At 65.8% G+C, this 44782-nt stretch carries 44 protein-coding genes and 1 tRNA gene (1 of these 45 only partly in view); 10 read left to right on the top strand and 35 right to left on the bottom strand.

The genetic code is table 11. The annotated features are described in order from the left end of the window. The 5 genes from AOP73_RS12070 to imuA' form a co-directional block, all read right to left on the bottom strand. Positions 1 to 96 carry the 5' portion of a GPGG-motif small membrane protein gene (locus AOP73_RS12070; protein ID WP_169746291.1) on the bottom strand. It extends 48 nt beyond the left edge of the window, so the window shows 96 of its 144 coding nt (coding positions 1–96); the start codon lies at positions 94 to 96; its stop codon lies off the left edge, out of view. A 149-nt stretch (positions 97 to 245) separates the two neighbouring features. Further along, positions 246 to 332 (bottom strand) — tRNA-Leu (locus AOP73_RS11415). A 92-nt stretch (positions 333 to 424) separates the two neighbouring features. Then, on the bottom strand, positions 425 to 3910 hold the full coding sequence (locus tag AOP73_RS11420) for an error-prone DNA polymerase (RefSeq protein WP_061966083.1): 3486 nt from the start codon (positions 3908 to 3910) through the stop codon (positions 425 to 427). Positions 3911 to 3924: 14 nt separating this feature from the next. After that, entirely contained in the window at positions 3925 to 5631 is a 1707-nt protein-coding gene (locus AOP73_RS11425; protein WP_061966085.1) for a DNA polymerase Y family protein, read from the bottom strand. Further along, positions 5628 to 6317: a DnaE2-dependent mutagenesis accessory factor ImuA' gene (imuA', locus tag AOP73_RS11430; protein WP_061966087.1), complete on the bottom strand. Its 690-nt coding sequence runs from the start codon at positions 6315 to 6317 to the stop codon at positions 5628 to 5630. The genes AOP73_RS11425 and imuA' overlap by 4 nt, the downstream gene beginning before the upstream one ends. A gap of 409 nt (positions 6318 to 6726) precedes the next feature. Here imuA' and AOP73_RS11435 point away from each other — a divergent pair, with 409 nt between their 5' ends. Beyond that, complete coding sequence (locus tag AOP73_RS11435) at positions 6727 to 9483, top strand: alpha-amylase family glycosyl hydrolase (RefSeq protein ID WP_369345532.1); 2757 nt, start codon at positions 6727 to 6729, stop codon at positions 9481 to 9483. Here the strand turns inward: AOP73_RS11435 and AOP73_RS11440 are convergent, their stop codons facing one another. From AOP73_RS11440 to glgA, 6 genes are all read right to left on the bottom strand, one after another. Further along, on the bottom strand, positions 9484 to 9870 hold the full coding sequence (locus AOP73_RS11440; protein ID WP_061966089.1) for a DUF3054 domain-containing protein: 387 nt from the start codon (positions 9868 to 9870) through the stop codon (positions 9484 to 9486). Between the two features lie 54 nt (positions 9871 to 9924). Further along, positions 9925 to 10734 carry a TrmH family RNA methyltransferase gene (locus tag AOP73_RS11445; protein ID WP_061966091.1) on the bottom strand — a complete coding sequence of 270 codons (810 nt, stop codon included), beginning with the start codon at positions 10732 to 10734 and terminating at the stop codon, positions 9925 to 9927. 234 nt (positions 10735 to 10968) lie between these two features. Beyond that, complete coding sequence (locus AOP73_RS11450; protein WP_061966093.1) at positions 10969 to 12039, bottom strand: SPFH domain-containing protein; 1071 nt, start codon at positions 12037 to 12039, stop codon at positions 10969 to 10971. Between the two features lie 3 nt (positions 12040 to 12042). Further along, the gene (locus tag AOP73_RS11455; protein WP_061966095.1) at positions 12043 to 12477 is read right to left on the bottom strand and encodes an NfeD family protein; all 435 of its coding nucleotides are present in this window, start codon (positions 12475 to 12477) and stop codon (positions 12043 to 12045) included. A 136-nt stretch (positions 12478 to 12613) separates the two neighbouring features. After that, a complete protein-coding gene (locus AOP73_RS11460) occupies positions 12614 to 13399 on the bottom strand; it encodes an ABC transporter ATP-binding protein (RefSeq protein ID WP_061966097.1) in 786 nt (261 codons plus the stop codon). A gap of 9 nt (positions 13400 to 13408) precedes the next feature. Further along, the gene (glgA, locus tag AOP73_RS11465) at positions 13409 to 14611 is read right to left on the bottom strand and encodes a glycogen synthase (protein WP_061966099.1); all 1203 of its coding nucleotides are present in this window, start codon (positions 14609 to 14611) and stop codon (positions 13409 to 13411) included. Positions 14612 to 14683: 72 nt separating this feature from the next. Between glgA and glgC the strand changes: the two genes are divergently transcribed. Both glgC and serB read left to right on the top strand, forming a co-directional pair. Next, positions 14684 to 15925, top strand: a complete 1242-nt coding sequence (gene glgC, locus AOP73_RS11470) for a glucose-1-phosphate adenylyltransferase (protein WP_061966101.1) — start codon at positions 14684 to 14686, stop codon at positions 15923 to 15925. Then, positions 15922 to 16554, top strand: coding sequence for a phosphoserine phosphatase SerB (serB, locus tag AOP73_RS11475; RefSeq protein ID WP_061966103.1), 633 nt, complete (start codon positions 15922 to 15924; stop codon positions 16552 to 16554). Before glgC ends, serB begins: the two co-directional genes overlap by 4 nt. On the opposite strand, the gene AOP73_RS11480 is transcribed toward serB, so the two are convergent. The 4 genes from AOP73_RS11480 to fabG all read right to left on the bottom strand — a co-directional run bounded on the left by AOP73_RS11480 (position 16551) and on the right by fabG (position 19203). Further along, positions 16551 to 17102 (bottom strand): pyridoxamine 5'-phosphate oxidase family protein, encoded by a 552-nt coding sequence (locus AOP73_RS11480; RefSeq protein WP_061966105.1) that lies wholly within the window; start codon positions 17100 to 17102, stop codon positions 16551 to 16553. The genes serB and AOP73_RS11480 overlap by 4 nt on opposite strands. A 34-nt stretch (positions 17103 to 17136) precedes the next feature. After that, on the bottom strand, positions 17137 to 17649 hold the full coding sequence (locus tag AOP73_RS11485) for a SixA phosphatase family protein (protein WP_061966107.1): 513 nt from the start codon (positions 17647 to 17649) through the stop codon (positions 17137 to 17139). A gap of 5 nt (positions 17650 to 17654) precedes the next feature. Beyond that, positions 17655 to 18422 carry an enoyl-ACP reductase FabI gene (gene fabI, locus AOP73_RS11490; protein WP_061966109.1) on the bottom strand — a complete coding sequence of 256 codons (768 nt, stop codon included), beginning with the start codon at positions 18420 to 18422 and terminating at the stop codon, positions 17655 to 17657. Positions 18423 to 18498: 76 nt separating this feature from the next. Next, complete coding sequence (gene fabG / locus AOP73_RS11495; RefSeq protein WP_061966111.1) at positions 18499 to 19203, bottom strand: 3-oxoacyl-ACP reductase FabG; 705 nt, start codon at positions 19201 to 19203, stop codon at positions 18499 to 18501. 133 nt (positions 19204 to 19336) lie between these two features. On the opposite strand from fabG, the gene AOP73_RS11500 reads away from it, so the two are divergent. Continuing rightward, positions 19337 to 20236: an SURF1 family protein gene (locus AOP73_RS11500; RefSeq protein WP_061966113.1), complete on the top strand. Its 900-nt coding sequence runs from the start codon at positions 19337 to 19339 to the stop codon at positions 20234 to 20236. Here AOP73_RS11500 and abc-f read toward each other — a convergent pair. Beyond that, positions 20233 to 21831, bottom strand: coding sequence for a ribosomal protection-like ABC-F family protein (gene abc-f / locus AOP73_RS11505; protein ID WP_061966115.1), 1599 nt, complete (start codon positions 21829 to 21831; stop codon positions 20233 to 20235). The two genes, AOP73_RS11500 and abc-f, sit on opposite strands and share 4 nt — an antisense overlap. 131 nt (positions 21832 to 21962) lie before the next feature. Here abc-f and AOP73_RS11510 point away from each other — a divergent pair, with 131 nt between their 5' ends. From AOP73_RS11510 to AOP73_RS11520, 3 genes are read left to right on the top strand one after another with little or no spacing between them, the layout of a single operon-like run. Continuing rightward, positions 21963 to 22673, top strand: a complete 711-nt coding sequence (locus tag AOP73_RS11510) for a biotin transporter BioY (RefSeq protein ID WP_061966117.1) — start codon at positions 21963 to 21965, stop codon at positions 22671 to 22673. A 9-nt stretch (positions 22674 to 22682) separates the two neighbouring features. Continuing rightward, entirely contained in the window at positions 22683 to 23390 is a 708-nt protein-coding gene (locus AOP73_RS11515; protein WP_061966119.1) for an energy-coupling factor ABC transporter ATP-binding protein, read from the top strand. Continuing rightward, entirely contained in the window at positions 23387 to 24232 is an 846-nt protein-coding gene (locus tag AOP73_RS11520; protein ID WP_061966121.1) for an energy-coupling factor transporter transmembrane component T family protein, read from the top strand. Before AOP73_RS11515 ends, AOP73_RS11520 begins: the two co-directional genes overlap by 4 nt. A gap of 79 nt (positions 24233 to 24311) precedes the next feature. Here AOP73_RS11520 and AOP73_RS11525 read toward each other — a convergent pair whose 3' ends face one another. Genes AOP73_RS11525 through AOP73_RS11560 form a run of 8 tightly spaced genes read right to left on the bottom strand, consistent with a single transcriptional unit; the run spans position 24312 to position 30787 of the window. Beyond that, complete coding sequence (locus AOP73_RS11525; RefSeq protein WP_061966123.1) at positions 24312 to 24641, bottom strand: metal-sulfur cluster assembly factor; 330 nt, start codon at positions 24639 to 24641, stop codon at positions 24312 to 24314. Continuing rightward, positions 24638 to 25102 carry a Fe-S cluster assembly sulfur transfer protein SufU gene (gene sufU / locus AOP73_RS11530; protein WP_061966125.1) on the bottom strand — a complete coding sequence of 155 codons (465 nt, stop codon included), beginning with the start codon at positions 25100 to 25102 and terminating at the stop codon, positions 24638 to 24640. The genes AOP73_RS11525 and sufU overlap by 4 nt, the downstream gene beginning before the upstream one ends. Beyond that, entirely contained in the window at positions 25099 to 26379 is a 1281-nt protein-coding gene (locus AOP73_RS11535; protein ID WP_061966128.1) for an aminotransferase class V-fold PLP-dependent enzyme, read from the bottom strand. Before AOP73_RS11535 ends, sufU begins: the two co-directional genes overlap by 4 nt. Before the next feature lie 8 nt (positions 26380 to 26387). Then, complete coding sequence (sufC, locus tag AOP73_RS11540) at positions 26388 to 27143, bottom strand: Fe-S cluster assembly ATPase SufC (protein WP_061966130.1); 756 nt, start codon at positions 27141 to 27143, stop codon at positions 26388 to 26390. Then, positions 27144 to 27497, bottom strand: a complete 354-nt coding sequence (locus AOP73_RS11545; protein WP_061966132.1) for a non-heme iron oxygenase ferredoxin subunit — start codon at positions 27495 to 27497, stop codon at positions 27144 to 27146. Continuing rightward, positions 27490 to 28692: a Fe-S cluster assembly protein SufD gene (gene sufD / locus AOP73_RS11550; protein WP_061966134.1), complete on the bottom strand. Its 1203-nt coding sequence runs from the start codon at positions 28690 to 28692 to the stop codon at positions 27490 to 27492. Before sufD ends, AOP73_RS11545 begins: the two co-directional genes overlap by 8 nt. Beyond that, on the bottom strand, positions 28689 to 30134 hold the full coding sequence (sufB, locus tag AOP73_RS11555; protein ID WP_084626846.1) for a Fe-S cluster assembly protein SufB: 1446 nt from the start codon (positions 30132 to 30134) through the stop codon (positions 28689 to 28691). Before sufB ends, sufD begins: the two co-directional genes overlap by 4 nt. Then, on the bottom strand, positions 30131 to 30787 hold the full coding sequence (locus AOP73_RS11560) for a helix-turn-helix transcriptional regulator (protein ID WP_061966136.1): 657 nt from the start codon (positions 30785 to 30787) through the stop codon (positions 30131 to 30133). The genes sufB and AOP73_RS11560 overlap by 4 nt, the downstream gene beginning before the upstream one ends. A 292-nt stretch (positions 30788 to 31079) precedes the next feature. Here AOP73_RS11560 and AOP73_RS11565 point away from each other — a divergent pair, with 292 nt between their 5' ends. Both AOP73_RS11565 and AOP73_RS11570 read left to right on the top strand, forming a co-directional pair. Beyond that, positions 31080 to 32021, top strand: a complete 942-nt coding sequence (locus AOP73_RS11565; RefSeq protein ID WP_152650667.1) for a COX15/CtaA family protein — start codon at positions 31080 to 31082, stop codon at positions 32019 to 32021. A 10-nt stretch (positions 32022 to 32031) separates the two neighbouring features. Beyond that, on the top strand, positions 32032 to 32739 hold the full coding sequence (locus AOP73_RS11570) for a YbhB/YbcL family Raf kinase inhibitor-like protein (RefSeq protein WP_084626847.1): 708 nt from the start codon (positions 32032 to 32034) through the stop codon (positions 32737 to 32739). Between the two features lie 17 nt (positions 32740 to 32756). Here AOP73_RS11570 and AOP73_RS11575 read toward each other — a convergent pair whose 3' ends face one another. Beyond that, a complete protein-coding gene (locus AOP73_RS11575) occupies positions 32757 to 33362 on the bottom strand; it encodes a TetR/AcrR family transcriptional regulator (RefSeq protein WP_061966140.1) in 606 nt (201 codons plus the stop codon). Between the two features lie 91 nt (positions 33363 to 33453). On the opposite strand from AOP73_RS11575, the gene AOP73_RS11580 reads away from it, so the two are divergent. Continuing rightward, the gene (locus AOP73_RS11580) at positions 33454 to 34053 is read left to right on the top strand and encodes a YbhB/YbcL family Raf kinase inhibitor-like protein (RefSeq protein ID WP_084626848.1); all 600 of its coding nucleotides are present in this window, start codon (positions 33454 to 33456) and stop codon (positions 34051 to 34053) included. A 20-nt stretch (positions 34054 to 34073) separates the two neighbouring features. Here the strand turns inward: AOP73_RS11580 and AOP73_RS11585 are convergent, their stop codons facing one another. The 10 genes from AOP73_RS11585 to AOP73_RS12115 all read right to left on the bottom strand — a co-directional run bounded on the left by AOP73_RS11585 (position 34074) and on the right by AOP73_RS12115 (position 44710). Beyond that, the gene (locus tag AOP73_RS11585; protein WP_061966144.1) at positions 34074 to 34703 is read right to left on the bottom strand and encodes an NUDIX domain-containing protein; all 630 of its coding nucleotides are present in this window, start codon (positions 34701 to 34703) and stop codon (positions 34074 to 34076) included. Positions 34704 to 34714: 11 nt separating this feature from the next. Then, positions 34715 to 36415 (bottom strand): CTP synthase, encoded by a 1701-nt coding sequence (pyrG, locus tag AOP73_RS11590; RefSeq protein ID WP_061966146.1) that lies wholly within the window; start codon positions 36413 to 36415, stop codon positions 34715 to 34717. A 178-nt stretch (positions 36416 to 36593) separates the two neighbouring features. Beyond that, positions 36594 to 37556, bottom strand: a complete 963-nt coding sequence (locus AOP73_RS11595; protein WP_061966148.1) for a copper transporter — start codon at positions 37554 to 37556, stop codon at positions 36594 to 36596. Continuing rightward, positions 37553 to 38713, bottom strand: a complete 1161-nt coding sequence (steA, locus tag AOP73_RS12055) for a putative cytokinetic ring protein SteA (protein ID WP_061966150.1) — start codon at positions 38711 to 38713, stop codon at positions 37553 to 37555. Before steA ends, AOP73_RS11595 begins: the two co-directional genes overlap by 4 nt. Before the next feature lie 4 nt (positions 38714 to 38717). Next, entirely contained in the window at positions 38718 to 40409 is a 1692-nt protein-coding gene (gene recN, locus AOP73_RS11605; RefSeq protein ID WP_061966152.1) for a DNA repair protein RecN, read from the bottom strand. A gap of 2 nt (positions 40410 to 40411) precedes the next feature. Further along, positions 40412 to 41287, bottom strand: coding sequence for an NAD kinase (locus AOP73_RS11610; protein ID WP_061966154.1), 876 nt, complete (start codon positions 41285 to 41287; stop codon positions 40412 to 40414). Between the two features lie 2 nt (positions 41288 to 41289). Further along, positions 41290 to 42150: a TlyA family RNA methyltransferase gene (locus AOP73_RS11615; RefSeq protein ID WP_084626850.1), complete on the bottom strand. Its 861-nt coding sequence runs from the start codon at positions 42148 to 42150 to the stop codon at positions 41290 to 41292. Positions 42151 to 42157: 7 nt separating this feature from the next. Continuing rightward, positions 42158 to 42328, bottom strand: a complete 171-nt coding sequence (locus AOP73_RS12060) for a hypothetical protein (RefSeq protein WP_160295475.1) — start codon at positions 42326 to 42328, stop codon at positions 42158 to 42160. 2 nt (positions 42329 to 42330) lie between these two features. Next, the gene (locus tag AOP73_RS11620; RefSeq protein WP_061966156.1) at positions 42331 to 43344 is read right to left on the bottom strand and encodes an HAD-IIA family hydrolase; all 1014 of its coding nucleotides are present in this window, start codon (positions 43342 to 43344) and stop codon (positions 42331 to 42333) included. Beyond that, complete coding sequence (locus AOP73_RS12115) at positions 43337 to 44710, bottom strand: hypothetical protein (protein WP_061966158.1); 1374 nt, start codon at positions 44708 to 44710, stop codon at positions 43337 to 43339. Before AOP73_RS12115 ends, AOP73_RS11620 begins: the two co-directional genes overlap by 8 nt. Positions 44711 to 44782: the final 72 nt, after the last annotated feature.

The following is a 44782-nucleotide window of genomic DNA, read 5'->3' on the forward strand; positions in this document are numbered from 1 at the left end:
GAGGACGATGCCCCACAGGATGTCCTTCTTGATGAGTCGCATGATTCCCAGTACCACCAGAATCACGGCCAAGATCCAAAGAAGTGCGTAAAGCATTTTAAAGCCCCCTTATTCGTTCGGATACTGCTCTGTCGTACTCGTCAACCTTGTATCCCCCCTGGCTATTCCCACACCGTTACCGGACCGTGACATTCAACCGGGTTTGAGGCAAACAAAAAGGGCCGGAGCTTTCGCTCCGGCCCTGCTGGTGTCCGAGGGGGGACTTGAACCCCCACGCCCTTGCGGGCACTAGCACCTCAAGCTAGCGCGTCTGCCAATTCCGCCACCCGGACAGGTGGATCGAGACTCTGTTTCCAGTGCCTCAATGCGACGGTAATCGTAGCACGGCACAAGGGCGTGCAAGAAACCACTTGGGGGCAGTGATTCACCGAAAGTCGCGACTCTTGGCTGGCACCTTGAGGCTCAGCGGCGCCAGGTGCTCCGCGACCAGGTTGGTGGCGCCGTCAGCACGCTCTATGCGGCCGCGGATCACCAACGCCGGCGAACGCCTCGCGACGGCCTGAAATCTCTTCCATACCCCTACGGAGCAGATCACATTGAGGAAGCCGGTCTCGTCTTCGAGAGAGATGAACGTCACTCCCTTGGCGGTTCCCGGTCGCTGCCGATGCGTCACCACCCCGGCCACTGAGATGCGCCGTTCCGCGTCGTGGTGCAGGACCTCATCAACAGTCAGCACGCCGTTGCGCTCCAGCCCCTCCCTCACAAACACGGTCGGATAATTCTCCGTCGACACTCCCGATGCCCATACGTCAGCCACTGCCTTCTCCACCTCACTCATCCCGGGCAGCATCGGCGCCGCCACTCCTGTTGTCACGTCCGGCAGGGTGTCCGGCCCCTCGCGGGCCAGCGCTCCGGCAGCCCACAGCCCCTCCCGGCGGCTCACGCCGAGCCACTCGAGCGCGCCCCCGGTCGCCAGCGCCTCCCACTGCGCGGTGGACAGACCCTTAGCGGGGACGATGCCGGCGTCGCCCTTCACTCCCTTGGGACGCACGCGGACCCGTCGCGCCATGTCAGTAAGCGACTCGAACGGCCCCTGGGCCCGCGCGTCGACGATCGCCTGCGCCGCCTCGGCGCCAAGACCCCGCACAGACATCAGCCCCATGCGCACGGCCAGGGTGGGGTCCACGTGGCTCAGCGCCGCGAGGTCCTCGCGGCGTTCGCTCGGCACCGATGATGGCTCGGCCAGTCGCTCCACCCTTGCCAGCACGTGGGAACGGCTTACGCAGGGTCGCAACACCGTCTGTCCGTGGCGGCGGGCGTCCGCGGCGAGCGACTGGGGCGAGTAGAAACCCATGGGCTGCGCAGCGAGCAAACCGGCGTAGAACGCGGCCGGCTGGTGCACCTTGAGCCAACTCGACGCGTAGACCAGGTACGCGAACGAGTACGAGTGGGACTCCGGGAAACCGAAGTCGCTGAACGCCTTGAGCTTGTCGAAAATCTGTACCGCAACATCGGCGGGAATCCCCCGCCCGTTGGCACCCACCATGAACTTGGCACGTAGCGCCTCCATGCGTTCGGGGCTGCGCTTGGAGCCCATCGCGCGGCGCAACTGGTCCGCGAGTGAGCCGTCGAACCCGGCCGCGTCCATGGCCATCTGCATCAGCTGTTCCTGGAACAGTGGGATGCCCAGGGTCTTCTCCAGCGCCGGCTTGAGCAGCGGGTGCAGGTACGTCACCTCCTCGCGGCCGCGCGCACGGTTGATGTAGGGGTGCACCGAGCCGCCCTGGATGGGGCCGGGGCGAATCAACGCAACCTCGATCACGATGTCGTAGAAGCGGCGCGGGCGCAGGCGCGGCAGGGTCGCCATCTGCGCGCGCGACTCCACCTGAAACACCCCAACCGTGTCCGCGGCGCACAGCAGGTCGTAGACCTCCGGGTCCTCCTGCGGGAGCGAATGCAGTCCCAGCTCCTGTCCCGTGTGCTCGTGGATGAATGCGAACGCGTACCGCAGCGCGGACAGCATGCCCAGGCCCAGCAGGTCGAACTTCACCAGGCCCGCGTCGGCGCAGTCGTCCTTGTCCCACTGCAGCACGGTACGCCCTGGCATGCGCGCCCACTCCACGGGGCAGACGTCGATCACCGGACGGTCGCACAGCACCATGCCGCCCGGGTGGATGCCCAGGTGCCGGGGTAGCCGCATGAATTGCTGCGCGAGGTCCAGCACGGGGTCGGGGATGTGCTCGAGGTCCTGCGGAGGGTTCTTGTTCGGTGACTGGTCGTCCATGTTCAGGTCCGGCCAGGCCGACTGCCGGGCGGGAGCCGCCTCGGGACGCGCACGCACGCGAGGCTGCGTGGCCGACTCCGGCCAGACCGAGTCCCGGGTCACCGCCGCCTGCTGCTCCTGCTTCTCGGGTGTGACGCGCAGGTCACCCCACCGGTCGATGCTCTTGGACCACGCATCCTGCTGACCTACGTCGTACCCCAGCGCCTTGGCGGCGTCGCGCACCGCGGAGCGCGGCCGGTACTGGATGACGTTGGCGACCATCGCGGCGTTGATGCGCCCAAAGCGCTGGAACACGTACTGGATGACCTCCTCACGGCGATCCGACTCGATATCTACGTCAATGTCCGGCGGCCCGTCACGCTCGGGCGCCAGGAAGCGCTCGAACAGCAGCCCGTGGGTCACAGCGTCCACCGCGGTGACCCCTAGCGCGAAGCAGACCGCGCTGTTGGCGGCCGACCCCCGCCCCTGGCACAGGATGTCCGACTCGCGGCAGAAGCTGACGATGTCGTGGACGATCAGGAAGTAGCCGGGAAAGTCCAGCGCCTCGATCACGTTGAGCTCGTGCTCGAGTTGCTTCCAGGCGCCCGGCACCCGCTCGTCACCGCGTGGCCCGTAGCGCGCGTGGGCGCCACGGTTGACGAGTTCGCGTAGCCACGAGGCCTCGGTGTGCCCGTCCGGCACCGGGTACGGCGGCAGTTTAGGCGCCACCAGCTTGAGGTCGAAGGTGCACTCGGCGGCCAGGCGCGCGGCGGTGGTCACGGCCTGGGGCGAGCGCCGATGCCGGTACATCATCTCCGCGCCGCTGCGCAGGTGCAGTCCGGAGGAGGAGGGCAGCCAGCCGTCCATGTCGTCGAGCGAGGACCGCGACCGCACGGCCGACAGCGCCGTCGCCAACTCGGCTCCGCGGGGGTTCGCATAGTGCGCGTTGGTGGTCGCGACCAGCGGCAGGTTGGCGTCAAAGGCCAGGTCGCTCAGGGCGTCGTTGCGCTCCGAGTCCAGCGGGTCGCCGTTGTCCGTGATCTCCACGGCCACGTTGTCGCGCCCAAACAGCGCCGCGAGAGTGTCGATCTCACGGCGTGCGGCGGCGAACCCCTGCGCGGAGACTCCCCCGCCCAGTGCGCCCTGCGCGCCGGGCACCCCCATCCCCGACAGCGCGCGTCGCACGTTGCCCTTGCGGCAGCCGGTCAGCACCAGGAACTCTCCGTCGCCGGCGTCCGCGAGCGACTCAAGGGTGTACCTCGCCAGCCCTTTTTCTGCCGTCGCCAGGTGTGCCATGCCGATGGCGTGGCTGAGGCGCGCGTAGCCCGCCGGGCCGCGGGCCAGCACCACCAGGTGGCTCGAGCGGGGATCCGGCTTGCCGGTGGGCGCCTCGAGCACCGGCGCTCCCCCGCGATCGTCGGCCACGGGCAGGTGTAGTTCCGCCCCGAACACGGTGGGTATGCCGATGGCTCGGGCGGCATTCGCGAAGCGCACGGCGCCGTAGAGGCCGTCGTGGTCCGTGATGGCCAGTGCGCTGAGTCCCAGTCGGCCGGCCTCCGCGACCATCTCCTCGGGTTGGCTCGCGCCGTCCAGGAAGCTGAACGCGCTGTGCGCGTGCAGCTCCGCGTAGTCGATGCAGTCAGTCATGATGCCCCATCGAGTTAGTCATAGACCGCCTCCAGCGCCCAGGCGCCGCCGGAGAAGGACGCGAGTACCGCTGGCCCCTCTCGCACCGCGATCTGTACGTACGCACCCCGCGTCGAATCCGGCGCCCACCAGCGCTCCACGACGGGCCACGGCCCGGCCCACGACTCGATGGGTTGCGGCAGCCCCCACGACGGCTCGCCCACGTCACCCACGTGTCCCGACGACGGGTGCCTGCGGGCGGTGGCCATGCGCTCGTCGCGGGGGTCGACGGGCAGGCGCACCCAGGTGGGTGGCGCGCTCATGCCCAGTCTGCGATCCACCGTGACCGGCTGACCGCCCGCGTCCAGCAGGGCGAGCGGCTGTGGGGTCACCAGCACCGTGGCGGGCGCGGGGTCGGGAATGCGCCCCGGCCACGGATGTTCGATGCGCCGGCTGGGCGCGGATTCCTGCCCCCAGGGCAGGGTGAGGACTCGGTCGCGCGGGTCGCGCCCACCCTGCTCGCGCACGGACAGCACGCCGTCTGCCCCGATCAGACCCTGAATCCTCTCGAGCGTGCGGTGAGCACGAGCATCGGCGCCGGAAACCCCGCCCCATAAGTAAGCCTGCTCACTACCTAGGGCAATGACGTCCTGAGCCGTCACCGTCAGCGAGACCAGCGGTGCGGGCTCGGGCCCCTGCGAGGTACCAGACAGCCACCCCTCGAGTTGCCAGCGCACGCGGTCGGCCATGTGCTTGGCGAACGCGCCGGACCGGCTGCCCACATCGGTGCGCCACACCCGCTCCAGCGAGTCGCCACGCTCGGTCCGGGCCGCGATGCACACCCGGCCGCACCGCACCCCGGCCTCGAGCAGTGTCACGTCCAGTTGACCTGCCACGTGCGCGGCGACCAGCGCAAGCTGCTCGACCCGCTGGGCCGGCTCCTCGAACACGTACTCCACCGCGATGTCGTCCTCGCTGCGCCGCAGCACCGGTGGCCGCACGTCCTCGCCGCGGCCGATGCGGTACGCCCACATTCCCGCCGGGCCAAACCGCGCCAGGACGTCCGCACTGGGCAGCGCCGTGAAGTCGTGCAGCGAATACAGGCCTAGTCGGCTCAGCACGCCGGCCAGGTCTTCTACCGCTTCCCGGTGCTGCCGCTCCATGGCCGCCAACACCAAGGTGTCGATCGGCAGCGACGCCAGGTAGTCGGCGGACCCGCCCACGGGCACCAGCGCCGAGTTCCGGGCGGCGACGATCGCGGCAAGCAGCCCGTCGGCGGCCCCCACCGAGCACTCGTATCCGGCGTAGTCGGCAATGGATTCGACAAGAGCCTCGGCCAGCGCCTCCTCCGAGCCGTGAAAGCGGGCGGCACCATCGGCCGGAATCATCAGTAGTCCCGGGCGCGAGACCTCCACCCCCGCCACCACGCGTTCGGCAGCCGCGGCGACCGCCTCAAATTCGCGCGAGTCGCGGCCCTCGTCATACGGCAGAATCTCCAGCTCGGGGCAGGCTCGTTGTGCGAGACGCTTGCGCATCCCCCGCTTCACTCCTGCCGCACGCGCGGCGGCGGAGACCGCGACCATGCCGCGCCCGTGCAGCACGGCGGCCGGCACCTCGGAGCCCAGCCCGGCGGCGGTCATCGCCGCGGCCACGGGCCAGTCCGGCACCCACAGGACCGCGCGACGCACCGTGGAGACGGTGACCTGACCTACTCCGCGGGGAACGTCCGCCCGGGTACTCACGCAACCTCCTCGTCAATGACGGTCCGCGCGCCGGGGCGAGACCATGCCACACCGGGGTCGAGGTCGAGCGTGACGTTCACGCGCCGCCGAGACCCCTGCGAGCGTCCGCCTACAACCACCGTCATCTCGCGCTCGCGCAGGCGCCCATCCCCGGAGCCGAGCCCGCGCCAATGACTGCTCTCTACTTTCAGGGAAACGTTCGCTCCATCCCACGGCTCCGCGACCAGCAGCACACTGCCCCGCTCCCGTGCCCGCGAGGCAAGCCGGCGCCGGTCCGCGTGAGACAGCGCGAGGCGGGGTCCGAGCATGACCACGTCCATGCCGTCCACGCACGCCCCCACCACCTGCGCGGCCTGCACCCCCGGGTGAGGCATCAGTGCGAGTCGAGACAGCTCGATCCCCCGCCGGGCCGCCGCCACAACGCCCACCCTCGGCAGGCCGACGATCGCGGTCCAGGATCCATTCGCCGATGCCTCCGCGCCCAGCGCGAGCATCAGCGAGGTTGCACCCTCGACGCTCACCACCTGACCGCGGCGCAGCCCCTGCGGCAGGAGCGACCCAAGCGCATCGGCGAGAGGCAGCGCGGGAGCCTCGTCCGGGACTCGTTCCACGCCCACTTTCTGATGCACCGAGGCCAGTGCCGCCCGGGCTCGGGCGAGGCGCGTCGCAGAGTCGTCTGTACTCATCGCACCTCACCTCCCTTTCACTGCAGCTTCACCGCGACGCCTCGCGGCGACACTTCACGACGAGACTTCAAGCACGCCACTCAACATCCATTCGAACACTTGTTCGATTATCGCATTCAACGCTGACATTCGCGCACTGTCAACCGGGGTGCCCGTATCGCCAGGTCGTCGCCAAATCTCCACGCAATCACAGCCCAGCACACGCATCGGCCCCACCCCCTCACCGCCATCACAGCCCCTGCCCCGGCATCGCCTCTGGCATGTAAGCGCTTACTTATTGATCACTGCACCACCTGCGCCCAACATCGTCCGCCCTAAAACTCAGCCTGAAGAGCGAGTCGGTCGTGTTGCAAGCGCGAATGCAAACGCATACGCTCTGGGGCAAGACCTGCAATGAAGGAGGATCGCCTTGACCACCACCCGCCGCCTGCTTTCGCCGCTGGGACTCACCGCCACCATCACCGCGGTGGCCATGGCAGCACTCATCACGGGTGGCATCGTCGCGGACACGAGTTCCCCGGCGGAAAGCGCCGAACCGCACGCCGTCGCTCCCCTTCGCGGAGCCACCACCGACCAGAACTTCTACTTTGTGATGGCGGACCGCTTCGCCAACGGCGACACCTCGAACGACGATGGCGGACTGGGCGACGACCCCATGGTCTCGGGCTTCGATCCCACGCAGGCGGGCTTCTACCAGGGTGGGGACCTCAAGGGGCTGACGGACAGGCTCGACTACATCGAGGGCCTAGGCACCACCGCGCTCTGGCTCACCCCCAGCTTCACCAACAAGGCCGTGCAGGTCGAGGACAACTCCGCTGGCTATCACGGCTACTGGATTACCGACTTCACGAACATCGACCCGCACCTGGGCACCAACGACGAGCTCACGACCCTGGTGGACGCCGCCCACGAGCGCGGCATGAAGGTGTTCTTCGACATCATCACCAACCACACCGCGGATGTGATCGGCTACGAGTCCAACCCGCGTGAGGCGTACGTGTCCAAGGACGAGCGGCCGTACACCGATGCGTCGGGACAGGAATTCGACGACCGCGACTATTCGTATGGAGGGGACGATGCCGCCACCGGCTTCCCCCCGCTCGACGCCCAAACATCATTCCCGTACGTCCCGGTGCTCGATCCCGGTGAAGAGGATGCCAAGACTCCCGCGTGGCTGAACGACGTGACGCTCTATCACAACCGCGGAAACACCACCTTTACCGGGGAGGACAGCCAATACGGCGACTTCTTTGGGTTGGACGATCTGTTCACCGAGAACCCCGTGGTGGTGGACGGCATGATCGACATCTACAGCACGTGGATCAAGGACTTTGGCATTGACGGCTTCCGCATCGACACCATGCGCCACGTGGACGACGGCTTCTGGCAGCGCTTTGGGCCCGAGGTACTGCAGTTCGCGCACGACCAGGGCAAGGAGGACTTCTTCATGTTCGGCGAGGTGTTCGACACGTCGCGCCCCTATACGTCCTCCTTCACCACGATGGATCGCATGCAGGCCGTGCTCGACTTCCCGTTCCAGGACGCGGCCCGCTCGTACGCCTCGGGCGGCGGCAGCGCGCAGGCGCTGGCCGACTTCTACGCCGGCGACGACTGGTACACGGACGCGGACTCCAACGCGTATCAACTACCCACGTTCCTCGGCAACCACGACATGGGCCGCATCGGTAGCTTCATCCAGGCCGACAATCCCGGCATCGCGGACGACGAGGCGCTGGCGCGGGACACCCTCTCCCACCAACTCATGTACCTCACGCGCGGCAACCCGGTCATCTACTACGGCGACGAGCAGGGCTTCACCGGCGAGGGCGGCGACATCCAGTCGCGCCAGCCGATGTTCGCTACGCAGATTGACGAGTACGTGTCGCAGGATCTGATCGGCACCGACGTGACCCAGGCCGAGGACACCTACGACACCACCCACCCGCTTTACGCGACCATCGCTGACCTCGCGGCGCTGACCAAGGAGCACCCGGCGTTACGCGACGGCGTCCAGCAGAACCGCTACGCCGACCCCGGCGCCGGGATATACGCGTTCTCCCGCATGGATCGCGACGAGGGTGTCGAGTACCTGGTAGCCATCAACAATTCCAACGAGGAGCGCACCGCTAGCGTGTCGACCTGGTCGCCGTCCACGGATTTTGCAGGCATCTACGGCGCCGATGCCGTGGCGACGTCCGGCGCTAGTGGTGAGGTGGGTGTGGCCGTCCCGGCCACGTCTGCCGTGGTGTACCAAGCGGCCAAGCCAATCCCGGCATCGGCCGATGCTCCTGGCGTGACGATCTCCGAGGCGGACTCAGCGCCCGAGGCCCCCGGTCGCGTGCGCGTGGCCGCAGAGGTCGACTCCGACGCCTATGCGGAGGTGTCCTTCTGGGCCGATGCCGGGGATGGGTGGCAATACATCGGCACCGACGACAATGCGCCGTTCGTGGTCTACCAGGATGTTTCCTCGCTCGCGCCGGGCACAGCGGTTCAGTACGCGGCCGTGGTGGCCGACAACGCGGGCCACACGGCGACATCGGAGTTCGCGAGCGCCCAGGTTCCCGCCCCGGAGGTAAACATCACCTCGCCGGAGGTGGGCGCGACCTTGGGCTCGGCGCCCGTGATCAGCGCGACCGTCCTACCGGACCGGCCCGGGACGTCGGTGATGTTCCAGCGTCAGGTCGACGGCGGGGACTGGGAAGAGGTTGGAACGGATGCGTCCGCGCCTGTCTACACCGTGATTGACGATGCCACGGAGCTTCAAGACGGCGCGGACGTTCTCTACCGCGCCATCGCAACTCAGGATGGGGTGGAGGCTCGGTCGCTAGCGCTGTCCACGCGCGCCGGCGCACTCGCTCAGCCCGATGAGGTGGCCCTGCCCGGCACGGTAAATACGGCGATGGGCTGCGGCGAGGACTGGGCGCCGTGGTGCGACCAGGCGCAGATGACTCTCGATGCCGACGCTGCCACGTGGTCCATCACCGTGGACCTACCCGCGGGCGACTACGAATACAAGATCGCGATCGACCGCGCGTGGGACGAAAACTACGGCGTCGATGGCGTGCCCGACGGCGCGAACATCCCGCTGTCGCTGAGTGCGGACTCGACCGTGACATTCACCTACGACAACGAGACACACGTGGTGACGGTGGAAGGCGCGAGTTAGTCAGGCCTTGAGCCCGCGCCGCTTCGCGACCCATCCAGCAATCAAACGCCAGCCTATGAGAGTCACTGCGAGGAACAACGCTGCGACGATCATGAACGAGACCGCCACTCCTTGGCCGCTCACTAGTCGTAGCAGCATGCCGACTCCCAGCGTCGCCGCCCAGACGATCACGCCGGTGGGCCACCACGCGCACGGCTTGTTCCATGCCTTAGCCAGCACCCAGCCAGCGGCGGCTCCCGCGAGGAACGGCCACAGCGTGCCGAGCAGCCCCAGCCCGTTGCCACCCAGAATGCCCTCTTCATGGGTCGCGCGACCGATGACCGCGAACACGAGGATCGCTCCCGCGTCCAACGCGGCTGCACCGCGAGCCGCCTGCTTGAGATTCATGGTGAGCCTTTCAGAAAGTCGGCGTGGCGCACCGCCACGGCCACGTCTTGAGTCTTAGCGGACGCGCAGTTCCCACAGCGCCACCGCCGATGCCGCGGCCACGTTGAGCGAGTCCACTCCCCCGACCATGGGGATCACCACGGGCACGTCCACGTGGTCGAGTGCGGCTCGGGTCATGCCGTCGCCCTCGGTTCCCATCACGAGCGCCACACGGTCGTCCGCCCGCGCGGCGAACTCATCCAGCGGCACCGCACCCTCTGCCAGCGCCATGCCTGCCACCACAAAGCCTGACTCGCGTAGCTCGTCCAGCACTCCTGGCCAGGTCTCGGCCCGCGTCCACGGCACTTGAAACACCGTCCCCATCGACACCTTCACGCTGCGGCGGTACAGCGGGTCCGCGCACGTGGGCGACACGATCACGGCATCGGCGCCTATCCCGGCGACCGAGCGGAAGATCGCCCCCACGTTCGTGTGGTCCACGATTCCTTCGAGCACCACCACTCGCCTTGCGTCTCGCACCAGATCCGCAACGGAGGGCAACACCGGCCGATGCATCGCAGCCAGCGCCCCGCGGTGCACCTGGTACCCGGTGACCTCCTCGAGCACGTCGTCCGGCGCCACATACAGCGTCACGTCGGTCGCGGCCGCTCCCAGCGCCTCGACGATGCCGTGCACCCACTTGGGGGTCATGAGCAGCGAGCGGGGTGAGTGCCCGGCACGCACAGCTCGCGCGATCACCTTGGCACCCTCGGCCATATAGAGTCCGCGCTCAGCTTCGAGGGAGCGGCGCAACGCCACGTCGGTGAGCCCGCGGTAGTCACTCAGGCGCGGGTCGTCGGCTGACTCAATGGGGATCACTGGCATGCGCCCATTGTTCCAGGTGCGTCCCGTCGTGAAGGCGCATGCTTGCCCGCTCCTTCAGTTCGGGACCCACGTGCCTTCAGGAAGGACGCCCCCAATGTTGTCCTTCGGGAAGGGACACGCGCGGCCACGGAACGCGCAGAAGCCCCGGCGGGCAATACCCGCCGGGGCTCCTACTGCTGGGCTACTGCAGGGGATCGCGACTGCGCCGTATCAGCGCAACGACGGCATCAACCGCTAGTTCTGGCCCTTTTCCGCGTTCGGATCCAAACGGCGACCCGACTTGGTTCCAGCATCGGTCGCGTCGGCCGTGGCGTCCTCGACCTCTCGGCGTGCCGCGGCCAGCGCCTCACGCGGGTCTACCAGGGCGGACGTGATGTTGCTGGGCTTGCGATCTGGCGACGCCTTCAGCGGCTCCTCGCCGTCCTCGTAGCCGAATCCGGCGGACACTGCCTTGAGCGCACCGGTAAATTCGGTGGGCACAAACCAGATCTTGTTGGACTCGGTCTTGGCGATCTCTGGCAACATCTGCAGGTACTGGTACGCGAGCAGCTTGGAGTCGGCATCACCCTGGTGAATGGCGTCGAACACCTGGAGAATGGCACGGGCCTCACCCTCGGCACGGAGAATCTTGGACTGTGCGTCGCCTTCTGCAGTCAGGATCGCGGACTGCTTCTCGCCCTCGGCGGTCAGAATCGCCGACTGCTTGACACCCTCGGCGGTCAGAATCGCGGCACGACGGTCACGCTCGGCGCGCATCTGCTTCTCCATAGAGTCCTTGATGGACATGGGCGGCTCGATGGCCTTCAGCTCGACACGGTTGACGCGAATACCCCACTTGCCGGTGGCCTCATCCAGGATGCCGCGCAGCTGACCGTTGATCTGGTCACGGCTGGTGAGCGTCTGCTCGAGGTCCATCGTTCCGACAATGTTACGCAGTGTCGTGGTGGTGAGCTGCTCCACACCGGTGATGTAGTTCGCGATCTCGTACACAGCTGCACGAGCGTCGGTCACCTGGAAGTAGATGACGGAGTCGATGTCCACCACCAGGTTGTCCGAGGTAATCACGGACTGAGGCGGGAACGAATACACGAGTTCGCGGCGGTCAACCTTGTGGCGGACCTTGTCAACGAACGGCACCAGGAAGTGCAGTCCGGCGTCCATGGTGCGCGAGTAGCGACCCAGACGTTCCACGATGTACGACTGTGTCTGTCGCACGACGACGATCGCCTTGGCGATGGTGACGATCACGAAGATCGCCAGCACAATCACGGCAACGAGCCCCACAATCTGGCCAGTGTTTTCCATGTCTTACTCCTTCTCTGGTGCGACGATCGCCGTCGCGCCACTGATGGCCACTACGGTGACCTCGGAACCTTCGGGAATGACGGGCGCATCGTCCGGCGTGCGGGCGCTCCACACCTCGCCATTGAGCTTGACTCGCCCTGACGTCTCAGTGATTTCGTCAATGGTGCGCGCCTCGCGTCCTACCAGCGCGTTTGAGTTCATCTCAATCAGGGGGCTCTTCTTGCGCATCACAGTGATGAGGTACGGACGCAGCAGTACGAACAGCAACGCCGACACCACGGCAAAGACAATCGCGGAGACCCACCATTCGACGCCGAATAGGGCGACACCGCCAGCCGCAAGAGCACCGCCCGCAAGCATCGCGAACGTGAGGTCAAGCGTGAAAACTTCGATAATTCCAAGGCCCATAGCCCCGACAAACCACCACAACCATTGCATGGCACACCTCCTTGTAGGAAGGCTACCAAGCGGCGCCTACCTGGACTATCGTCCCACGGTATGAATCAGCGACCAGCGACAGGTCATCCCACCGCACGATGCCGTGGCAGGGTTCACGAGTAGCGGCGCCGGAGAGTCAGGAAGCGCGTCGCGCGGAGTAGCGACCCGCGTCCTCGCGCAGGTCCACTGGCATGTCATAGAGCGCGGATAGGTTCTCCGAAGTGAGCGTCTCGGCGATGGGTCCGGCCGCGGTGATCCTGCCGTCGCGGATGAGTGACACGTGCGTGAAGCCCACGGGAATCTCCTCGACGTGGTGCGTCACCATGATCATCGCCGGGGACCGGTGGTCGCCAGCAAGTTCTGTCAGCGCCAAGAGCAGTTCCTCGCGCCCACCGAGGTCAAGGCCCGCGGACGGCTCGTCGAGCAGCAACAATTCGGGGTCGACCATGAGAGCCCGGGCGATCTGGGCCCGCTTGCGCTCACCCTCGCTCAGGGTGCCGTACTGCCGGTCGGCGAAGCCGCTCATGCCGAATGCGCCCAGCAGCGCATCGGCACGCTCCTCGTCGACGCCCTCGTATTCCTCGCGCCAGCGTCCCGTCACGCCATACGCGGCAGTGATGACGACATTGCGGACGGTCTCGTGACGCGGGATACGGTCGGCCAGCGCCGCACTGGACAGGCCAATGCGCACGCGAAGCTCGCTCGTGTCGGTCTCGCCAAGGTGCTCGCCCAGGACAGTCACGGAGCCCGAGGTGGGGAACATCTGCGCCGCCGCGAGTGACATCAGGGTGGTCTTGCCGGCGCCATTTGGTCCGAGGATCACCCAGCGCTCGTCATCGTTCACCGTCCACGAGACGTCGTGCAGGATTTCGTTGTCGTCACGCCGTAGCGAAACACCCTCGATGCGCAGTACCTCAGTCATGATCCGAGCCTATCCGAGGATCTCTCGGTACACGCCCAGAGTTCGCTCGCCAATGGTCTCCCAGGAGAAGTCGTTGGTCGCGCGTTCACGTCCCGCCCGACCCCACCGCTGGGCACGCTCCACATCGGACACGGAATCGGTCAGCGCGGCCGCGAGGTCGCTCACGAACTCGTCGGGTCGCAACGGTGTGCCGGTGCCATCCGTCACCTGGTCAATGGGCACCAGGATTCCGGTCTCGCCGTGCACCACCACCTCGGGGATGCCCCCGGTCGCCGATGCGACGACGGGCAGTCCCACGGCCATCGCCTCAAGGTTGACGATGCCGAGCGGCTCATAGACCGACGGGCAGACGAAGGCCGTGCACGCGTCGAGGACGGCGACTAGCTCGGCGCGCGGCAGGTGCTTCTCGATCCAAATCACTCCGTCGCGGGTCTCCTGGAGCTTCGCAACCGCACCAGAGACCTCCGCAGCAATCTCTTTGGTGTCGGGGGCACCGGCACACAACACCACCTGGATCTCCGGCGGAAGTTGCTCGACGGCCCTCAGGAAGTACGGCAGCCCCTTCTGACGCGTGATGCGCCCCACAAAAACCAGCGCCGGGCGATCCCTGTCGATCCCCCAGTGCTTGACCACAGCATCGGCCGCAGCCTTGTCCTCGTCTGTGCTGGGCGCGGCCCAGGCATCGACGTCGATGCCGTTGTGCACCACGCGAACCTTGTCCGGATCGATCGCCGGGTAACACCGCAGGATGTCGTCGCGCATCCCACCGCTCACCGCGATCACGCCATCCGCGGCCTCATATGCCGTCTTCTCGATCCATGACGACACCGCGTAGCCGCCGCCAAGTTGCTCGGCCTTCCACGGGCGCAACGGCTCGAGTGAGTGGGCGCTGAGGACGTGCGGGATGGCGTGCAGGCGTGCCGCGAGGTGGCCTGCCATGTTTGCGTACCAGGTGTGCGAGTGGACCAGGTCGGCGCCCGCGCAGTCGTTCGCCATGGGCAAGTTGTGCGCGAGTACGTCGAGCGACGCGTCGCCCACGCCTCCGCCCAGGGCCGAGTAACCCGTGACGTGCGGCTCGTCGCGCTCGCCGTCGAAGGCTCGCACCTCTACGTCGATGTGCTCCCGCAGGACGGCAGCGAGTTCGGTGACGTGTACTCCGGCGCCTCCATAGATGTGGGGCGGGTATTCGCGAGTGAGGATGTCGGTGCGCATGACTCCCACGCTAGTGCGTCCAAGTTGCGCGCGCCCCTTTCACACGCGGCGAGACCACAGTAGGCTGGCGATATGTCAGATCCCAAGGTACTTGCCATCGTCCTGGCTGGAGGCGAGGGCAAGCGCCTGATGCCCCTGACCGCTGCCCGCGCTAAGCCTGCAGTCCCGTTCGGTGGTACATACCGCCTCGTGGACTTCGCCCTCAGCAACCTGGTCAACTCGGGGTACTTGCATGTCGTGGTGCTCACGCAATACAAGTCGCACTCGCTGGACCGCCACATTGCCCGCACCTGGCGCATGTCGCCGCTGCTCGGCAACTACGTGGCTCCCGTGCCGGCGCAGCAGCGTCGCGGAAAGCACTGGTACCTGGGCAGCGCCGACGCCATCTACCAGTGCGTCAACATCATCGAGGACGAGCGTCCCGACATCGTGGTCATTGTGGGCGCCGACCACGTCTACCGCATGGACTTCTCGCAGATGGTCGAGGAACACATTGCCTCCGGTGCAGAGTTCTCCGTGGCCGGCATCCGCCAGCCCATTGAGCTCGCCAGCGAGTTTGGCGTCATCGACGTCGACAAGGACCAGCCGGGCATGATCAACGCGTTCCTCGAGAAGCCCAAGAACCCCGAGGGGCTTCCGGACAGCCCCGGCGAGGTGCTCGCGTCCATGGGTAACTACGTCGCCAACGCCGATGCGCTCCTTGAGGCACTTACCTCGGACACCGACAACGACGACTCCAAGCACGACATGGGCGGCGACATCGTCCCCTACTTCGTAAACAAGGGCACGTGCGCCTTCTACGACTTCCAGAACAACGACGTCGCCGGATCCACGGACCGCGACCGCGACTACTGGCGCGACGTCGGAACCATGGACTCGTACTACGACGCACACATGGACCTCATCGCCGTGATGCCCATCTTCAACGTGTACAACTCCAAGTGGCCGCTGCACCAGGGACTCATCACCGAGCCCCCCGCCAAGTTCATCCACTCCGAGGAAGGTCGCCTCGGCCACGCCGCTGACTCCGTCATCTCTCCCGGCGTGATCGTGTCCGGCGCCACCGTCACCGGCTCGGTACTCTCCCCCGGCGTGCGCCTGCACTCCTGGTCGAGCGTGTCCGACTCGATCCTGCTCGACCACGTCATCGTCAATCGTCACGCACAAGTGCATCGCGCGATCATCGACAAGAACGTCATCATCGAGGAAGGTGCGCGCATCGGCATCGACCGCGAAGCGGACATCGCCCGTGGCTTTACCGTCACCGAGTCAGGTATCACCGTCGTCAGTAAGGGCACAGTGGTCAAGGCATGACCCGACTCTGCGTGCTGGATGTCGACTCCACGCTGATTACCGCCGAAGTTATTGAACTCATCGCAGAACGCGCGGGAACGCGCGAGGAGGTCGCGCGGGTCACCGAGGCCGCCATGCGCGGCGAACTCGACTTTGGTCAGTCCCTCGCCGCCCGCGTGGCCACCCTCAAGGGCCTGCCGGCGTCGGTGTGCGCCGATGTGCTCGCCGAGGTGGAGTTCACCCCCGGCGCGGAGAACCTTGTCGCCACCCTGCAGGGCGAGGGCTGGCTTGTCGCCCTGGTCTCCGGCGGATTCCGCGAGATCGTGGAGCCCCTGGGCGCGCGCATCGGCATCACGCTGACGCGCGCCAACGGACTCGAGGTTGACGAAGACGGATTGCTGACCGGGCGCACGCACGGACCGGTCATTGACCGTGAGGCCAAGGCGGAGGCCCTCAAGGAATTTGCGGCCGATGCCGGGGTTGACTTGAGCGCGACCGTCGCCATTGGCGACGGGGCCAACGACCTGGCCATGATGAAAGTCGCCGGTTTGGGTATCGCGTTCAATGCCAAGCCCATCGTTCAGCAGCAGGCCGACGTGGCGCTGAACTCCCCACGGCTCGATGCCGCGCTTGAGGTCATCGAGCGTTAGTCGTCCTGCAGGACCAGGCCCTCGAAGCCGTCGATGCTACGCGCGTTCTTGCGGCCCCAATATTCATTCATGGCATCGCCATCGCGCGAGCTTGCCCAACGGTCGAGCGCATTGCGATCTGACTCGAAGGTCATGAAGGGGACGGCCATTCCGCACGAGTCACTGATGCGATCCGCAGTCACCACGATGACCGCACGGGCACCGGGGTTGTCGGGGAACTGCGCGTAGGCCTCGTCCCACTCTTCGTGCCCCTTGGGGATCACGCGCGCACTGCCGTGCACACGCACGATGTTGGGCTTGCCCTCGAACGCGCACCACATCAGCGTGATGCGGTTCACGAGCCTCACGTGCGCGATGGTCTCGATGCCCGATCCCGTGAGATCCAGGTACGCCACAGTCCTGCCGTCGACCACCCGCAACATGTCGGTGCCACCCTTGGGCGACACGTTGACGTGTCCGTCAGCGGCCGCAGTCGCCACAAAAAACACATGCTGACGCGCGATGAAGTCGGCAAGATAGCCGTCAAGAGTCTGATGCTCGGTAGGCATGAGGATCCCGTCGGGTCGGGCTAAGGCGCCGCGCCTAGTACAGCGCGCGGGTGGCGTAGATGCCGTTGAGGTTTGCGTCGCTAGTGTCCAGCGACGCCCACGTTCCCTCGAAGACCAATGACGCGGCGTTGCCAGTGGGCAGACCCTGCGCGATGCGCTGCAAGGACGGAGTGTCGGAGTCCGGTCCCGCGAAGTGCGCCGCGGTTGCGGACATGGTGGGCTCGTGGCCAATGACGGCCACAATGTTGGGCTCACCCTCGAGTGCCGCGAGCAGCTCCTGCACGCCACCCACGTGGGTCTCGTACAGTTCCTCCTCAACGCGCACATCGGCGGTCTCGAGCGAAGAGCTCATGAGCTTCCAGGTCTGCTGGGTGCGCACGGCAGAGGACACCAGGACCACGTCGGGGACAAGCCCTGCCTCGCGCAGCACCTCACCAAGTTCGGTGGCGGAGGTACGGCCGGGCAGGGTCAGTGACCGGTCGTGGTCCGACAGGTTGTCCGACGGCGGCTCGGCCTTGGCGTGACGAACAAGTAGCAAAGTAGGCATGGTGATTACTGTCCCATCGCGTGTACGCCACCGTCGACGTGAATCATCTCGCCGGTGGTCTTGGGGAACCAGTCCGTCAGCAACGCGGTCACGGTGCGTGCGGTGGGTTCGGGGTCTTCGGAGTCCCAGCCCAGTGGCGCGCGCTCGCCCCACTTGCTTTCCATCTGGTCAAAGCCGGGGATGTGCTTCGCGGCCGTGGTCTTGATGGGGCCGGCGGAGACGAGGTTGCAGCGGATGCCCTTGGGGCCGAGGTCGCGGGCGACGTAGCGCGACGTGGCCTCGAAGGCCGCCTTCGCGACACCCATCCAGTCGTACACGGGCCAAGCGAAGCGGCCGTCAAAGGTAAGACCCACAATGGAGCCGCCCTCTGACATCAGTGGCGCCGTAGCGACCGCGAGTGACTTGAGGGAGTAAGCGGAGATCTGCATGGCTGTGGCGACGTCGTCCCACTCGGCGGCCATGAAGTTGCCTCCCATGACGGACTGCGGCGCGAAGCCGATCGAGTGAACCACGCCGTCGAGGTGGGGGACGTGCTCGCGCACATTGTCCGCGAGCTGCTCGAGGTGCTCGGGGTTGGTGACGTCCAGCTCGACCACGAGGGCCTCCTGCGGAAGCCGGCGACCCATGGCCTGGGTGATCTTAAGCGAGCGACCCATGCCGGTCAGCACAACCGTCGCCCCCTGCTCCTGGCACAGACGCGCGACTGAGAAGGCGATCGAGCCCTCCGTCAGCACCCCGGTGACCAGAATGTTCTTACCGTCAAGCATGCCCATCAGTGTTTCCTCCGTGTGGTGGCGCTTAGGTCTTGAGCCTAGCGCGCTGTCGTGAAAGTGAAGTGGGGCAAGGGTCCTAGTGGCCCATGCCCAGCCCGCCGTCAACGGGGATGACCGCGCCCGAGATGTATCCGGCATCGTCCGATGCTAGGAACCTGGCCGCCGAGGCGACTTCATCCGTCGAGCCAAAACGCTTGGCGGGAATGTTTGCCTCGTATTGCTTGACGACGTCGTCGCCCAACTCAGCGGTCATGGCGGTGGTGATGAAGCCGGGTGCGATGACGTTCGCTGTAATGCCGCGAGCGCCGAGCTCACGCGTGATGGAACGAGCCATGCCCACGAGCGCGGACTTGGACGCCGAGTAGTTGACCTGGCCGGGGTTTCCCAGCAGCGCCACCACGGAGCCCACGAGGACGATGCGGCCGTACTTCTCGCGGATCATCGACTGGGACGCGCGGCGCACGCAGCGGAACGTGCCGGTGAGATTGACGTCAATGACAGACTCGAAGTCCTCGTCGCTCATGCGCATGAGCAGCCCGTCCTTGGTGATGCCCGCATTGGCGACGAGTACGCGCACGCGGCCGTGCTTAGCCTCTAGTTCGTCAAAGGCGGCGTTGACGGCATCCGTGTCCGTCATGTCCGCGATGGCGCCAGTGACGCCCTCGGGAAGGTCCCCGCCGCGATAGATCGTGCTGACGGTGTCCCCCGCCTCCACGAATGCTTCCGCGATCGCTCTGCCAATTCCACGGGCCGCGCCAGTCACCACTACGTGTCGAGTCATAGCCGCAACGGTAGCGGAAGCCGCCCGAGGGCGGAAACAGCGCCGCCGGTCGACGTACCGCTCCACAGCATCGGGCCGCGTCGTGCGGCCCGACCCGAACCAAGCAGGCTCCAGACGCGATTACCATCGTCAGGTGACGTCAACAGATTCTCGCGAGTATGCGCCGTGGGTACGCATCACCGGAATCATCCTCGTGGCTCTCTCCGTCAGTATCGCGGCCATCTTCCTCGGGCGCTGGCAGTATCACCGCTACGAGGTGCGCAATGAAGCGTTGCATCAGTACAACCTCGGCCTAACAGAAGACCCCAAGCCGCTCGACGAGCTCATCCCCCCTGGTTCGACGGACCTGCCGCCGCACACGCAGTGGCGCGAGGCAGTGCTGGTGGGTCACTTCGAGGCCGACTCGACCACGGTGCTACGCAACCGCCCGGTGGACAGCATTCCAACGTGGCAGTACCTCGCGTGGTTTGACACCACCGATGGACGGTCGATGCTGATCAACCTTGGCTGGATTCCGCTGCCCGCCGCGGGGGACGATACGCCCGACGTTCCTTACCCGGCCGAGGAGACGACCATCACGGTCATCACGCGGTCATGGGAGGACGACGACGGCCGTCGCGGTGATGGCGCCACCCGGGTGACTCCCGAGCAGGTGCCAACGCCCACCTATGAGCCTGTGCCCGGGTATGGAATGCTGCGCGAAATGTGCGTCGGCTCCGACTGTGCCGAGGTGGTCGTGGGTGAACCAACTCCCCTGCCTTCCCTCAGCACGGGTCCGCACCTGTCCTACGCGTGGCAGTGGTGGGTGCTCGCGGCCATGGCCCCCGTTGGCGCAATCATCATGATCCGCCGCGAGTACGCGGGCCCCGACGAGGAGATGACAGACGCCGATGCTGGGGCTGAGGCCCCCGATGGCGCCGCCCCGTCAGCAACGACAGAGGGCGACGAGACCGCCACGCCTGCCCCGGCATCGGCCGGACGTGGCCGCCGCAAGCGTAAGCTCAGCGACGAGGAAATCGAAGACGCGCTCTAGGCAAGCGCGATCAGGTCGCGGTATGTGGCGTTCCACAGGTCCTCGACCGCGTCGGGCAGCAGTAGCACACGCTCCGGCTCGAGCGCATCCACGGCGCCCTCATCGTGAGTGACCATCACCACTGCACCTTCGTAGTTGGCGAGCGCGCCCAGAATCTCTGCGCGCGACGCGGGGTCGAGGTTGTTCGTGGGCTCGTCGAGCAGCAGTACGTTCGCCTTGCTGACCACCAGGGTCGCGAGCGCGAGACGCGTCTTCTCTCCTCCGGACAGCACCTTGGTGGGCTTGTGGGCATCGTCACCGGAAAAAAGGAACGAGCCGAGGACTTTGCGCACGTCCGCGTCGCTCAGATCCGGGGAGGCGTGCTTCATGTTCTCGAGCACCGTCTGACTCATGTCCAGAGTGTCGTGCTCCTGCGCAAAGTAGCCGAGCTTGAGCCCGTGGCCGGCCTCAATGATGCCGGTGTCGGGCTTCTCGACTCCTGACAGCAGACGCAGCAGCGTGGTCTTACCCGCACCATTGAGTCCCAGAATCACCACACGCGAGCCACGGTCAATGGCGAGTTCCACGTCCGTGAAGATCTCGAGCGAGCCGTAAGACTTGGACAACTCCCACGCGCGCAGCGGCGTCTTACCGCACGGGGACGGGGCCGGAAAGCGCAGCGCGGCGACCTTGTCCTGAACGCGCACGTCGTCAAGCCCGTCAAGCAGCTTCTGTGCTCGCTTGGCCATGTTCTGCGCCGCCGTCGCCTTGCTCGCCTTGGCCCGCATCTTGTCAGCCTGCGCCATGAGCACGGTGGCCTTCTTCTCAGCGTTGTCGCGCTCGCGGCGGCGGCTGCGCTCATCCGTCTCGCGCTGCTTGAGGTAGAGATCCCAATTCAGGCTGTACTGGTCCATCTCGCCACGGTTCGCGTCCAGGTGAAATACCTTGTTGACGGTCTTGCGAAGCAGTTCGACGTCGTGAGAGATGACCACGAGTCCGCCACTGAAGTTCGACAGGAAGCCGCGCAGCCACACAATCGAGTCCGCGTCGAGGTGGTTGGTGGGCTCGTCAAGCAGCAGCGTCTGGGCGTCGGAGAACAGGATGCGCGAGAGCTCCACGCGGCGGCGCTGGCCTCCGGACAGGGTGCCGATGGGCTGGCTCAACACACGCTCGTCGAGGCCGAGGTTGGCAGCAATGCGAGCGGCTTCAGACTCGGCGGCGTAGCCACCCGCGGCGCGGAACTCCTCCTCGATGCGGGGGTACTTGTTCATGGCCTTCTCGTGGACGGCGGGGTCCTCGCTCGCCATGCCCTCCTCGGCGGCTCGCAGCTTCCTCATCACGGTCGCGAGGTCGCGCGCCTCGAGGATGCGATCCATCGCGTGCTGCTCAAGGTCACCGGTACGAGGGTCCTGCGGGAGGTAGCCGAATGTGCCCTTGTGGGTCACGGTGCCGCCCGTGGGCTGGCCCTCGCCGGCCAGAATCTTGGTGAGAGTGGTCTTGCCGGCGCCGTTTCGCCCCACGAGCCCGACCCTGTCGCCGGGTGCAATCTGGAAGCTGGCGGGGTGCAACAGCACCCGCGCGCCAATGCGCATTTCGAGGCCATTAGCCACAATCACGGAAATCTCCTTGCCGGCCCGCACCGATCTTTGTAGGCAATCCACAGCATTTTGCCAGGAATCGGGGCTACGGGGCCCTTTTCTTTGTAGGACAGGTAGTGTTTCCGCCAGAAGCCAACCAAGGAGGCGCCATGTCGCTACACAAGTATTTTACGGGCACTAACGTTGCCCTCATTGCAGTGTTCGCCGGACTCATCGCGGTCTCGACCGCCGTTCCGGAGATCACGCTCGTCTCGGGCGTGCCGATCTCGTTGCAGACCTTCGCCACTGTCCTTGCCGCCATGGTGCTTGGCCCCTGGCGCGGACTCGCCGCCGTGGGCCTCTACATCGCCGTCGGCCTGGTGGGCGCGCCCATCTTCGCCAACGGCGTTGCGGGCTTCGAGATCTTCGCGCGCCCCAGCTGGGGCTACCTCGTTGGCATGCTCATCGCCACGATCCCGGTTGGTCTGATTGTTCGTACCTTGCGCCGCCGCAACGCCCTGAACTTCATGTCGCTGCTGGGCGCTGGCCTGGTGTCCCTGCCGGTCATCTACGCGTTCGGTGTGCCGGTCCTGTCCAACAAGCTGGGCATCAACATGCTGACCCTGCCCGCAGGCTGCGAAGGCGTGGGCGACTTCGCCTCCGGCTGCGTCACGGGCCTCACCGTGGGTACCGTGCCCTTCCTGCCCGGTGACCTCGTGAAGATCGTCATTGCGGCCGCGGTCGCCGCCGCAATCCACCGCGCCTACCCCTGGGTGCTTGGCACCAAGGCGAAGGCGAGCAAGCGCATCGACGAGGCTCCGGTGGCTACCCTCACGGACGAGAACGTGGAAGCGAACCACGAGAGTGCCACGACCGTCTAGCCTTAAGGCATGATCGAATTCAAGGCCGCGGCCGTTACCGCGCCCGATTCCGGTGTGTCGATTCTCGACCCCACCACGCTCACCCTGAACGAGGATCGCATCAGCATCATCGGGGCGAACGGCTCGGGCAAGTCCACGTTGGCACGCCTGATCAATGGCCTGGTCCTGCCGGTCACTGGCTCGGTGGAGGTCGACGGGCTGGACACCGTGAAGCAGGGGGCGAAGGTCCGCCGCAAGGTGGGGTACCTCTTTACCGACCCCACGTCGCAGCTGATCATGCCTACGGCGGTCGAGGACGTCACGCTCTCGTTGCGCCGGATCATCGACGACAAGTCCGAGCGCACCGAGGCCGCTTTGACGGCTCTCGAGGAAATCGGCTTGGGCGGCAAGGGCGATGTCTCGGTTAACGCCCTATCCGGCGGGCAGCGACAGCTGCTGGCCCTCGCTGGCGTCTTGGCGGTCACTCCTGAGGTGATCGTCGCGGACGAGCCCACCACATTGCTCGACCTGCGCTGGCGCGCCCACGTGGGTGCACTCCTGCGCACGCTGCCGCTGCAGGTCATCGAGGTCACGCACGACCTTGACGCTGCCTCGCGCGCGCACCGCACGATCGTGATCGACTCGGGCGCCGTAGCGTTCGATGGCGATCCTGCCGAGGCAGTGAAGTTCTACCGCGACCTCATGTTTGGCCGCCCTACCCGTACGGCGGACGCGTGATTTCACTCCTGGGGATCTATCGCCCCGGCACGACGCCGCTACACAAGGCGTCTGCCGGGCTGAAGTCCCTGATGCTTCTGCTGACGGTCGTCATCACGATGGTCGTGGACGACCCCGTCACGAGCGTCGGCATCATGTGTGCGTGCCTGCTGCTGCTCGTCAGTACTGCTCCCCCCGCCAAGCCCACCCTGCGTGCGATGGGCATCATCATGGTGGTCGCCGTGCTGACCGTCAGTTTCCAGTTGTGGCGCGGCGAGGTGGAGCGTGCGATCGACGTCGCGGCCGACTTGACCGCCATCGCCGCCCTGGCGCTGGCCATCAGTTGCTCGACGCCGATGGAGTCGATGCTTGACCTGGTGTCGCGCATGGTCCGCCCGTTCGGCCGCATTCTGCCCCCGGAGACCATCGGGCTAATGTTTGCGCTGACACTGCGCGCCATCCCGGAGGCCGCCCGCATCTTTATCGATGCCCGCACCGCCGCTCGCGCCCGCGGACTCGAACGCGACCCCCGAGCCGTACTCATCCCCGGCGCCACCCGCACCGTGGGTTTCGCGCTGCAGTTGGGACAGGCGCTCCACGCCCGCGGCATCGCAGAAGAGGCCAAGCCCGAGCGCGCCGAGAAGAAGTCGCGCAAGGATCGCCGCAGCGAGAAGGCAGCGGCCGATGCTGAGGCAAGCCAGACTCCCCTCGTCACCTATTCCACCGTTCCCACCACAACGGCCGAGGTGCCGTCCGATGCGGTGGTCGCCGATGGCGCCGCAAGCGCCGAGGACGGCAAGCCCTCCTCGGAGGACTCATCAGGAGTGACTCCCACCACCGAGGAACGCACTCAGTCCACGTAGTCGACGCGAGGGATCACCCACGGGGTACGTCACCATTGAGGCCGCCGCAGCGCAAGCCGCGGCGGCAAAGGATCCTCTGCTAGACGTTGAATCCGAGCGCGCGAAGCTGCTCGCGTCCGTCGTCGGTGATCGTGTCCGGACCCCACGGCGGCATCCACACCCAGTTGATGCGGAAGCCATCGACGATGCCCTCGAGTGCCTGACCGGTCTGGTCCTCGAGAACATCGGTCAGCGGACATGCCGCCGAGGTCAGGGTCATGTCGATGACCGCGTGGCGGTTCTCGTCGATCGAGACGCCATAGATGAGTCCGAGGTCCACGACGTTGATACCCAACTCGGGGTCGATCACGTCGTACATGGCCTCCTCAACATCGGCCGCGTTTGACGGTGCTTGCGTAGTGTCGGTCATGCTGGGGCTCCTTTCTGAGCCTGAATTATTGCGTCCTTGAGGGCCATCCAGCCCAGGAGCGCACACTTGATTCGGGCGGGGTACTTGCCCACGCCCACAAAGGCAGTCGCATCGCCGAGCATGTCCTCGCGCTGCTCGTCGAGACCCTGCCCCTTGGCATGCATGAGCGCCTTGAACGCCTCAAACGTCTCGTCGGCCATCTCCAGGTCTTCACCCTCGATCAGCTCGGTCAGCATGGAGATGGAGGCCTGCGAGATCGAGCAGCCGGAACCCTCCCAACTAATCGACTTGATGGTGTCGCCGTCGAGGACAACCCGCAGGCGTACCTCGTCGCCGCAGGTCGTGTTGACCTGGTGAGACTCCCCCGTGTGAGGCAAGCCAAGGTCCACGAGCCCGCGCCCGTGCGCCTCGCGCGCGTGATCCATGATCACCTGCTGGTACATCTGTTCTAGTGCGCTCATGCTGCTACTCCAAAGAATGTTCGTACGTCCGCGAGGGCCGCGATCAACGCGTCAATATCCTCGGGCTGCGTGTATACGTGCGCCGATGCTCGGGTGGAGCCGGCAATTCCAAAGTGGCGGTGCAAAGGCTGGTTGCAGTGGTGACCCACGCGCACGGCAATGCCGCGGTCGTCCAGCACCTGGCCCACATCGTGTGTGTGCACGCCGTCGACCACGAACGCGGCGATGGCAAGCATGTCGCTGGTACCAGCATCGGCCGCTACGGGGCCCAGCAAGCGAACGCCCGGAAGGTCGGCGACGCCCTGACGTAGCATCGTCGCCAGCTCCTGTTCGTGAGCCTCGACCGCCTCCATCCCTAGGTCGCTGAGATACTTAACGGCCGCGCCCATGCCGATGGCCTGAGCGATGGGCTGAGTGCCCGCCTCGAACCGATGCGGCGAGTCCAGCCACGTCGTGGTGTCCATCGTGACCACCTTGACGGTAGAGCCACCAAACTGCGAGGGCGGAAGCGTGTCGAGCAACTCCTTGCGGCCGTAGAGTGCGCCGATGCCGGTGGGACCAAGCATCTTGTGCGCGCTCATCACCAGGAAGTCCACGTCGAGCGCCTTGGCGTTAACAGGAAGGTGAGGCACGGACTGGCAGGCGTCGAGGACGGTCAGCGCCCCCACGGCCTTAGCACGGGCCACCAGGACGTCAACACGGGAGACAATCCCCGTGACATTGCTGGCATGCGTGAAGGCGAGCACCTTGCAGCGCTCAGTCACCACGGACTCCAGGTCGTCCAGGATCATGCGGCCGTCGTCGTCTACCTCGATCCAGCGCAACGTGGCGCCAGTCTTGGCGGCCAGCATCTGCCACGGGATGAGGTTCGCATGGTGCTCCGTCTGGGTCACCACAATCTCGTCGCCCGGACCCACCCGGAAGCGGGCAGACTCAGTGCCGCCGATGCCCACGGAGGCGTTGGCGATGCCGTTCGCCACCAGGTTGATGGCGTGCGTCGCGTTCTCCGTCCAGACGATCTCGTCAGGCTCGGCTCCCACAAACTCCGCAACCTGAGCGCGAGCGGACTCGTACATGTCCGTCGCTTCCTCGGCCAACAGGTGGGCACCGCGCTGAACCGCGCCGTTGTGGAACTGGTAGAACTCCGCCTCGGCGTTCAGCACCGCGTGCGGCTTCTGTGCTGTCGCTCCCGAATCCAGGTACACCAACGGCTTCCCGTTTCGCACTGTGCGTGCGAGGAGCGGGAAGTCGGGGCGCAGGTCCGGGAGCAACGGCATCAGCTTTGCTACGCCTTGGTCAGGTAGCGGTCGTAGCCCTCGGCCTCGAGGCGCTCGGCGAGCTCGGGGCCGCCCTGCTCGGCGACGCGACCATCCACGAACACGTGGACGAAGTCCGGCGTGATGTAGTTAAGGATGCGGGTGTAGTGCGTGATGAGCAGCACGCCCACGTTGGTCTTGTCTTTGACGCGGTTGACGCCTTCGGAGACGATGCGCAGCGCGTCGACGTCGAGTCCGGAGTCGGTCTCGTCGAGGATGGCAATCTTGGGCTGGAGGAGCTCCATCTGGAGGATCTCGTGGCGCTTCTTCTCGCCACCGGAGAAGCCCTCGTTGACGTTGCGCTCAGCGAACGAGGAGTCCATGCGCAGGTCGGCCATGGAGCTCTTGACGTCCTTCACCCAGGTACGCAGCTTGGGAGCCTCGCCGTCGATCGCGGTCTTGGCGGTGCGCAGGAAGTTCGACACGGACACGCCGGGAACCTCGACGGGGTACTGCATGGCCAGGAAGATTCCTGCCTTGGCACGCTCGTCGACGCTCATCTCGAGTACGTCCTCGCCGTCGAGCGTGACGGTGCCCGAGGTGATCGTGTACTTGGGGTGGCCGGCGATCGAGTAGGCCAGCGTGGACTTGCCGGAGCCGTTGGGTCCCATGATGGCGTGCACGTGACCGGAGTCAATGGTGAGGTCGACGCCGCGGAGAATCTCCTTGGTGCCTTCGGGGGTCTCGACGCTGACGTGCAGGTCGGTGATGACGAGTGTTGACATTTAGTTCTCCTTCAGGGCAGGTACGGGGGCGTCGACGTCGACGACGATGTTGCCGTCGACGATTGACACGGAATAGACGGGAACCGGCTCCATGGCCGGAAGTTCGGTTGCTTCGCCGGTCTTGATGCTGAAGCGGCCACCGTGGGCCCAGCACTCGACCTCGTCACCCTCGACGTCGCCCTCGCCAAGCGAGACTTCGCCGTGCGTGCACGTGTCGCCGATGGCGTAGACATCGCCGGCGGACTCGCGCACCAGCGCGACGGGCACGGAGGTGCCCGCCTCGTTGGTCACGTGGACCGTGGTGGCCTTGCCGGGGGCAAGGTCGTCCAGGCTCAGAACGATCTGGCTACTCATCGTCGGCCTCCACCATGTCCAGCTCGAGCTCGATTGCGTTCATGAGGCCCTTCTCGACCTCGGGGACGCCGATCTCCTGGATCAGGTCGGCAAAGAATCCGCGCACCACAAGCTTGCGTGCCTCGGACTCCGAGATTCCGCGTGAGCGCAGGTAGAACATCTGCTCCTCGTCGAAGCGACCGGTCGCTGACGCGTGTCCCGCGCCATCGATCAGGCCAGTCTCGATCTCGAGGTTTGGCACGGAGTCCGCGCGCGCACCGTCGGTGAGGACCAGGTTGCGGTTGAGTTCGTACGTGTCGGTTCCTTCGGCTTCCTTGCGGATCAGCACGTCGCCAATCCACACCGTGCGGGCCGATGCGCCGGCAAGAGCGCCCTTGTACGTCACGCGTGAACGGCAGTTGGGAACCATGTGGTCCACAAACAGCTGGTGCTCCTGGTGCTGACCCGAGTCGGCAAAGTACAGGCCGAAGAGGTCCACGGAGGATCCCACACCGGAGAGCGACGCGGTGGTGTTCAGGCGAACCACCTTGCCTCCCAGGGTGACGACGGAGCCGCGGAGTCGGGCGTCGCGCGAGAGCTTGGCGTGAACCTCGCCCGAGTGCACGGCGTCGTCTTCCCAGGTCTGCAGCAGCACCAGGTTGAGGCCGGCGTTCTGGCCGACGTCCACGGAAATGAACTCCGAGTACGTGGCGCTGCCGGTGCGCTCGATGACGACCGACACCTCTGCGTTGGCGCCGATCTCGACGAGCAGGTGGCCACGCGCTTCGGAGCCGTCACCGTGCATGGTGATGGTGATGGGCTTCTCGATGACGCTGCCGGGTGCCACGGTCAGCGCCCTGGCGCCGCCCGAGTGCGCGGCGGCGATGGCTGAAGCACGGTCTCCCGGAGCGGAAACCGACCGCTCGCGAGCATCGGCTACCGAAACCTCGGTCAACCTGACGCCGGCGGGAAGCGCATCGATGCTCCACGCCAGCGAGCCCTCAACGGGCTGGTCGACGAACAGCGGCGCGAGGTCACGCACCGCGGAGAACCGCCACTGCTCCTCGCGCCCACTGGGCACGGGGAACACGTCAAGGTCGAACGACTTGTCTCGGTCGGCCCGTGACGAGTTGGGCGGGGTGGACGCGAGTCCGTGCGAGTGAGCCTCGTCTGCGGTCGCGCGTGAGTGGTCTGTGGTCAAGTCAGTGGTGGTCAACCGACGGATCCTTCCATCTGAAGTTCAATGAGGCGGTTGAGCTCGAGGGCGTATTCCATGGGCAGCTCGCGCGCGATGGGCTCGACGAACCCGCGCACGATCATGGCCATTGCCTCGAACTCGTTCATGCCGCGAGACATGAGGTAGAACAGCTGCTCCTCGCTGACGCGCGAGACCGTGGCCTCGTGACCCATCGACACATCGTCCTCACGGACGTCGACGTAGGGGTACGTGTCGGAGCGGGAAATCTGGTCGACGAGCAATGCATCGCACAGCACGTTGGACTTGGCACCCTTGGCACCCTCGAGCACCTGGACCAGCCCGCGGTAGGACGAACGTCCGCCACCACGTGCCACCGACTTGGACACCACATTGGACGTGGTGTTGGGGGCGGCGTGCACCATCTTGGAACCGGCGTCCTGGTGCTGGCCTTCGCCGGAGAAGGCAACGGACAGCGTCTCACCGTGGGCGTGCTCGCCCATGAGGTAGATGGCCGGGTACTTCATGGTGACCTTGGAGCCGATGTTGCCATCGACCCACTCCATGGTCGCGCCCTCTTCAGCCACGGCACGCTTGGTGACGAGGTTGTAGACGTTGTTGGACCAGTTCTGGATGGTCGTGTAGCGAACGCGGGCGTTCTTCTTGACGATGATCTCGACCACGGCCGAGTGCAGCGAGTCGGAGGAGTACACCGGCGCGGTGCAACCCTCGACGTAGTGCACTGAGGAGCCCTCGTCGGCGATGATCAGGGTGCGCTCGAACTGACCCATGTTCTCCGTGTTGATACGGAAGTAGGCCTGCAGTGGGATGTCGACGTGGACGCCCGGGGGGACGTAGACGAACGAGCCACCGGACCACACGGCCGTGTTCAGCGCAGCGAACTTGTTGTCGCCCACCGGGATGACCGTGCCGAAGTACTGCTCAAAGATCTCAGGGTGGTCGCGTAGCGCGGTGTCGGTGTCGAGGAAGAGGACGCCCTGCTCCTCGAGGTCCTCACGAATCTGGTGGTAAACCACCTCGGACTCGTACTGGGCTGCCACTCCGGCGACCAGCTGCTGCTTCTCTGCCTCGGGGATGCCCAGGCGGTCGTACGTGTTCTTGATGTCGTCGGGGAGGTCCTCCCACGACGTTGCCTGGCGCTCCGTGGAGCGCACAAAGTACTTGATGTTGTCGAAGTCGATTCCGGTGAGGTCTGCACCCCACGTCGGCATCGGCTTCTTGCCGAACAGTCGCAGGCCCTTGAGGCGCAGTTCCAGCATCCATTCCGGCTCATCCTTGAGAGTCGAGATGTTGCGAACTACTTCCTCGTTCAGACCGCGTCGGGCATTAGTGCCCGCGCCGTCCTCGTCGTGCCAGCCGAATGCATAGTTACCCAGCGAGGCGATGGCCTCGTCCTGAGTAAGTTCCCCGGTTCCGGGGGCATTCTCCGTAGGAGCGCTCATTGTGATCCTTCCTTTGTGCCCGCGACTGCGAGCGGGATGGTTGTAGTGCACACGTGCGCGCCACCTGCCAGGGTGGACAGGCGTTGCACGTGGACGTCTAATATGCGCGAGAACGCGCGAGCCTCAGCCTCACACCATTCGGGGGCGGCCTCGGCAATGGATTGCACAGGGCAGTGACCCTGGCACAACTGGACGGTGTAGCCGCCGGGACCGGGGCGCACCGAGGTGGCGTAGCCCTGATCGCCCAGCGCCTGTGAGAGCGCATCGACGCGCTCCCCTAAGGTGCCGTCTGCGGGAACCGATGCCGCGAGAGTTTTCTCGAGCTCAAGAGACTTCTGCTCCACAAACTCGTCGAGCCCACCGTGCTCGCGCATGAAGGCCAGCGCGTCGACGGCTACGCCCGTGTACGCCGATGCCAGGGCCTGCTGGCCCTCGTTCGTCGCGACGTAGGATCGCGAGGGTCGCCCGCGCCCACGGTTTACTGGGCCGGGCTGGTCGTGCTCGGTGATAAACCCGGCCTCGGTCAACGAGGTCAGGTGGCGGCGGACGCCAGCAGGCGTGACGCCAAGTTCGTTGGCTAGCGTTGCCGCCGTGATGGGTCCGGCCGATGCTATGAGGCCTAGGACACGGTCACGCGTGGTGTCAGTGCTCATGAAGCCTCCTCTGGTCGCCGTGTGGCACTGGGATACGCGCCCGCACACGGGGCTACGCAATAGATAACATTGTCGTTGCTTAATCTGTTCCCCGCAAGCAAGGCGCCCCTTACCCATGGGCCGCCGGCTGCGCACCGATATGGCACTGGAGCCGACTGAATTCGTTCCCTCGTCGCCAGCGATGGGGACAAGGTTTGCCATCGTGACTGGCAGCGGGCTGGTTGTCGACGCAGTCGTGGTCGCGGTCCCTGCACTCACGGGAGCGCTCTCCTCAACCGCTTAGGATGAACGCGTGAATCTCTCCACCATTGCTCAGCCCATCGCTCACGGCTCACGTGCCACCACCGGTTTCATCGGCAAGTACGTCCATGGGCTCGCGATGGCCAACATCGCGGCACAGATCGGCATCATCGTTACCGGTGGACTGGTGCGGCTCACAGAATCCGGCCTCGGCTGCTCGGACTGGCCGCACTGCGAACCAGGTTCATTCACCCCCGAGTACCACGCGGCGGCCGGAATTCACGGCTTCATCGAGTTCGGCAATCGCCTGCTGACGTTCGTCCTCGCCATCATTGCGCTGCTCCTCGCGATCGCAATTTGGCGCGTGCGCCCCCAATTCAAGTGGCTCGGCATCGTGCCCGGCCTGGGCATCATCGCGCAGGCCGTACTTGGTGGCATTGTGGTCCTCCTGGATCTCAATCCACTCCTCGTCGGTCTCCATATGTTCATCTCCGCCGGACTGGTCTGGATTTCGGTGCAGATCGGGTTGAAGGTACGGGACGCTCCACGACGCGACGGCCGTCCCATCCCCGGCATCCTGGGTGCCTCTCGCGGGCTGCTCATGATCATCGTCGTCCTGGGAGTGCTGACCACCGGTGCCGGGCCGCACTCGGGAGATGCAAACGCGACCGAACGACTGGCGTTGGATCCAGCCATCATCGCCCAGATCCACGGCCTGACCGTGGTGCTCTACCTAGCCGTCATCGTGTGGATGGTCGTGCGAGTGCGCGGCGACCACAGCATCGGCGAGCGAGACGAGGTCCGCAAGGCGTGGATCGTCCTGGTAGCGATGACGCTCGCGCAGGGCCTCGTGGGTGTCGTTCAATACTTCACCGGACTCCCGGAGTTGCTGGTAGGCGTCCACATGCTGGGCATCGGGCTGCTCGTCGCCGCACAGTCCGCCGCCAACTACCTACTTCAAGCCGCCCCGACCTCGGCTACGTCCACGCCCTAAACTGGACTCTATGACGCGCAGTACCGCACCAGCACTCCCTCCTGACAACGATGGAGGGCGCGGACGTTCCCGGAGGGTGCGCCTGAGGATGTTGACGGTCGCGACGATAGCCACCAGCGGACTCGTCCTCGCAGCGTGTAGTTCAGACCCGACACCGGGGCCCACCGAGTCCGCCCAGAATCACGCCCCGACTCCAGCCGCCACGTCCGAGGGCACCACCACCCACTACGCGGATCCGTCGGTCTCCCCTGGCCTGATGACCCTGACGAGTAGCGACTTTGCCGACGGAGAGGCACTCGACGACTCCGCCACCGCAACCGCGTGGGGCGGACAGTGCACCGGCGCGAACGAGAACCCCGGGCTCGTCTGGAGTGGTGCACCAGAGGGCACCAAGGCGTACGCGATCACGCTGGTCGACACCACGCAGAGCTTCGCGCACTGGGTGCAGGCGAACATCCCGGCTTCGGTCACCTCGGTCGCGCGCGGCGGGTCAGCGGAGATGCCCGGGGTCGTCGGCTCGAATGCGGCAGGCGACTACGGCTACTTTGGACCGTGTCCACCAAGCGGCACCCACGAATACCAGTTCACTGTATGGGCGCTCGACGACGAGGTCGACGCAGCACCGGGAATCTCCTATGACGGGTTGATCGCAGAGATAGACGGCCACGTGCTCGCGACCGCCACGCTCACCGGCGTGCGGGCGGCCGCGGAAGGCTAACCCCGCACCATGGCCGCCTAATCTGACGTGGCTGCCACCACATCTTCAACGGCGTTGTAACCCCGCAATGCCGCACTCACACCCTCGCGATAGGCACCGACGGGGTCGTCGGTGAGTGTTCCCGGACCTGTCAGCTCGAGCATCACATATCCATGCTGGGTGGCCCACAAGTGAGTAGCGATCGCGCGCGGCTCTCCTTGCAAGGCCCCCGCCCTCACCAAATCGCTGAACAAATCAACGAGTGCTTCGAAGGTCAATTGGGTTGGTTCGACTATCTCCGGGGACGGGGTGTAGCCGCTGGCCCGAAAGGCGAAGATCAACAAGTACCGCGAGGGATTGGCGAGCGCCCAGTCTCGGTAGGCGCGCATCGCGTGGCGTACCCTCGCCACTTCGTTGCCAGATTCCGCGCCTCCATAGAGCGCCTGATGAAACTCTGCGAAGGCCTCGGAATAGAGGGCGTCGAGCAGCCCCTGCTTGCCGCCAAAATGGGTGTAGATCCCGGTCGTTGAGCAACCGGCCCGTTGGGTGACCGCGCGCACGGTCAGACCCGAGGCCCCGTGCTCGATCACGACGTCACGCGCCGCGTCCAGAATCAAGTCTCGGCCAATAGAAGTGTCACTCATAGACACCTACCGTAACGGGCGTGGTGTAACTTTGTTTTCGTAACTTAGTTACGCCCACTGTTCACGCGACCAATTCTTGGGAGTCAGCACAATGAAAACCGCCAACCCAGACGGCGTCACTCGCCGTTGTCCTCCACGCAGTCGAGGAATTCACCACCGACCACGCGCCGTCGCTAGTGCACTTGCGCTGGTCCTTATCGCAGGATGCTCCCCTGCTGATCCGGTGCCGCTGACGGTGACCAGCGCGGATTTTGAGAACGGCGGAACGATCCCTGACGAGATGACAGCGAATGCCTTCGGGGGGACCTGTTCTGGCGATGACGTGAGCCCGGCCCTCGCCTGGGAAGGTGGCCCCTCGGACGTGGGCTCCTACGCGGTCGTCATGCTCGACACCTCCCACGAGAACTGGGTGCACTGGCTGGTAGCGAACATTGCGCCGGAGACCCTTGCCTTGGAGGGCGGCGAGCAGTTGGAAGAGCCGGCGGTGACAGGGCGCAACGGGTTAGGCAACAACAAGTACTTTGGGCCGTGCCCGATGAGCCCCGATCACGTGTACTCGGTTGAAGTCTGGGCGCTGGACGCCACCGTTGACCTAGAGGCGGGGTATAGCCACGAGGAACTGCTCGCCGCTACCGAGGGACATGTGCTCGAGACGGCAACGTTGACCGCGACGAGGTCTGGTCCCGAGTAGTGGAACTGAAGTCGTGACGATTAGTCGCGCAGCCAGGACGCGTCGGCCGGGCGCAGGGTAGCCCAGTCGGCACGTCTTGCGGCGTCGAGCGCGAAGGATCCGACGAGTAGCGGCGGGCACGCGACGTCGCCGCGCCCGATTGCGGCAAGCACGTCGTCGAGCGCAACCCAGCGTCCCACCATGTCCGCCTCCTCGTCCTCGCGGACGTGGCGTTCGGCTTCCGGAACATCGGTGAGGTCACGGGCGAGGAAGATCCGGATAGCCTCGGCGCTGCCGCCAGGTGAGGTGTAGAAGTCAGCGAGGGTATGCCAGGTCGCTGCAGTGAGGTCCGCCTCCTCGTAGAGCTCACGTGCTGCGGCGGCCTGCAAGGTCTCGCCCTCAACGTCCAGCAGGCCCGCGGGAGGCTCCCACAGCTCACTCCGCACGGGGTGGCGGTACTGGTGCACCAGGTAGACCTCGTCACGCTCATTGAGCGCGAAGATCGCCACGGCGCCCGGGTGCGCCACATAGTCACGCGTAACGTGACCCGCTTCGCCTAGGTCGATGTCGTCCGAGTCGACATTCCAGACGCGGCCCTCAAAGACCGTCGAGGTTGAGGTGACCGGGCGCGGAGCGCGCACATCAGCCAACCGGAAGCCATCGGACGCCATCGAGCGAGCCTTTAGGCGGTCTGCCCGGCGGCCACAGCATCGTCCGCAGCCTTGGCGTCGGACTGCTGAGTGATAGCAGCGCCGATGAGACCCGCGAACAGCGGGTGTGCCTTGGTGGGGCGAGACAGGAACTCGGGGTGCGCCTGCGTGGACAGGTAGTACGGGTGGGTGTCGCGTGGAAGCTCGACGAATTCGACCAGCGAACTGTCGGGCGACTGGCCCGATACCGCGAGGCCAGCGTCCTCTAGCTGCTCGCGGTACGCGTTATTGACCTCGTAGCGATGACGGTGACGCTCCCCCACGGTGGTCTTGCCATACGTCTCGGCAACGACGGATCCGGGGGTCAACACGGCCTGGTACTCACCCAGGCGCATGGTGCCGCCCAGGTCTCCCTTGCCGTCGACGATCTCGAGCTGCTCCTCCATGGTCGCGACCACGGGGTGCGCGGGGTTGTCGTCGAACTCGGAGCTTGAGGCTCCTTCGAGACCAACGACGTTTCGCGCGTATTCGATCACCATGCACTGCATGCCGAGGCAAATGCCGAGCGTGGGGATCTTGTTCTCGCGTGCAAACTTGAGTGCTCCGAGCTTGCCCTCGATGCCGCGTACGCCGAAGCCTCCGGGGACGAGCACCGCATCAACCTCGCCGAGCGCCTCCTGGGCACCTTCAGGGGTCGCGCAACGGTCGGACGCGACCCAGCGGATGTTCACGCGGGCGTCGTGCTTGAAGCCGCCGGCACGTAGCGCCTCGCTCACCGACAGGTACGCATCGGGGAGGTCGATGTACTTGCCAACCAGCGCCACCGTCACCTCGTGCTTGGGGAAGTGGACGCGACGCAACAGGTCATCCCAGGCGCCCCACTGGACGTCGTGGAAGGGCAGGTCGAGGCGACGCACCACGTAGGCGTCGAGGCCCTCGGAGTGCAGCACCTTGGGAATGTCGTAGATGCTGGGCGCGTCCTTGCAGGTCACGACGGCCTGGTCCTCGACGTCACACATCAGCGCGATTTTGTTCTTGACGGACTGCGGGATGTCACGGTCCGAGCGACACACGATCGCGTCGGGCTGGATGCCGATGCTGCGAAGAGCCGCCACCGAGTGTTGCGTGGGCTTGGTCTTCAGTTCGCCGGAAGGGCCGATGTAGGGCACCAACGAGATGTGCAAGAAGAACACGTGGTCGCGGCCCACCTCGTGGCGCACCTGTCGCGCGGCCTCAAGAAACGGCTGGGACTCGATGTCGCCCACGGTGCCGCCGACCTCGGTGATGATGACGTCGACCTCGGGGCTGGCCTGGGCGCGCATGCGGCGCTTGATCTCGTCCGTGATGTGCGGGATGACCTGAACGGTGTCGCCCAGGTATTCGCCGCGACGCTCCTTCGCGATGACCTGCGAGTACACCTGACCCGTGGTCACGTTCGAGGAGGCCGCCAAGTTCACGTCGAGGAAACGCTCGTAGTGGCCGATGTCCAGGTCCATCTCGGCACCGTCATCGGTCACGAAGACTTCGCCGTGCTGGAAGGGATTCATCGTGCCGGGGTCCACGTTCAGATACGGGTCGAGCTTCTGCATCGTCACCCGCAACCCACGGGACCGGAGAAGTCGGCCGAGGCTCGAAGCCGTCAGACCCTTTCCGAGGGAGGAAACAACGCCTCCCGTAACAAAGATGTGACGGGTGACATGGTCCGATCCGGACGAAAATCTAGTTCTCTCCACGGGCTTCAACGCTATCACCGCGCGGCCCCGAGCGAGACCCAAGCCGCGCCAAAAACCTCACTCGCCGCACAAAACTTCTCAGAACTCGTCGGGGCCGCCCCCATCTCCGTGCTCGCACCGGGCGTGTCGCACTGGGCGTGTCGGGGCCAACTGCCCCGTCGCTACCGTTGAAACGGCACTATTCGCCGATGGGCGGCGGAGCGGCCGCGGAACCGTCACCGGGGCCGTAATGCCCCACCCAGCCGTCGAACTGCTCGCGCAAGGCGAGCGCGACGCTCACCTGGCTAAACGACGTCTCGATCCACGAGACGGTAGATATTCGCTGGGCTAAACCATCGGCATCGGCAAGCACATCAGACACGAGGTCACCTGGGGCATCGGGTCCATTCGCGGCCACCACCGCCACCTCATACTGGGTCAAGACACCGGCGAGGGTGGTGTTCGCGGTGGCCTGGAGGCTTGATTCATCGTCGACGGCCGGAGTCTCCCCCGCCACCATGACCACTGCGTTGGCGGGCCCTTCCCGTGTGCCTGACACCAGATCCGCATCCGTCAGCAGCGTCCACAGCACTTGTGCGTGGTCCTCTGCCGCTGCGTCTGGCGGCACCTGTTGTTCCCCGTCGTCGACGCCGGCTGCGGGCGGCAGCAGGGACTGCGCGAGGGCCTGGGCGAAAAGCTCGTCGACGCTTTCGGTGCCGTCAAGCCCGGAGATGGAGGGTGCGAGCTGCGGTGCGAGGGCCGCACGGAAGGCTGACTGGTTGGGGTCTGTCCACAGCGATTCGATGGTGACCGAAGCCGCCACCGAGCCACCCGCCTGCTCAACATAGCCCTGCGCACTACTCACGGCATCGGCGTTCGCGTTGTCGACGGAAATGAAGGCGACATTGCCTCCCGCCAGGGTGGTGCCCAGCAGCTGTGGCGCGGTGCCGGCCACCCAGTCGTCGCCATAGTCGTTGGTGACGTTCGCGCGATCAGCCTCGAGTTCAGCAGCGGTGACTTGATCTTCGAGCGAGTCCACCTGAGCGCCGAGCGAACCGATAAGTGCGGTGCGCAGCGGACCCGAACCGAGCACCAGACCGATGGCCATCGCGAACATTGCCACCACGACGGGGACTACCCACCCGCGGCGGTCGTGCTTCACGACAGACCCAACCAGGTGGACACGCTCTCCCATGCGGAAGAGACCCACGAGCGACCACCCGGGGTGGCCGCCAACGCCAGACCGAGGGCAACGAACCCAGCGGCCACCAGGCCGAACACCGTCCATCGCGAGTAGCGGTGCCGGTAGACCTGTGCAAGCGTACGGGCATCCACGAGTCCCCCACCCGCCTGCAGCCGAGTCAGGAACGTACCGGCGTTGAGGTCACTCGACCCCTGCAGATAGTCGATAAGTCGACTCTCCATGCCCACCGTCACGATCACCTCTGCGCCCTGGGCGTGTGCGAGAAGCACTGCAAGGTCGCTGCTGGCGATGCCCGCGTCGGACGTGGTGCGCGAGACGCCGAGTGCATCGGCGCGCGTCATGCCCGCATCGGCGCCAGCCGGGTCGTGGACGACGACAGTCGCGGCGGCGCGCATAGCCCGCTCGGAAACCGACTCGACGTTACCCACGATGATCTTCGCGGCGTACGCGTGCTCCATGGCGGCGTCTGCCGAATCACCGATAGCGATGATGACGGGCTTGCGTTCGCGCAGGTAGGTGCGGATGTCCTTGAGTTGCTTGGCGTAGAGCATCCCGCCGGTCACGATCAGCACGTGACGGCCTTCGAGGTCGACGTCGACGGCGGGCAATCCACGGCCGTCAAGGATCAGCGCGGAGTCGCGCTCGACATAATCCATCGCATTCGCGGTGAACGCGGAGAGTTGCACGTGCATGTTCTGGGCCGCGTCGGCAAGAGCCTGTTCCCGAGCCTCATCGGTAAGGATTTCCCCCTTAGCCAGCTGCGTGTCCCCACGGAATACTGCGTCACCGTCGATGCGGATGCGAGAGCCGTCGCGAATGTTCATGACGTCCGCGCCGGCCTTATCGATCAGCGGAATCGATGCCTCCGCCAACACTGTGGGTCCGCCGTTCGGGTAGCGACCAGAAATCGACTCTTGCGCGTTGATCACCGCGGAGGGGCGGCACGCCGACAGTTGAGATGCGGTGCGCTCGTCGAGGTCAAGGATGTCGATCACCGCGATGTCACCACGACGCAATCGCCGCGTCAACGCCGTGATCGAATGATCCACTCGGGCCGTTCCGTTAAGCGGGGAATCACTGCCCGCGGACTCGTTGCGGCGCGAGAATTTGCTCATGGCATTATCGTGCCACGGCGGATGCCTCCAGTAGCTCAAGCGCGTGGGCGCGTGCCGTAGCCGAGTCCTCCTGCCCAGACAACAGGCGCGCGATCTCTGCCACGCGGTCTGCCTCCGTCACCTCGACGACGGCCGTCGTGGTCGTGGATCCATCGGTCGACTTCTGCACCACGACGTGGGTGTTTGCGAAGGCGGCGACCTGGGCGAGGTGCGTCACGACGATCACCTGGTGCGTGCGGGCGAGGGCCGCAAGCCTGTTGCCGACCGCGATAGCTGCACGGCCGCCGACTCCCGCGTCTACCTCGTCGAAGACAAATGTGTGGCCGGGGGCTGCGGCACGATCCGCTAGTGCCACCTCGATCGCCAACATGATGCGAGACAATTCACCGCCCGATGCTGCCTCCGCCACCGGCCGTGGTGCGGTGCCTGGGTGCGCGGCAAGCGTCATGACGACGGCATCCGCTCCCGATGGCCCCGGCTCGACCGGCTCCACGTCGATCTCGAAACGGGCGTCAGGCATGGCCAGCTGACCCAACTCATTGTTGACGGCATCTGCCAACGCCGTGGATGCACGCGACCGACCATGAGAAAGTTTGCCCGCGAGTTCGATGACCGCGGCGTTCGTTCGTTCGACGTCCTCGCGGCGCTGGATCAGCGTCTCGTCCCACGCGTCGTCCTCCGCGACCCGCTCACGCGCGTCGGCAGCGTACTCCAAGATTCCCGTCACATCGCGGCCGATGCGGCGGCCCAGCGAGGCGAGCGCACTGCGGCGATCGTTGAGGGCCTCCAGGCGGCCGGGATCGGCGTCGAGCGCGTCGAGGTAGTGCACCAGGTCGCTCGAGATGTCGGCTGCGGCGTAACCCATCTCAGCCAGGCGCTTCTCGTGCTCGGCAAGCACCGGGTCGTGACGAGCCGCATCGCCGAGTGCGCGCCGGGCGGCCTCGATCGCGGCCACCAGAGACATCTCGTCAGAATCGTTGTCGATCGCCTGGCCCGCCTTCGCAACCCCGCTGCGAACCGATTCGGCGTTCTCGAGCACCATCGCCTCGGCGCTGAGAGCCTCGTCCTCACCGGGCTGCGGATCCACCGCGTCAATCGCGATCAGATCTTCGCGAAGTCTCGCCACATCCGCGCGCGCCTGATGGGCTCCGGACTCCATGCGCTCGAGTTCCGCCTTCGCATCGCCCCAGGCGGCCCAGGCGGCCCGGTAGTCGTCGAGCAAGCGCTGCTGCTCTGGTCCGGCATATTCGTCAAGCGTCGCGCGTTGGCGCGCTGCAGAGCGCAGGCGTACCTGATCACTCTGACCGTGGACCGTGACGAGGTCCGACGCAATGTCAGCGAGGAGAGATTGAGGCGCGGTACGCCCCGCGACGATCGCCCGTGATCGCGTAGTAGCGCCGACGGTGCGCGCGACGATGACCGTGCCGTCGTCCTCAAGCTCGGCCCCAGCATCGGCCAGTGCAGCCCGCGCCTGGGAGTCAGCGGGGACGTCGAGGACGGCCTGTGCCACGGCCTCGTCTGCCCCGGTGCGTACTGCGGTGGGCGTGGGCTTGCCGCCAAGGATCAGCCCCAGCCCGGTCAACACCATGGTCTTGCCCGCGCCGGTCTCCCCCGTGAGCACCGTCAGCCCGGCACCAAAGGTGACTCGTGCCGACTGGATGACTCCGAGGTTTTCGATGGACAGTTCGTGAAGCACGGTCAGCCGTCCTCGTCAGGGGGCATGTTCGCGCGTGACGGGCGTTCGCCGCGCCACCCGTTGGTGGGAAGCGAAAACTTCTTGACCAGCCGCTCGGTGAACGGTGCGTCGTTGGTGCGCGCCAGCAGCACCGTCTCGTCGCCACGGCGTACCTCGAGGCGGCCTCCACGCGGCACATCGATGCCTCGCGAGCCGTCAAGGATCACGTTGCCCGGTGACGCAGTTCCCTCCATCACCTCAACGGCAAAGTAGGAATCAGGCCCCACCACCAATGGCCGCGCGAAGAGCGCATGGGCGGACAGTGGAACAAACAGCAATGCATCCACATTTGGCCACATCACGGGCCCTCCAGCTGAGAACGCGTGCGCGGTGGAGCCGGTGGCGGTGGACACGATCACGCCGTCGCATCCGAAGGTCGAGAGGGGGCGTCCATCCACCTCGACCGCTACTTCTAGCGTCGAATGCAGATCGGTGCGCTCGAGGGTCGCCTCGTTGAGGGCCCAGCCCTCGTGACGCGCGCCGTCAGGGTCGATGACCGTCACTTGCAGCGTGCGTCGCTCCTCGATGTGATAGTCGCCAGACGCGAGCCGAGCTGCGGCGTGCGCCACGTCGTCACGCTCGAGTTCCGCGAGGAAGCCCACCCTGCCTAGGTTGACGCCGAGCAGTGGGATCTTGGTGCCGTGCGTCACGTGGGCGGCATGCAGCATGGTGCCATCGCCACCAAGCACCATGGCCGCCTCGATGGGCTCACTCACGCCGGGATTGAAGTCGAAGCACGGCTCGACTCCCTCAGCCTCAAGCGCACGCGCGGCCACCTGACCCGCCTCGACCGTCTCGGTTCTGTGCGGATTGACCACAATGAGGATGCGGCGTGTCATCACTACCCCTTCGCTACTTCGCGGTCGATCGCCGCCGCGGCGGCACTGGCATCAAGAGTCGGACGTTCACGAGCCCCGGTCACGTCGGCCAATTCATTGTCGCTGGCATCTCCGACATCCCCAGCCTGCCATGCCGACGAGCCCCACACGAAGAATTCCACATTGCCGTGCGGACCCGGTAACGCGCTGCGGGACACATGGTGAATGGTGAGCCCTGCGGAACGCATGGCGGTGACCACCCCAGCCACGGCATCGGCGCGATCGCCCTGGTCGGTGACGATGCCATTCTTGCCAAGCTTCTGGCGCCCCACCTCGAACTGAGGTTTCACCATCAGGACAAAATCCGAGGCTCGCGCGACCGCTCCCACCAGCGCGGGGATCACCATGGTGAGTGAAATAAATGACAGGTCCGCGACCACCAGATTGGTGTCATCGCGCAGGCTTCCTGGTTCGAGTTCGCGCACGTTGACGCCCTCGACCACGGTCACGCGGTCGTCGGCGCGAACCTGGTCGGCGAGCTGGTCGTGACCTACGTCAACCGCCGTCACATGGGCAACAGAGCGCTCAAGCAGCACCTGCGTGAAGCCGCCAGTGGACGCGCCGGCATCGAGCGCCACTCGGCCGGCTATCGCGAGCCCGAGCGGTTCACACTCGTCGAGAGCGCCGATGAGCTTGTGGGCGGCGCGAGAGACGTAGTGGTCGGTTGGTCCCGCAAGTTCAATGGTCACGCCGTCACGGATAGTGAGCGCGGGCTTAGACGCGACAGCGCCGTCGACCAGAATCGATCCGGCCGAAATGAGGGACTGGGCGTGGGTTCGCGAACGAGCCAAGCCGCGAGCCACGACCGCGAGGTCGAGGCGCATCGAGTGCTTAGGAGTCCTCGCGGAGCCGCGAGGCAAGGGCGTCCTGCACCTTGTCGTAGAACTCCGCCTGCTCGTCGAGGTCCTCAGGCAACTCAGTTACTGCCTTGAGTGCCTCACGAACTTCAGCGGGGTACTCGACTTGTCCCAGCGTGGTGCGGGAATCGTTGATGTCAGCCATGCTCAGAAGGTTACTCCCAGGTGGGGCAAGGTCTCAACCACGACCTTCTGACCGGCATCGGCGGCCGCCCAAGCCGCGACGCAAGCCGCGCGCACGCGATCGATATCGGTGCCACCGTCGACGAGGAGGTGTCCCTCCGTGACCCGCGCACGCGCCTCACCCACGTGAACCCACTCGCCGGACACGCAGGGCTCCGGGTGTGCCTCAGCCAGGCAGGACAAGTCCGCGCCGATGAAACTGGGGCGCTGATCCGCGGGCGCCAGTAGCGCATCACGGGCATCATTCACGCCGGTGAGCACCATCAAACCCGGAATGTTCGCCGCCCGCGCTCCCTTGAGGTCGGTGTCCAGTCGGTCGCCAATTGCTAGTGGGCGTTGGGCTCCAGTGCGCTCGGCCGCCATGTGAAACATCGCAGGCTCGGGCTTGCCTGCGGCGAGGGGCGTCACCCCGGTCGCGGTCGCCACGACACCCACGAGCGCGCCATTGCCAGGCGCCATTCCTCGATTCGTGGGCAGCGTCATGTCCAGGTTGGTCGCGAAGAAGCGTGCGCCGCCGTGGATCGCGTACGTCGCCTCCGCGAAATCCTTCCAGCCAATGTTCGGCGCATAGCCCTGAATCACGGCCGCCGGAGCATCGTCCGCGCTGTCGACCACGTCGTAGCCGGCGGCGGCCACGGCCGTGCGTAGTCCCTTGCCTCCGATCACCAGCACGCGTGAGCCCTTCGCGACGTGCTCGGTGAGCATGATCGCGCCAGCCTGGGCGGCGGTCATCACTTCCGTAGCCTCCGTCGGAATGCCAAGGCTGCTCAGTTGACCCGAGACCTCCTCCGGCTCGCGGCTGGCGTTGTTCGTCACAAAGATCAACTGCAGGCCAGCACCACGCGCCTGCGCTAACGCGGGAGGCGCTGACGGAATCGCGTCTGGCCCCTTGTAAGCGACTCCGTCCAGGTCGACGAGCGCGACATCAAAGAACTCTTGCAACGGCTTAGTGGTGCCGTGCAACGTGGCGTCAGACATTCCTAGGCTCCTCGTCGTTGCTGGAGTCCTGAGCGGTGCCGGATTCCTCGTCGGACGCGACGTACTCCAGTGGCTCGGGGAGTTCCTCAGTGTCATAGAGATACACCTCGTCGGCCCAAGTGGGCTCACTCTCCCCCTCTACGGGGAGACTTGCCTGAATCTTGTCGGCCTCGTCATTGCGCTCCAGGGCCCGGAGCACCGCGACCTTGGCCTCAGAGATCCTCACCCGCGCGTCGGAATTCTTGGTCTCGATGCGGCTCAACGTCATCAGCGCAGCCTCGGCGTTACCCATGTCCAGACGTGCTCCCGCAATGACGATCTGCAGTTCCACCGCAGCCTCTGCCGACAGCTTCTGGGCCTCCGGCTCCTGAGCGAGCGCGATGGCGCGCTCAGGACGTCCAAGCCCTCGCTCGCAGTCGGCCATCAGCGGCAGGTGTTCGCTCGAACTATTGAGTCGACGCACGGTACGGAACTCGCGCAAGGCATCGGCGTACCGGGCGGTGGCGTAGGCGGTAAGCGCCGCGGCCTCGCGGCAGATGTCAACGCGACCGCCGCGGGCCACCGCAACCTGTGCGTGCTGATAGGCGCGCTCGGGATCAATATCGATGAGCCTGCCCGCCATGACGAGATGGCGGCCGACATCCTCGGCGTTGTCCTTGCTCAGCGTCCGCAGGCTCGCGCGAGCGGACTTGTCGAGAAGGTCAAACGTGATCTCGTCGGGGATGTCGGGAGCGACGGGCGCCTGACGGACTAGACCCTCGTTGCGGGGGGCACGGTCGTCACCATCGCGCTGGGCGGCGCCCTTGTGCTTCGGAGCTCCCTTGCCCAAATAGCCAGTGCGCTGAGGGGGGCGGTCGCCACCGGCACGGTCCGGACGACTGGACCCGGCGCGGTCGGGACGGCCCTGGTAGCCACGTGCATCGCCACCGTCGCGACGCGGAGCGCCTCGATCAGGACGGTCCGAGCCAGAGCGGTCGGGGCGGCCTTGATAGCCGCGTGAGTCGCCTCGATTCGGACGGTCGGAACCGCCACGATCCGGGCGGCCCACGCCAGCGCTGTCGGGGCGGCCCTGGTAGCCACGCGAGTCGCCACCATCACGAGGCGACGTGCCGCGGTAGCCGCCGGCACCGTTCGAGGGCGGGCGTGAAGAACTGTTCAGTGGACGCGACGAGGAGGAACTGCCCCGATCGGTGCGAGGCGGACGAGCGTCCGAGGACCGCGGCGGCCGGCCTACGCTATCGCGGCTCGGGCGTGTGTATCCCTTCGACTTGCCAGTTTCCGCGGGCCGTGAATCGCCAGCTGGCGGACGTGACGCACGCTTCTCGCGGTCGTCCGCTGGGCGGTCCTTTTCCTCGTTGGCCATCATGCTCCGATCTAGATCTTTCAAACGTACTCTGCCACGCCATAAGGGCGTTGCCATGTGAGGGACATTGTTCCC

This window comes from Demequina aurantiaca (assembly GCF_000975135.1).
GTDB classification, from domain to species: domain Bacteria; phylum Actinomycetota; class Actinomycetes; order Actinomycetales; family Demequinaceae; genus Demequina; species Demequina aurantiaca.

What these genes read in the sequence shown, in the direction of transcription:
- AOP73_RS11420 (WP_061966083.1), bottom strand. Translation starts at nt 3,910, where the DNA reads ATGACTGACTGCATCGACTACGCGGAGCTGCACGCGCACAGCGCGTTC.
- AOP73_RS11610 (WP_061966154.1), bottom strand. Translation starts at nt 41,287, where the DNA reads ATGACACGCCGCATCCTCATTGTGGTCAATCCGCACAGAACCGAGACG.
- AOP73_RS11515 (WP_061966119.1), top strand. Translation starts at nt 22,683, where the DNA reads ATGATCGAATTCAAGGCCGCGGCCGTTACCGCGCCCGATTCCGGTGTG.
- steA (WP_061966150.1), bottom strand. Translation starts at nt 38,713, where the DNA reads ATGAGCAAATTCTCGCGCCGCAACGAGTCCGCGGGCAGTGATTCCCCG.
- fabG (WP_061966111.1), bottom strand. Translation starts at nt 19,203, where the DNA reads ATGACTCGACACGTAGTGGTGACTGGCGCGGCCCGTGGAATTGGCAGA.
- AOP73_RS11545 (WP_061966132.1), bottom strand. Translation starts at nt 27,497, where the DNA reads ATGAGTAGCCAGATCGTTCTGAGCCTGGACGACCTTGCCCCCGGCAAG.
- AOP73_RS11510 (WP_061966117.1), top strand. Translation starts at nt 21,963, where the DNA reads ATGTCGCTACACAAGTATTTTACGGGCACTAACGTTGCCCTCATTGCA.
- AOP73_RS11460 (WP_061966097.1), bottom strand. Translation starts at nt 13,399, where the DNA reads ATGACTGAGGTACTGCGCATCGAGGGTGTTTCGCTACGGCGTGACGAC.
- AOP73_RS11480 (WP_061966105.1), bottom strand. Translation starts at nt 17,102, where the DNA reads ATGCCTACCGAGCATCAGACTCTTGACGGCTATCTTGCCGACTTCATC.
- AOP73_RS11575 (WP_061966140.1), bottom strand. Translation starts at nt 33,362, where the DNA reads ATGAGTGACACTTCTATTGGCCGAGACTTGATTCTGGACGCGGCGCGT.
- AOP73_RS11440 (WP_061966089.1), bottom strand. Translation starts at nt 9,870, where the DNA reads ATGAATCTCAAGCAGGCGGCTCGCGGTGCAGCCGCGTTGGACGCGGGA.
- AOP73_RS12115 (WP_061966158.1), bottom strand. Translation starts at nt 44,710, where the DNA reads ATGATGGCCAACGAGGAAAAGGACCGCCCAGCGGACGACCGCGAGAAG.
- fabI (WP_061966109.1), bottom strand. Translation starts at nt 18,422, where the DNA reads ATGGGCATGCTTGACGGTAAGAACATTCTGGTCACCGGGGTGCTGACG.
- AOP73_RS11580 (WP_084626848.1), top strand. Translation starts at nt 33,454, where the DNA reads ATGAAAACCGCCAACCCAGACGGCGTCACTCGCCGTTGTCCTCCACGC.
- AOP73_RS11445 (WP_061966091.1), bottom strand. Translation starts at nt 10,734, where the DNA reads ATGCCAGTGATCCCCATTGAGTCAGCCGACGACCCGCGCCTGAGTGAC.
- sufC (WP_061966130.1), bottom strand. Translation starts at nt 27,143, where the DNA reads ATGTCAACACTCGTCATCACCGACCTGCACGTCAGCGTCGAGACCCCC.
- serB (WP_061966103.1), top strand. Translation starts at nt 15,922, where the DNA reads ATGACCCGACTCTGCGTGCTGGATGTCGACTCCACGCTGATTACCGCC.
- sufU (WP_061966125.1), bottom strand. Translation starts at nt 25,102, where the DNA reads ATGAGCGCACTAGAACAGATGTACCAGCAGGTGATCATGGATCACGCG.
- glgA (WP_061966099.1), bottom strand. Translation starts at nt 14,611, where the DNA reads ATGCGCACCGACATCCTCACTCGCGAATACCCGCCCCACATCTATGGA.
- AOP73_RS11570 (WP_084626847.1), top strand. Translation starts at nt 32,032, where the DNA reads ATGACGCGCAGTACCGCACCAGCACTCCCTCCTGACAACGATGGAGGG.
- imuA' (WP_061966087.1), bottom strand. Translation starts at nt 6,317, where the DNA reads ATGAGTACAGACGACTCTGCGACGCGCCTCGCCCGAGCCCGGGCGGCA.
- sufB (WP_084626846.1), bottom strand. Translation starts at nt 30,134, where the DNA reads ATGAGCGCTCCTACGGAGAATGCCCCCGGAACCGGGGAACTTACTCAG.
- AOP73_RS12060 (WP_160295475.1), bottom strand. Translation starts at nt 42,328, where the DNA reads ATGGCTGACATCAACGATTCCCGCACCACGCTGGGACAAGTCGAGTAC.
- glgC (WP_061966101.1), top strand. Translation starts at nt 14,684, where the DNA reads ATGTCAGATCCCAAGGTACTTGCCATCGTCCTGGCTGGAGGCGAGGGC.
- AOP73_RS11485 (WP_061966107.1), bottom strand. Translation starts at nt 17,649, where the DNA reads ATGCCTACTTTGCTACTTGTTCGTCACGCCAAGGCCGAGCCGCCGTCG.
- AOP73_RS11455 (WP_061966095.1), bottom strand. Translation starts at nt 12,477, where the DNA reads ATGCAATGGTTGTGGTGGTTTGTCGGGGCTATGGGCCTTGGAATTATC.
- AOP73_RS11450 (WP_061966093.1), bottom strand. Translation starts at nt 12,039, where the DNA reads ATGGAAAACACTGGCCAGATTGTGGGGCTCGTTGCCGTGATTGTGCTG.
- AOP73_RS11615 (WP_084626850.1), bottom strand. Translation starts at nt 42,150, where the DNA reads ATGCGCCTCGACCTCGCGGTCGTGGCTCGCGGCTTGGCTCGTTCGCGA.
- AOP73_RS11620 (WP_061966156.1), bottom strand. Translation starts at nt 43,344, where the DNA reads ATGTCTGACGCCACGTTGCACGGCACCACTAAGCCGTTGCAAGAGTTC.
- AOP73_RS11560 (WP_061966136.1), bottom strand. Translation starts at nt 30,787, where the DNA reads ATGAGCACTGACACCACGCGTGACCGTGTCCTAGGCCTCATAGCATCG.
- AOP73_RS11585 (WP_061966144.1), bottom strand. Translation starts at nt 34,703, where the DNA reads ATGGCGTCCGATGGCTTCCGGTTGGCTGATGTGCGCGCTCCGCGCCCG.
- AOP73_RS11535 (WP_061966128.1), bottom strand. Translation starts at nt 26,379, where the DNA reads ATGCCGTTGCTCCCGGACCTGCGCCCCGACTTCCCGCTCCTCGCACGC.
- AOP73_RS11525 (WP_061966123.1), bottom strand. Translation starts at nt 24,641, where the DNA reads ATGACCGACACTACGCAAGCACCGTCAAACGCGGCCGATGTTGAGGAG.